We start from the raw sequence: 56845 nt of genomic DNA on the forward strand, positions 1-56845 counted from the left end.
AATAGCTTCCATTTCTTCAATCGACACAACAAACACTTCATGTTGATTTGACTTTATTTGTTGCTTTAGCTCTTTCTTTTCCTGATCTGAAAGCATTCCAGCTTACTCCTTTGGCGGAAATTGTGATGAGAAATAACGCTTTGCTAAGCGGCTAAGTACACTTTGCTAAAATGCGCGAAGCGCGAGCAAACTGTACGTGTCGGTTGATCAACTTGTTATAGCTATATTTCGCCTCTGCTAAAATCTAGTATTTGTTGTCCAAAAATTTCTACTGCCTTAGATGACATTTGTTCATACAGACCAGACACCTCAATAAAATCATTTCCTGCATCTGCAGCCTCGTCCTCATCTTCTGATGAAGCGTTTATAGCTTTTAAATGTGCCATTTCTTTATATAGTGATTCTAGGATATACCTAGTCTCCCAATCATTAAGATTTACATTAATCTCACGAATAATAGTCATTACATTACCTCTTTGTTAAATACTTTTTGACATTTCAAGGCTAATTTAGATAGCAAACCGATAAATTCATCTAATGCCATATTAGAAGTGGGACATACTGCATAATGCCCCGGTCGATCGTTTATTAGTTTTAAACCGGCTGGCATTTGTATCCCTTTACCAATTTTCCAAACCCAACCTGACATAGGGGTCTTATCCAGACGACTCTTAGTTGATAATGAAATACCTTTCCCATTAGCAATCACAACACATATACCATTTATTTCTGTTGTATTTACATCTTTTGGTCTTCTAACATTTGTTAATCGAGGTCCTGATGAGTTACCCAACCTAAATAGATCCTCTGGTGCAAAATACAAGTCTTCTTGTTTCATAAAATATCCTTATTAAGTACGAATCGTTGATTTATAGCTATAACAGCTTGTTAGTTTGGAATATCCACACCTTCATACAGTGTAAATTTCATTCTATCTTTTGTAAAAAAAATACATTAACTAATAACCATCGGTAAATCAACTGGGTTTTGTAAGGTGTATAGGAACAGTCTGGGGAAAGCGTGGTTTAAACTTGCGATTTGCTTGCTAACAATAAATTCACTAACTGCTATATATTTATACATGTTAATTTATTTTAGTACCAGAGAAAATAGGACAGGCACAGCAGAAATGTGTCCATAATTCTCATAAGTTTTGTCTTGGATAAAGATACTTTTAGCTTCCTCACCATTAGGATCAATAAACTTATACGGATTATTATTGGCATACGTGGTCAGTTGTGCCTGTCTTTTTCACGCGCTTCAATTAATGTTAAACGGTGACTCATTGAATAATACAGCCTGAGAATCTGTTTACTGAAAAGGTAATCGCGGCTCTTGACTTTTTAACTGATACGACCGACTATCGTCCCGTGTCCTAGGACGCGGGACGATAGTCGGGAGGTAAAAATGAAAAGTCAAGATATCGTCGTACTCTTTAAAATAGAGTCGCTCACACAGCGCTGGATCAATCCTAATAGGTACGACGCAGAGTTACTTGTCCCGCATTCTTCAGCAATCGATTGGCTGGGAGAGGATCTTATTCATAAGGATGCGCCATCGGCTGCCTTTACTGAAAGCCTATTTTCTGTAAGAGCCTTAGAGCAGGAAACAGGGATTAGTAAATCTCAAGTTAGCTTAAGTCTGAAACGAATGTTTGACGTAGGCCTAGCAAAAGCAGACCGTAAAACAGGCTTACCAAAAGCCAACACTCGGGCGCTATTAGAATTCATTGCGTATGGCATTCAATACGTATTCCCAGCAAAGGAAGGAGAAGTGACGCGTGGGATCTCCACGTCAATTGCTGCGCCTGTTCTACAAGGTAAGTTAATGACATCCGGTGAGCTTGCTCCCATATGGCCCTATTTCAAGGGACAAATCAAAGGGGTTGCAGTTCAGCCTCTGCACGAAAATATCTTTGCTGCTATCCGAACAGATGACTTAAGTTACGCGCTGTTGGCGCTGACAGACGCTGTTCGGATAGGGCATTCCCGAGAGCGCGGCATTGCTATCGATCTGATGCGTAAATTATTACGAGTTCACTCATGAGCAAAATCAATTTTCAAAAAGATATGTTAATCCAAGTGGCCTCGGCTCTGAATGAATTGCTGCCACAAGTCGTGTTTATCGGTGGGTGTACCACCGGACTGTTTTTAACCGATGATTTCACCAAAGAGCAGGTAAGGTATACCGATGATGTTGACTTAATTGTCCATGTCGGCAGTTATTTTGACTGGACTCAACTTGCTGAGCGTTTAAGACAACTTGGCTTTCGTGAGTCAATGGACGAGGAAGTCATTTGCACGATGATGTTAGGACAGCTTAAAGTTGACTTTATGCCAGACAATGCCGACATTCTGGGGTTTAGTAATCGTTGGTATCGTGATGCGATGACGACCGCTCGTGATTTTGCGCTGACTGAAGCGCTAACCATCAAACTCGTCGAGCCGGTTTATTTTGTGGCCACCAAGCTTGAAGCGTATTTGGGACGGGGAAACGGTGATGCGTTGTCAAGTCATGATATTGAAGACTTAATTAATATCTTTGATGGGCGTGAGGAAATCGTTGTAGAGATCAACGCCGTTGACGGGGAACTTAGAGCATTTATTCGTGTTCAGCTTCAAGCGCTGCTTGATGATGCTAATTTTGAGTATGCCATACAAAGTGCCACAGGGAATAATGGGCAACGGGAATCACTCATTTTTGAGCGCATCGAGGCCTGTCTCTGAATGCCACAGGCACAGCTCGGACTGAAGGCTTTATCGCGTTACCGGGAACGGCTAAACAGCATTATGACGACGCGACGGTGATCTTTCGTTTTAAAGATCTCCTGTTGCTGGCAATGTTTGATATCTCAACGTCACGGCCTTTGCCAAAAGATATCCTATTAACGACGTTTAAGGCCTCAATGGATGATGCGATATCACGCTCTGATTTGTCGATAGAGCCAGACTCGCTATTGAACATGCTGCAATGCTTTGTTGCACAGCTCAATGATCAGCTGCACGGGGGATGTACCAGTATCACCGTGGCGTTTATCGATACGCACCGGGTTTGGGGGTATTGTGCCGGCGATGTGAGAATGGGCTATGTGCGAACAGGTTCTCTTAATTGGCTCACGCCCGTGCATACCGCTGCGAATGTCTTTGTGCCATTTACAGACGAGCTCAAATCGTCTCCTAACCGCCATTTGTTGACGCGTTCATTACGGCCTCACCGGTGTTTTGAACCAGAGTATTTTGAATTCGATCTAAGTGATGATAGCTAGGTTGTTTGCGCTACCGATGGATTCTGGTGCGATCTGCTCTGGGGCAATGTCCAGAGCCTGATATGTGTACCATCTCAACGTCCTATCGATGATTGCACGTGTCTGTGATTTAACACTCAAACTTTTCTAGCAAAATCAGGTTTCAGATTTGAGCATGAAAAACTGCTTTTTATGACACAGTACGAAACAATTGATATCCGCTTTCCTCTCTGAAAAAGGAGGCTTCAGCCAATCTACGACTTGCCAGTTTAAAAGGGATAATCCAAGACGGCCATAAATAGACCTGCGCAGTGGTCTATTAGTGCACGAATTGCGGACACCCAACGATTTCGCAGCTATTTCAAAAATGTGGGTGGCCTGTTTTTCCCGATGAGCGTGCCACGCAAACAGCACAAAGCACATATAAATGAAAATTATCTTGAGCAGGTTTTACTGGCCGGTTTAAGCTTGGATGAAAAGTGAGCACTAACGCTCTTGCCCTGGGATGCAAGGCCTGACCCAAATCATTTCTTCTTTAGATTTGTTTATAGCCTCTTTACTATTTGGGCTGGCGTATATAAAAACTCAGAGCCTAGCCTTGCCTATAGGGCTACACATTGGTTGGAATTGGTTTCAAGGTAATATTTTAGGTTTTAATGTAAGCGGCCATCAAGCAAATGGCTTGTTAAGCCCAGTTTTTAACGATACTCCGCTGTGGTTAACTGGCGGAGAATTTGGCCCTGAAGCCAGCATATTTTCTGTTTTAGTCGGCGTTGTTGCCCTAACGCTGTTGTATTGTTACAAAGGCAATCATCAAACTGAAGCAAAACTCAACACACCAGATACACAAGAAGCAAAAGCCCATGTTGCCCAAAGCAACTAATCACTAAAACAAAACCCGCCAAAAGGCGGGTTTTTTTATAAGTTAACGGTAACGCAAAATTAATAGTACTGAGTAAAAGCGGCAAGGCTTATGGATTGGCTCCCAAAAGGGAGCATAAGATCATAGACTGATAGGGTCGTCAAATTTTATTGAATGTGCTCATAAAACGATCGCGATTTCGCCCTGCCCTTAAGGGCCTTATTACTTAAATTTTATCCGTTACCGCTCCGGTAGAGGCAGAACTGACGGTTTTAGCATACTTGGCTAACAAACCACGGGTATATTTAGGGGCGGGCATTTGCCAGTTGCTTCTTCGTTTGGCCATTTCTTCAGCACTGACATGCAAGGTCATTTCGCGAGTTTGCGCGTCGATGGTAATGCTATCGCCATTTTCTACCAAGCCAATGGGGCCACCTTCATGCGCCTCTGGCGTAATATGACCTACCACAAAACCTCTGCTGCCGCCCGAAAACCGGCCGTCGGTGATAAGCGCCACATCGTTGCCTAAGCCTTTACCCATAATAGCCGACGTAGGGCTTAGCATTTCACGCATGCCTGGGCCGCCCCTGGGGCCTTCGTAGCGAATAACCACCACGTCACCGGCGACTACTTGGCCTTCGATAATTGCGGCGTAGCCTTGCTCTTCTGAGTCAAACACTTTAGCCGTGCCGGTAAAGCTTAGGCCCTCTTTACCTGTAATTTTAGACACCGCGCCTTCAGGGGCTAAATTGCCATGTAAGATAACCAGGTGACTGTCTTTTTTGATCGGTTTATCCAAAGGTAAAATAATGCTCTGGCCTGCCGGATAATCGACGACGTTGGCTAAGTTTTCGGCCATGGTTTTACCGGTTACGGTCATGCAGTCGCCATGCAGCATGCCGGCGTTAAGCAGTCGCTTCATTAGCGGTTGTATGCCACCAATGGCAATTAACTCCGACATCAAATATTGGCCACTTGGCCGCAAGTCGGCAATAACCGGGGTTTTGTCACCAATGCGCACAAAATCATCTAAGGTCACTTTTACGCCGATGGTGTCGGCCATAGCAATTAAATGCAGTACGGCATTAGTAGAGCCACCAAGAGTAATGATTAGCGTAATGGCATTCTCAAAGGCCTTTTTGGTCATAATGTCGGAGGGTTTAATGTCATGCTCAAGCAAATGCACAATGGCTTGCCCGGCGTTAATGCAATCTTGTATTTTTTGCGCTGACACCGCATTTTGGGCCGAGCTATTGGGTAGGCTCATGCCTAAGGCTTCAATGGCTGAGGCCAGGGTATTTGCCGTGTACATTCCGCCGCAAGAGCCCGGGCCGGGTATCGCGGTTTTTTCAATATGATCTAACTGGGTAATAGGAATATCGCCGCTGGCATAACGGCCCACTGCTTCGAATACTGAAACTATGTCGGTGTGGTTTTCACCCGGTAAAATAGTACCGCCATACACAAAAATAGACGGCCTGTTTAGGCGCGCCAGGCCCATTAAACAGCCCGGCATATTTTTATCGCAACCGCCTATAGCAATAATGGCGTCGTGTCCCATGCAAGCCGAAACCGCCTCAATGGAATCACAAATAACTTCACGCGATACCAAGGAGTACTTCATGCCTTCGGTACCCATCGAAATACCATCAGAGATGGTAATTGTATTATAAATAACACTTTTTGCACCGGCGCTATCTACGCCCTGACCTACGGCTTCAGCAAGTTTATTAATATGCATGTTGCAGGGCGTTACCATAGACCAGGTTGAGGCAATGCCAACTTGTGATTTTTTAAAATCGGCATCATCAAAGCCAACGGCTCTTAACATGGAACGGCTGGGTGCCTGAGCGTTGCCATCTACTATTTTGTGTGAATATTTACGCGGTTTATCGTTATTCATAGTGTTTGCTCATTGCTTATATTTATGATGCCGGTTAATAGCGTATGGTTAAGTGTACATACTTAACATAAATTCGCTAACGTAATAAACGCACTATAGAATTACGAGGCTAAATAAACAATCTACGTTGGTAAATTTATAGCCCCTACAGGTCAGAGATCAGCCACTTTTTGGCTCTGCTAGGTGAGGCTGTTGTGTGGCGGGAAATAACCTTCGGTAGCGCTGAAATTCGCGTATTTTTGCATTACACTAGGCAGCATAACTCCCTGACGGAAACCGCTGGTGTACACTGCTGATTTTAATCATAAACGTAAATTTATTGTCAAACTGGGCAAGATGCTACATAAGTACGGCACGCCGGCTTATCGGCTGGAAGCACATCTGACCGAGCTAACCTCACATCTGGGTTTAAAGGGCTCTTTTATTATTTCACCTACTTCAATGACTTTTGTGATTTGGACCGAAGGTCATGATCAGGAATATACCCACGCCTCACGAGTAAACCCCGGCGATTTGGATTTAGGTGCGCTGTCGCGTACCGACGAATTGGTTGATCAGGTATTGCAGGAGCAGGTTAGCATACATGAAGCCGACGCACTGCTTGATGCTATTGACGCCCGGCCAAGCTCGTATAGCAAACTGGCGACAGCAGTAGCCATGATGGCTTCCGGCGGTGCTTTCTCTATGCTAATGGCTACCAGTTGGAATGACGTGATCTGGTCATCATTGTTGTCGTTGCTGGTGTATTGTTTTGTGTTATGGGCCGCCCGTTCGCCACGTATCGCCAATATGCTAGAGCCTTTAGTGGCGCTGGTGGCGGCTATTGCGGCTTGTGCCATTAGCCGTTATATCGACCCCGGCATTAATATCCGGCTGACGGTATTATCCGCCATTATTTCCTTTATTCCCGGCCTTGCACTCACCATTGGTTTTGCCGAGCTGGCAGCCCGCCATCTGGTTTCAGGCAATGCCCGCATTATGGATGCGCTGATGATGTTGTTTAAGCTGTACTTCGGGGCGTTTTTGGGTATTGCTATTGGTTTTACGCTGTTTGGTATGGTCGACTTTATTAAACCTGAGCCTATTTCGCGCCATTTTGCCTGGTTGGCAGTGGGTATTTTGGTTAGCTCACTGATTGTGCTGTTTAAAAGCCGTGGTAAATATACGCTGTGGTCATTGGCCGCCGGTTTTATTGCTTATGGTGTCAGCATTACTGGTGCCAGTCTGTTTGACTATACCATTGGTGCCTTTCTGGGCGCGTTTGCTGTGGGCATTTACAGTAACCTGTTTACCCGGTTGGCCAAGGCGCCGGCGGTTATTGTCGCTATGCATGGCTTAATAGTACTGGTGCCCGGCAGTAAAACCTATATTGGCTTAAATTCGCTGATTTCCGGCCAGGATTTTGTGGTGTCTGACCGGGTTGGCCAGCAAACCTTTCTGATCTTAATGGCGCTGGTTGGTGGGCTTATTTTTGCTAATGTTGCGCTACCACCGAAGAAAAGCTTGTAGTCTGCTACGTTCATATCATGGAACATTATAATCATGAAAGCGGCATTAAAAAGTCTGTCCGAACTGGTTGCTAAGGCTAATGATGCCTTTTATGCCAAACACCAACAAGCCGATACCCTGATGGGGATTATGGATAACACCTTGCGCCAGCAAGGGTTGCCAGCCGATGCGGTAACGCTAGATTGGGTTGCGCTGGATAAAAAAATGGTGTTTTTACTGCATGACGATGCGCCCGGTATGGTCAGTATTGCGATGGGTAATAAGGCCGGTGATATCTATGCCAGCGCCGAACATAACATGGCGACATTAACTGAAGCTACCGTTGTTAGCTTGTTGGAAACACACTTTGGCAGTTAACGCGGTAATTTTCTGACAACAAAGGCGCTTAGTAGCGCCTTTGTTGTATTAAGCCACTTTACTCTGCGGCAGCAATGTCCTGCTCTTTTACCAGCCATACCGACAATGCACCCAGCACCATGGCGCCGCCAGCTAACATAACGATATACACGGCCTGGTTTTCAAACACTGAGCCTAAGATCCAACCGGCAATCAGACCCGCCACAATTTGCGGCGCTGCAATGGTGAAGTTAAAAATCCCCATATATACCCCGGTTTTATCGGCAGGCAAGGCGCCGGCTAATATGGCATATGGCATAGCCAGAATCGCCGCCCAGGCAATACCAATACCAATCATCGGGATCATCAGGCCAAGCGCCCCTTTTGGAATTTCAACCTGGGTAATTAACAGGTTTACATGGGTCATAGTTGGATCGGTAAACAGTACAAAGCTTAAGTAACCCAAACCACCGGCCAGCAACGAGAAGGAATAAACAAACTTGCGGCCAAACAAGTTAGCTAGCTTTGCCATTACCAACGAGAAAAATACGGCAACCAATGAGTAACCCGCATATAAAATACCCACCCAGTCACCGGCAGCGCCTTTAGCGGCGGCAATGTTAGCCGGTACGCCGCCCATTTGCGCAATATAAGCGCCGTCGTACCACTGCGCGCCCACGCCCCAGGTGTGCTGGGCAATAGCTGCCGGGAAATACGTCCACATAATAAACAGTGCAAACCAGGAGAAAAACTGCACCAGAGCCAGCTGTTTCATAATACGCGGCATACTTAACATGGTGTGCCAGAAATCGCTTAGCTTTTCGCCGAATGAACGTGATTGGCGAACCTGTTCCGCCAATGCCTGTGCTTTTGAATCCAGCCCTTTGTAAGCGTAGTATTGCTCTGGCGGGTATTCTTTAGTTCGAAAAACGGTCCATAACACACTGCCCAGCATCACGGTAGCACCAATATAAAAGGCCCACACGACTGAGGGCGCTACTTCACCAGCACGCGAGGCGTTATCCAGCCCCACCACGTTGGTCAGCACAAACGGCAAAATTGAGCCAAACACCGCACCTATATTGATCAACAAGGTTTGTACTGAATAGCCCAGATTACGCTGCTCGGCGGGTACCATGTCAGATACCAAAGACCGAAACGGCTGAAAGGTGACATTAAAAGCGGCGTCTTTAATGGCGAAGATTACTAATCCAAACAACATTGGTGGAATAAAGGCCACTACCATAGAGGCGTTGGGTAGCAACATCATCGCTGCGGCGGCGACGACCGCACCACCCAGCATAAAGGGTAAGCGGCGGCCCATTTTATTCCAGGTGCGGTCAGAGGCCGCGCCAACAATAGGTTGTACCAGTAAACCCATAACAGGGGCTGCTAACCAAAATAATGACAGGGACGACAGATCGGCGCCTAAGTCTGTCAGGATGCGACTAACGTTACCGTTTTGCAGGGCAAAGCCAATTTGCACGCCAAGAAAGCCGAAACTGAGGTTCCAGATCTGCCAGAAAGAAAGCTTAGGTTGTTTCATTACACGTCCCCGGAGTTTGTTATTATCATTATTGCAGTATGTGTCGGCATAAACTACACGATAGCCGCTATTTGGCGCAAAACTGTGCATACGTATTCATCTTGTTGTTGCACTGTTTTGGCGTTATTACCAGCTATATGCCAGCATAGCAGCGGTGTTTTGCTACGCTATGGTGCAGCAGATAACGATTAATTAGAAACGGGGATGCAATGAACGCCTTTACCTTAAGCACATTAGTTTTGGCAATATTGCTCAGCGGTTGTCAGCCGACAGCGCCAGATAACAGCATTAGCAAAAATAGTGACAGCGCAGCAGCATCGATTACGCCAGCCGAAGCACAACAACCTGACGCGCAAACTGCAGCCTGGTGGCATGATGCGGTATTTTATCAAATTTGGCCGCGTAGTTTTTATGATACTAATGGCGACGGCCATGGTGACTTTAACGGCATGACCGCCAAGCTGCCCTATCTGGCCGATTTAGGCGTTAATGCGCTATGGTTAACGCCGATGTTTGAGGCACCGTCTTATCATGGTTATGATTTTACCGAGTTTTATCAGGTAGAAACAGATTACGGTAGCATGGCCGAATTTGAAGCTTTTATTAACGCCGCCGATGCCAAAGGCATGAAGGTGATATTAGATTTGGTAATAAACCATATTTCCAGCGAGCACGAGTGGTTCCAGCGTTCTGTCGCCAGCGAGGCACCCTACAAAGATTATTTTATCTGGCGTGATAATATGCCACCGGCCGGCAGTGGCTGGGGCCATGCCTGGAGTGACAACGATAATCCTGAAGCTGTGTGGCACTGGAATGAGACCCGCCAGCAATACTATTACGCGGCCTTTGGTGCCAGCCAGCCTGATGTTAACCTGGAACACCCCGATGTAGTGGCAGAAATGGAAAAGATGGCCAAATTCTGGCTGGATAAAGGTGTTGCCGGTTTCCGTTTAGATGCGGTGCGCTTCGCGATGGAGGGGGGCCCAGATGCGCAGGCCGATACCGCAGAGACCATCGCTTACTGGCAAAGCTTTAATCAGTTTGTCAAAAGCGTTAACCCAGAGGCTTATTTAGTGGGCGAGGCCTGGGTCGATATCCCGGTGGCGGCGCGTTATTATGGCGCCGGCAAAGGGCTGGATCAGGGGTTTGACTTTGAAGTAGGGTATAAAATTTTAGGCTTATTGCAACAGGATACCGCCGGCGACGCCCAGTTTGGCACTATGCAATCCAACCAACAGCAAGTTGCTGATGCTTCTGTACTTAGCGAAAACGTGCAGCAGCGTGTTGATTCTGTGGCGCCATTGAGCTTTTTTGCGCCGTTTTTAACTAACCACGACCAAGAGCGCATTGCATTTCAGCTAAAGCAAAGTGATGCCAAAGCAAAATTAGCGGCCGCGATGTTGTTTAGCTCGCCCGGAACCCCTTATATTTATTACGGGGAAGAAATTGGTTTAACTCAAGACCGTAGCGGGCATGACGTATTTAAACGCGCCCCCATGCTGTGGGATAACAGCAAGCAAGCTGGTTTCACCGAAGCTGATAACAGCTGGGTAGAGCAACTGGCTTTATTTGGCGATAACTTCACCAACTGGTGGCCAGATTTTCTGGCAAAACAGCTACAAGCCGCTGATCGAAGCGTCGCGGCGCAGCAAGCTCAAGCAGATTCAATCTGGTCGCTATATCAATTTCTTATCGCCCAGAAAAAACAGCGGCCTGAGCTTGGCAGCAACGGCAGTTATCAGGTAAAGCAATGGGATAACGGCGTAGTACAAATAACCCGTGAGCTTCAGGGTAGCGTCAGTGTGTTTGTCCTTAACTTAACCGACACCGCTCAAGATATCAGTGCTATCGGGCGTGATGGTTTAACGCCACGCTGGGCATTTGCTGTCGAGGGCAACAGCATAGCTGGTTTTGGCCTGTTGGTACTGCAAAGCACTCTGTAAGCACTTGCATTACAACACGCCGCCATTGTTGCATACTAATAGCGCATACCCCATCAGTGCGGTATTTGCTATGCTAGCTATAACTGTTCTGCACTGGCGGAGTGAACATGTCGCATCGTCACTATTTGTTTTCACTGCGTCTTGGGCATGCGCTGCGCGAAAGTTTGGCTGAAGGCTATAACCGCACTAAGTTTAGCAAAGACCTGCTGGCCGGTATTACCGTGGGTATTATTGCTATTCCATTGGCGATGGCATTGGCCATTGCTTCCGGTGTGGCGCCACAATATGGCTTATACACCGCCATTATTGCCGGTTTTGTTATTGCGCTAACGGGCGGTGCCCGTTACAGCATTTCTGGCCCCACGGCCGCGTTTGTGGTTATTTTATATCCGGTAGCACTAAAATATGGAGTAAGCGGGCTGCTCATGGCCACCGTGTTGTCTGGGGTGATCCTGATGATCATGGCTGTTATGCGCCTTGGCCGCTTAATAGAGTATATACCCGAGTCGGTTACTTTAGGTTTTACCGGCGGTATCGCGGTGGTTATTGCCACCTTACAAGTTAAAGATTTCTTTGGCCTACCCGTTGCAAGCTTGCCTGAGCATTATGTTGAAAAAATTGCAGTGCTTACCACCAGCTTACCGCAACTAGGCTGGCCCAGCGTGTTGGTGGCTTCGGTTACGTTTAGTGTAATGCTGTGGTGGCCCTACCTGAAAACGGCCATACCGGCACATTTGCCCGCATTAGTTATCGGTACATTGCTGGCATTGGGGTTAAGTCAGTTTGGCTTTGAGCTGGACACTATTGGCTCACGCTTTAGTTACACTAACCTTGATGGTAGCAGTGGTAGTGGTATTCCACCCTATTTACCTTATTTTGATTGGCCCTGGTTACGGCCCGGCCCGGCTGGTGAGTTACTGGGGTTTAGCTGGCAGCTGGTTAAAGATTTACTGGCGGCAGCTTTTGCAATGGCGATGCTGGGTGCGATTGAGTCTTTGCTGTGCGCGGTAGTGCTTGATGGTATGTCAGGCCGGCGGCATAGTGCCAACAGTGAACTGCTGGGGCAGGGCATTGGCAATATTATTACGCCGTTTTTTGGTGGCATTACCGCCACTGCGGCACTGGCCCGCTCGGCTGCAAACTTCAAAGCTGGCGCCGTTAGCCCTATTTCGGCCATGGTACACAGCTTGGTGTTATTATTGGGATTAGTACTATTCGCCTCATTATTGTCTTACTTACCTATGGCCGCGCTGGCCGCATTGTTAGTTATGGTGGCCTGGAATATGAGCGAGGCGGCGAAGGCGTTACATTTATTAAAAACCGCCCCGCGCAGCGATATTTTGGTTTTTTTGAGTTGTTTTTCGCTGACGGTGCTGCTGGATATGGTGATTGCAATAACCGTCGGTATTTTGCTGGCAGCGGTATTGTTTGTGAAAGAAATAGCGGAGATGACCAAGGTTACAGATATTAGTGGCCATAAAAAACTGGTTGATAAACCTCTGCCGGCCGGCTGGAAAGTACTGAAAATTAATGGCCCGCTGTTTTTTGCCGCCGCCGATCGGATTTTTGCAGAAATTGCTGTCCTAACTGTGCAGTGCCGCGGCATCGTGCTGTATATGGATGGCGTAACGGTGCTGGATGCCGGCGGTTTAGCGGCGCTGGATAAACTGATTGGCAAAAGTGCCAAAAACCACACTGAGCTAATAATAGCCGATTTGCAGTTCCAACCACTGCGCAGCCTGGCTCGGGCGGGGGTTAAACCCCTGCCGGGGGTGCTACGTTTTTATCCTAGTTTAAAAGCAGCGTTGGAGGCATTGGCTGCAAACTCAGAGAGTGCCACAGGACTGGCGAATAATTAATTTCGGTTGAATATGCGTGGTTTTAATCGCTTCATTGTTAATGAGCCGGAGCAGGTTATCCACCAGTAACTCGCCAGCCAGTGAAGTATCTTGCTGAATGGTACTAAGCGCCGGGGTGGCAAAAGACGCCACCGGAATATCATCAAACCCCATTACGGCAATATTGCCAGGGATGTTATGGCCTAGCTGGTGCAGCGCCCGCATAACGCCGATGGCAATAATGTCACTGGCGCAAAATACCGCATCAATCGGCTTACCTTGCTGCACAATATGCCGTATTGCCTGATCACCGGCTTTTTCGGTTGAAATAGCATCGCGCTGGCTAATCGCCGCTGATTGCACACCTGCGGCATGCAGTGCCTCAATAAAGCCCTGATAACGTTCAAAAAATTCAGGGCTATGTTCTGAAGCATTACCAACAAAAGCAAAGTTTTTATAGCCATTAGCTAACAGGTGCTCGCCGGCCAGTCGGCCACCTTCGCGGTTATTGCTGCGAATGGTAAATTGCGGATGGCCTAGTACTTCTGCCCCCCAACAAACAAAGTGGGTTTCCTGCGCCAGCAACTTAGCCAACTTTTCTTCGTAATCTTTATAGTCGCCGTAGCCGAGCAAAATAATCCCATCGGCTTTGTTGCTGTCTTCGTAATCGGCGTGCCAGTCGTCACTGAGTTGTTGAAATGACACTAATAAATCCTGACCACGTTTGGCGCAAGCGCGGGTAATACTGCCAAGCATTGATAAGAAAAACGGATTAATAAGAGATTCATCTGAGGTTGGATCTTCAAATAGCAACAACGCCAGGGTACTGCTGCGTTGCTTGCGCAGGTTACTGGCATTTTTATCTACTTTATAATTTAATTGTTTGGCAATGGCGTGCACTCGTTCGCGGGTTTCTTTATTAACTTGCGGACTGTTGCGCAAGGCCCGCGACACCGTGGACTGCGATACTCCTGCCATATAGGCAATATCAAACGATGTCGCTTTGTCTTTCATGTTGTGCTCTGCTCTTACAGCGGTACAGCCCTACAGTAATCTGCAGCAATCTGACCAGCGCATGGTTATAGTCAGCTTATCATAGATGGAATTGTCAGTAGATTCAATTTTGGTATTAGAGGCTTTACTGCCAGCTAACGACTAAAGATCGGGATAATTTGTGAAACAATGTTATTTTGGTTTCTGCGCGGGCTAACGGCTTGCTAAACTAACAAGTCGTGGTTATTGAGTATGCTGTAGTGCCTAAAAATTTTATAAAAAACTTTTTATTAATAAGTATGTTGATGCTTAGTCCGTTGTTGTGGGCCAATACCCCCCACTGCCAGGAAGACGACTGCATTGTTGAGCAAAAGTGGTATATAAGCGGTGCGTTAGGTTATGGCCAGCGCAGTAATCCATTAAATGGCGGTAATCGTCTTGAGTTGGTAGTACTACCGGAAATTTATTATTACAGTAAACATTGGTTTTTCGATAATGGCCGTGTTGGAAGCAGCATTGTTTTAACTAGCGATACCCAACTGAGCATTATTGGCCAGTTCAATCAGGAAAAAGGCTATTTTCAACAATGGTTTAGCGGCAACTTGCTGCAATTTGAAAGCAACGCCCTCACTACGCCACAGGTCAGTTTAACCACTGATCGCCAGGCGCCTGCTCAAGTGGCACTGAGCCAGGTGAAAGACCGGCCCACCGCTTTTGATCTGGGTTTACAACTGGACAGCAGCCACTATGGCCTGTTGTGGCAACTCGCTTACTGGACCGATATTAGCCAGCAACACCATGGCCAGTATGCCAGCGTTGGGGCGCGACGTGGCTGGCATACTGTCTACGGCAAATGGCAGTTGTCGGCACATTTGCATTGGAAAAGTGCGCAGTTAATTAATACCTATTATGGTTTAACGGCGCTGGAAGTGCCGCTACATCAGCAATATCAAGGACGGGATAGCTGGCAGACAGAACTTCGGTTAAACTGGAACAAACCATTAACAGAACGGCTGAGTCTTTTGGTATTTCTTCGCTATTTACAGCTGGACAGTGCCATGACTGACAGCCCCTTAGTGCGCTCAGACAACGTCACAACCTGGTTTGGTGGCGTGAGTTACCGGTTTTTCTAATGTGGATATGGCGCGGTTGCGCGGCCTTGCTATGTGGTGTATCGCTGGTTGGCCAGGCAGATACCGCCCCTTGTGCCGAACCGTTTTGTTGGCAGGTCAGCCCGACGGTATGTGTTACCGACACACTGGATGAGGGTTGCGACGCGTCGCTTCGAGTGATGTGGTTTAGCGATACGCCGCAATCAGTCTGTTTATATCTGGCAGAGCAGCCGGCCCGCTGCTGGCAAGACGCTACCAGCGGTCAGTGGCAGCAGCAGGTTAATTGGCGGCTGGGGTGGTTAAGTTTACGTCAGCAGCAGCAAGTACTGTTAAGTGCTGAATTGCAGGTATTAAGCCGGCAACCAACAAAACGTCGTCGAATTTCCGGCGCATGGAGTATTTTTTAATGGCCAAGATCCTGTTAGTGGAAGACGATGCCAGACTGGCGGGGTTGGTACAAACCTTTCTGGTACAACATGGTTTTACTGTGCAGCAACAAAGTCGTGGCGACGCGGTGGCGGAGCAATGTAAACAGTTTCAACCCGATTTAATTGTGCTGGATTTAATGCTGCCTGGTCTGGATGGTTTTGGTGTTTGCCGGCAAATCCGTCCTTGGTTCAAGGGCCCGGTGCTGATGCTGACCGCCAAACAAAGTGATATCGATCAGGTGCTGGGGCTGGAATTAGGTGCCGACGATTATGTAATAAAGCCGGTAGAACCGCGAGTGTTGTTAGCGCGGATTAACGCATTATTGCGCCGTACTCAGGCCAGTAGTAAGTCTGAGCAGCAGGAATTGGCCTTTGGTCGTTTGTTGTTAAAACAACGGTCCCGTGAAGCCTGGTTCGACAATAAGATGATAGAGCTAACCAGCTACGAGTTCGATTTGTTGTGGATGCTGGCACGCTATGCTGGCCAAACCGTAAAACGTGAAGCCATTCACCAGCAAATTATTGGCCGGGAATATGATGGCCTTGACCGCACTGTTGATGTACGGGTATCGCATTTACGCCGGAAGCTGGGTGACAATGCTGAGGTGCCTTTCCGGATAAAAACGGTTTGGGGTAAAGGGTATTTATTTGTCGCTGATGCCTGGTAGTTATGCATCGTCTTTTTCTGCATTTTTATCTGTTTTTGTTGCTGGTGTTGTTTGGCTTAGGCTGGACGGTGGATCAATTGTGGCAATATGCTCAGGGTGATCAGCCACCGGCATTAATTGAGACGCTGGCTGAACAAATGGCATTGGTAATGCGTTTGCCTGAGGCGCAGTGGCCCAGTCACCTTGGTTTGCCCTATCAATTAGTGGCTAGTGACAGTGTTAGCTGGCAACCAGCCGAATGGTTGTTGTTACAACAAGGCCACCTGCTTCCTTTGTTTCAGGATAACAGCGTGTTTTTTTATGCACTGCGCGATGACCAACTGTGGCAGGTTGGCCCGTTAGTGCTACATGAACGAGCGGGTTTTGACTGGTTTAGTATTTTATTCTTCAGTTTACTGGCCGTGGCTGTGGCGCTATGGTTGTGGCCTGTGGCCCGAGATATTCGCTTTTTGCAGCAAGGGTTAGCCCGTTTTGGCAAAGGCCAGCCGGCCGCGCTGCAATTACCAGCCAGATCGTTTATTGCGCCTATTGCTGACAGTTTTCAGCAAATGAGCCAGCAAATTATTTCATTGCTGGAGTTGCAGCGGGAAATGACTCATGCGGTGTCGCATGAACTACGCACACCGATTGCCCGGCTGAAATTTGCGCTGGAAATGGCGACGCCATTGCCTGAGCAAGATAAGCAGCTTATGTTACAAGATGTGTGTGAGCTACAGCAGCTGGTAGATGAAATGCTCGACTATGCTAAATTGCAAAGTCATCAGCTCGATCTGAAAAAGCAGCAGGTTGACTTAACTGAACTGATCCATAATGTATCGGAAAAACTGGCACCGCTGCCCGGAGCCCCAATTCACCTGCAGTTACCGGCTAGCGCGTTATTGTATTGCGATGCGCATTATCTGGAGCGGGCGTTACAAAACTTACTGATTAATGCTAAACGTTATGCCAAAAGCCAAATTACTGTTGAGCTAAACTTGCAGCAGGGCTGTTGGCGGCTTAGCGTTAATGATGACGGCCCCGGCATTGCCGTTGAACACCGGGCTAAAGTGTTAAAACCCTTTCATCGGCTTGAGCAAAGCCGTAATAGGGACGAGGGCGGCTTTGGCTTAGGACTGGCAATAGTGCAGCGTATTGTGCAGTGGCATCAGGGCAAACTGATTATCAGCGACAGTGCGCTTGGCGGGGCCAGTTTACAACTTCTGCTGCCTAAGGATTAACCTAATTTTTGCTTGGTTAACAACTAGCAAACCTTAACACACCCTAGGGTCAATAAGAGTATCTTTCATGCGTTATACCGAGCCATCTATCTGGCTATTAATGTTATTAGCCGCCGTTGTCGCGACCACCCCGCTGGCGATAGATATGTATTTACCGGCCATGCCGATGATGGCCGGCGAGTTAAATACCAGTATTGGTATGGTACAACAATCGCTTAGTATTTTTTTAGCGGCCTATGGTGTTGGTATGCTGCTATTTGGGCCACTGGCCGATATGCTGGGGCGACGACCGCTGGCAGTATTTGGCCTTACCGGCTTTATTGGCGCCAGTATTGCGCTAAGCCTGGTTAATTCGATTGAGTGGTTTCTAGGCTGGCGCGCTCTGCAGGCGCTGTGTGGTGCTGCCGCTACCGTAGTGGTGCCTGGCATTATCCGCCATTTGTACCAGCAGCATACGGCCAAAGGCATGTCGTATGTGTCGATGATTATGATGTTAGCGCCGTTGCTGGCGCCAGCTATGGGTAGTGGCATTATGTGGTTGGCCAGTTGGCAGACCATTTTTCTGTTTTTGGCTGGCTATGCCATGGTAGTAGTGGCTTTAAGCTGGCATTTTTTACCCGAGGTGCCTGTTGCAGCAGAGCAGCAGCGACCGGCTTTTTTCAGTGGCTATGTTCAGGTATTCCGGCATAAAGCCGCCTGGCCCGATATTGCCAGCTCCATGTTTGCCTCTTTTGCTTTTTTCTGTTTTTTAACCGCCGTCTCTTTTGTGTACATAGAGTATTTTGGCGTTAACGAGCAAATGTTTGCATTGTTGTTTGGTTTTAACGTGTTGTCGCTAATGAGCGCTAACTTTCTAAATAGCCGTTTAGTGGTGCGGTTTGGGCCACAGCGAATGCTGCGTTTTGGCTTGCTGCTAGCGTTGTTTTTTGCCACCTTACTCAGTGCTTTTAACTATTTTCAGCTTGGGCTCTGGTACACCGTGTTTAGCGTGGCGCCATTAATGGCGAGCCTGGGGTTAATGGCAACCAATGCCGACGCGATGATCATTATGCAGTTTCCGCAACACAGTGGCACCGCTACTGCCGTAATTGGCACCTTACGTTTTGGCAGTGGTGCGCTGGCTGGCCCGTTGCTAGCCTGGTTTTATACCGGCGACGCCCTGCCATTTTCATTGCTTATGCTGGCGGGGGTGGTAGCAATTGGCCTCAGCCAGTTGTGGCGGCAAGCTCTGTATGCAGCAGCAAGGTCTGGGGCCAGCTAAGTGCTGGCCCCAGACCTTGCCTGATGATCAGAAACCGAGATTTTTCAGAAAGTCATCATCGACTTCTGGCTCAGCACTAACGGTATTTTCCTGCCGATACTGTTGGGCATTGGCCAGAATATCATCAGGGTTTTCTTGCTCAGTGCGTTCAAATTCCTGCAGTTGGATAAACTCGGTTTTATCCATTGCCAGCTCCATATAAAAAATGTTGTGCTCTGGTGTGTTGAACGTCACTCGCCTGGCCTGAGGCTGGTCAAGCTGCGTGTTGATCAGAATTTGCACCTGTTTATTAATGGCCATCATTTTTGGTTGGCTTTGGTTGATCGAGGTATGTAAATTTTGGCGTACCTTGTTGGTAAAGTCGCCAACTATCTGGTTCATTAACTCGCCCATAACGTTACCGACATCGTCTGCCGTATGAAATTGTGCCAGCTCATTTTCTGGCATGCCCATACTCATCATATATTTACGATAAATTTCTAGTGCTGCTTGTGAGGTGAAATTAATAATCACCAGCCCGGAAAAGCCACCATCAAACAATACAAAACAGCCAAGATCAGGTCGTAAACAGGTTTTCTGAATTTTCTGCACCATCGGAGAATGGCTGATAGCCGGGTTACCGGCGGCAGACAGTACACCGCTAACGGCTTGGCAAAGGGTCAGCAGAATGTCATCTGTGGTAATAATTTGGGTTTTTTTCATCGTGTCTTCCAAAGGCTATTTTTTGACAGTATAAGCCCATACCTCACTTTAACGCTAAATTTTGCAGGCACCACCACTACATTCATCATCGTCATCACCGAATTGCGGTTCGGCAGCTTTGGCTGCGGCTTCTGCTTGCTGTTTTGCCAGCGCGGCTTCAGCGCCGTCAAAATCCAGATTATCCAGATCAAAATCAAACTCAGCCATGGTCAATGCTCCTAGTAATGGGGGACAAAATTTTTGCCAGTGTAACAAACAGCGAGGGCGGATTAAAACCTGCATTGGAAAATTAACACAAACTTCATCCCAGTATTTCCAATGCTGGTCGATTTCACCGTTGTCGATTCCTTGCTATGATAATAGCCATCTTTCTGACCTGCCCGGAGCCGCTAATGAGCCAATTAACCCTGCAAACACCAGATGACTGGCATTTACATTTTCGTGATGGCGACATGTTGCTCGAAACCGTGCCGGCCACGGCCCGTCAGTTTGCCCGCGCCATTGTTATGCCTAACTTAATGCCACCAGTAACCACCGCGGAAATGGCGGTGGCTTATCGTGAGCGAATTCTGGCCGCGCGGCCTGAGGGTAGCAATTTTCAGCCACTACTTACCTTGTTTTTAACCGATAAAACCAGCCGTCAGCATATTGTTGATGCCATGGCCGCCGGCGTAGTGGCCGCTAAGCTTTACCCCGCTGGCGCGACGACTAATTCCAGTGCGGCAGTCAGTGCACTTGACTCGCTATACCCGGTGTTTGAAGCGATGGCCGAACTGGGCATGTTATTGCTGGTGCATGGCGAGGTAACAGATCATGACATTGATATTTTTGACCGTGAAAAAGTGTTTATTGACCGTTACCTGCAACATATCGTGGCGCGGCTTCCGCAGTTAAAAGTGGTGTTTGAACACATTACCACGGCCGATGCTGCCAGTTTTGTTGCCGAAGCGTCTGCAAATGTAGCGGCCACTATTACTCCTCAGCATTTATTGCTAAACCGTAACGATTTACTGGTGGGTGGGGTGCGCCCGCACAATTATTGTCTGCCGGTGTTAAAACGTCGCTCGCACCAGCAAGCCTTGCGCGCCGCAGTAGCCAGTGGTTCGGCCAAGTTTTTTTTGGGTACTGACTCGGCGCCGCATGAAAAACACCGCAAAGAGTCCGCCTGTGGTTGCGCGGGTTGTTACAGTGCGCACAGCGCCATAGAGCTTTATGCGCAAGTGTTTGATGAGCTTGGCTGCTTAGATAAGCTTGAAGGTTTTGCCAGCCATTACGGCGCCGACTTTTATGGCTTACCCCGCAACAGCGGTACCATTACCTTGCAGCGTCAGCAGTGGCAGGTGCCAACTGAAATTATGCTGCCAAATGATCTGCCAATAGTGCCGTTTTATGCTGGCCAAACACTAAACTGGAAGCTGGTTTAGGTTTTCAAATAGCTCAATAGCCGCTCCAGCGCGCGGTAACTAAGGGCTTCCATTAAGTGGGCGCGGCTAATGTGTTGTTTTTGCTGTAAATCGGCAATGGTGCGTGCCACTTTAATAATTTTATGGTAGGTGCGGGCCGACAGCTTAAAGCGATAAATGGTGTCTTCCAGAAAACGTGCGTCGTCTTGTTTTAACGGGCAAAAGTCCGCTATTTCGCTGCCACTAAGCCGGGCATTGGCTTTACCCTGACGGGCCAGTTGTATGTCCCGCGCCGCCACTACCCGTTGTTTAACGCTGGCGCTGTTTTCTTCCGTGCTGTGTTGCTGGCTTAGCATGCCTTTGGGTAACAGCGGCACCTCTATTTGTAATTCTATGCGGTCGATAAAGGGCCCCGACAAGCGGTTTAAATAACGCATTACCTGCTCGGGTGTGGCACGGCCATCTTCATGATGGCCGGTAGGGCTAGGGTTAAGGGCGGCGACTAACTGAAACTGTGCCGGAAAATCGGCCTGGCGGGCGGCCCTGGAAATATGCACTATGCCGGTTTCCAGTGGTTCACGCAGGACATCCAGCACTTTTCGTGGGAACTCGGGTAGCTCGTCTAAAAATAAAATACCGTGATGTGCCAGCGAAATTTCACCGGGCCGAGGAACTGAACCGCCACCAACTAATGCTACCGCTGAACTGGTATGATGCGGGCTGCGAAACGGCCGTTGTTGCCAATCGGTTAGGTTGCGCTGCATGCCGGCAATCGAATAAATAGCGGCAGTCGCCAGCGCTTCTTGCTCGGTTAAGGCTGGCATGATACCGGGTAACCGCTGTGCCAACATAGATTTACCGGTGCCGGCCGGGCCTAGCATTAACATGTTGTGCTCGCCGGCAGCCGCTATTTCCAGCACCCGCTTAGCATGGCCCTGGCCACGTACATCGGCTAAATCTGCCATATGCTGTACCGGCCGCTCTGGTAGCGGTGGTATAGCCGGTAAGGCCTGCTGTGCCAGTAAAAAACTGTGCACTTGCAGCAAATGCTCGGCACCGTATATTTTAGCATTGGGCACTTGCTGCGCTTGCTGGGCATTTAGCATAGGCAGCAGTGCGGCGCGGCCAGCATCACGACATGCCACCGCTACCGGAATTTCTCCCAGAATTTGCCGTATTTCGCCAGATAGTGCTAACTCACCATAAAATTCATATTGGCCGGTGCAGTGATCATTGAGTTGGCCGCTGGCGACAATAATGCCCAAAGCAATCGGTAAGTCGAAGCGACCGCCTTCTTTGGGTAAGTCGGCCGGGGCTAAATTAACGGTGATTTTTCGATCCGGAAAAGCAAAGCCACTGTTAACCATGGCGCTGCGCACTCTGTCGCGAGATTCTTTTACCGACGTTTCAGGTAAACCTACCAGCTGAAATGCCGGTAAACCATTACTAATATGCACTTCTATGGTAACCAGCGGTGCATCCAGGCCGTGACGGGCCCGGCTGTAAACAACAGCAAGCGACATCCTGTCTCCGATAATTTACGTAAACACTGCATTATGTTTAGCATAATGTTAATTAATTGCAAGTAAGTGCTCTGGTTAAGCGCTAAAAGTACCGCTATTACAGCTGCTTATTCCCACCTTACGCGATAGCCTGCTAAGCTGCATAGCGTGTGCGATTAATTATAATAAAGGTAGCAACTGATGGAACAACCCTGGCTACAGCACATTCTGGCTTTTCCGCGCGCGGTGGTTGGTTTTTGTCTGCTAGTTATAGTACTGAGCTCACTGGGCATTAGTAATTTATATTTCCGAGGTGACTACCGGATATTTTTTACCGATGACAACCCGCAGTTGCTGGCATTTGAAACGATGCAGCAGCAATTTAATAAAAGCGACAATATTTTGATCGCCATTGCCCCGGCCGATCAACAGGTGTTTAGTGCGGCAAATCTTCAGCTGGTGCGGCAAATAACCGAAGCGGCCTGGCAAACGCCATACTCGATCAGGGTAGACTCACTCAGTAATTATCAGCATACCGAAGCGATAGATGATGATTTATGGGTAGCGGACTTGGTCGCTGCAGAGCTGGAGTTAAATGCCGCCGATGTAGCAAAAATAGCTACAGTAGCGTTGGCGGAGCCGGCACTGGTTCAGCGGCTTGTCTCTAAAGATGGCGCGGTTACCGCTATTAATATTACCTTACAATTACCGGAGCAACGCCTTAGTCAGGAAGTAAATGACGTGTGGCAGTCGGTATCTGCCATGCTAAATACCTTTCGCGCTGAGCAGCCACAGGTGAATTTTTACGTTAGCGGTGTGGTGGCGATGAATTATGCTTTTGCCTCTGAAGCCGAAAATGATGTTAAAACCCTTATTCCAATTATGTTTGCAGCAATTTTACTGATGCTGGCCTGGCTGCTGCGTTCGGTGCTGGCTTCGCTGGCGACCTTGATCATTATTGTGGTGACGGTACTTAGCACACTTGGGCTGGCGGGTTGGGCTGGTTTATTTTTAAGTACTGCTACTGTCAATGTGCCAACCATTTTAATGACACTGGCGGTGGCTGACTCAGTACACCTAATCGCTACGATGCAGTTTGCCCTGCGCCGGGGCGATAGCCGGTTAGAGGCCATACGTTATAGTTTAAAACGAAATATCATGCCGGTATTTATTACCAGTGCAACTACCGCCATTGGCTTTTTAACGCTGAATTTCTCTGAGGTACCTATACTTCGCGACCTGGGCAATATGACGGCGGTTGGGGTAATGCTGGCGTGCTTTTTCAGCCTGCTGCTACTGCCGGCCTTGCTGCTTTTTATGCCGATTGGTGCCGGCAGCACAACCCGCCATACTGCGGATAGTACCGGGCAAAGTGGTGATAAAACCATGTTATGGCTAGCCAACTCAGTGATCCGCTGGCAACAGCCATTATTTTGGCTAATGACGGCGTTGATCATTGGTTGCAGTATGTTAATCAGCCTGAATACAATTAACGATGAAGCGGTAAAATACTTTTCGCCAAACACTGAGTTTCGCCAAGCTAACGATTTTCTGGAGCAAAACCTCACCGGTGCCACTACCATAGATTTTGTGATTGCGGGCACTGAGGCCAGTGCGGTAAATCAACCTGAGTTTTTAGTAACCATCGCTAACTTTAGCCAGTGGTTGCAACGTCAGCCAGAAGTGCAGCACGTTAACAGCATTAGCGACACGTTTAAGCGGTTAAATAAAAATATGCATCAGGATGATCCGGCTTATTATCGCTTGCCTGACAATCAGCAACAGGCGGCGCAATACTTATTAATGTATGAAATGTCGTTACCGTATGGCCTGGATTTAAATAACCAGCTAAACCTGAATAAAAGCGCTACCCGAGTTGTTGTCAGCTTAGAAAATTTAGGCAGCAAGCAACTTACGGCTTTTGAAACAAGAGCGTTGGCTTATTTGACTGAACATGCTGCGGCTTATCAGGTATCTGCCGCCAGTACTGCCTTAATGTTTGCCCATATTGGCGAGCGCAATATGGCGTCGATGCTGCAAACCCTGCCATTGGCATTGGTGCTGATATCGTTGCTGTTGGTGTATAGTTTAGGCTCATGGCGTTTAGGATTGATTAGCCTTATTCCCAATATTGCACCAGCGCTGGTAGCATTTGGTTTGTGGGGGTTGATTAGTGGCGAAATTAATTTGGCGCTCTCGGTGGTGGCGGGGATGAGCCTTGGTATTATTGTAGATGACACGGTACATTTTTTGAGTAAATACCGGGCCGCTAAGCTGGAAGGGCAGACAACAGAGCAGGCCATACGCTATGCTTTTACCACAGTAGGCCGGGCGTTGTGGATCACGACAGTGGTGTTGGTCACTGGCTTTGCGGTATTAATGTTGTCCGGCTTTAGACTAAATTCAGATATGGGCATGTTAACGGCGCTGGTGATCCTAGTGGCACTGATTATCGATTTCCTGTTTTTACCCGCGTGTTTATTAAAGTTCGATGCAAAGGAGTACCAAGCAGATGCAACACCTTAATTTCGGACGGCTGGGCCAGTTTTTTGCACTAACCCTGGGGCTGCTGCTTTGCCTGCCCGCACTGGCTGATGCTGACAAAGGCCTGCAGATAGCGCAAGAGCAGAAAAAGCGTGATACCGGCTGGGGCGACAGTGAAAGTCAGTTATTGATGGTGTTACGTGATGCCAGTGGCAATGAAAGTGTAAGGCGCATGCGCACCCAGGCCTTAGAGGTGGTGGGTGATGGCGATAAATCATTAACGGTTTTTGATGAGCCTTTCGATGTGCGGGGCTCGGCATTTTTAACCCATTCTCACCCCACGGCAGAGGATGAGCAGTGGTTGTATTTACCGACGATTAAACGCACCCGGCGCATTGCCACCCGGAATAAATCGGGGCCGTTTATGGCCAGCGAATTTGCCTACGAAGATATGACCTCTTTCGAGCTGGAAAAATATAGCTTCCGCTATTTACGCGATGAAGAGATAAATGGCATAAATACCTTTGTTATTGAACGCATACCGGCAGATACCTTCTCTGGCTACAGCAAAACTATCGCCTGGGTAGACCAGCAGCACTACCGGGTACAGAAAATTGAGTTTTATGACAAAAAACAAAGCCTGCTAAAAACCTTAGTAGCGAGTAACTATACGTTATTTAAAGATAAATACTGGCGGCCAATGTTACTGCAAATGCAAAACCATCAAACAGGTAAAAGTACTGATTTAGTGATAGAGCAGTTACAGTTTGATGTCGGCCGCGATGCCGCCGATTTTGATGTTAACATGCTGGACCGGTTACGTTAATGGCCAGGCTGTCAGGTCGGCTTAGCCGCAGCGTAGTGGCCAGTACTTTACTGGCGTCATTGCTGTTTGACAGCACGGCACTGGCAGCACCACTGGAGCCGGTAGCCAAAAGTGATACCTTATGGCAATTGGCGCTGCAAGCTCGGCCAGACGATGCGGTTAGCATGCCACAAGTAATTTATGCCTTATGGCAGAATAACGCTGAAGCCTTTGTTGCCGGCGATATTAATAAACTGCGTGCCGGCAACGTGTTGCTGGTGCCCACCCGCAACCAGATGCTGGCAACACCGGCGCCTAAGGCCATAACCTGGTATTCTCAGGCGATTAAAGGCGCCGTTGTTAACCCGGCAATATTGACTGAGCAGTTACCGCGAGTAACACCTCAGGTTAATGCCAAGCAAACACCAACAACAGCACCTTTAACAACAGCACCTTTAACAACATCACCTGCACCCGCCAGCGTGCCATTGTCAGCAGTAACAACAAGGCTGCCAGCAGCAGAGCTCGCTGGTTTTAGCCTGCGCCAGCAGCATCAGCTTAGCCTGCAACAACGTTATTTTGGCCAAGCGGGCAGTAATGGTCTGGCGCAAGCTCATTCGTTAGTTAGCCTGTTAGCCGACTGGTCTTGGCAAGACAGTGCCGGGGTTCACAGTTTTCAGCTTACCCCATTTTTACGCTGGCAGCAGCGCGATAGCACCAGTAATCTGGTCGATTTGCAGCAGGCTTACTGGCGTGTTGCTGGCAGCAATTGGGAGTTTAAAGCGGGTAACGACATTGTTTTTTGGGGCGTGAGTGAGTCGCAACGGCTGGTCGATGTAATTAATCAGGTTGATATGGTTGCTGGCGTCGAGCAGGAATCGCGTTTGGGCCAACCCATGCTGAGTTATAAAGGCTGGAACAGTTCAGGTACGCTGGAGCTGTACTTATTACCTTATTTTCGCCAGCGGCTGTTTGCCGATCCAGCCGGGCGGTTAACAACACCCTGGCCGGTAGACCATGCTATTGCGTTGTATGAATCTAGCGAGCAACGGCGTAACCTCGATTTTGCTATGCGCTGGTCGCAGCGCTTTAATAGCTTGGATCTGGGTGTAAGTTATTTTGCTGGAAATAGCCGTGAGCCATTATTAATTCCACGTCCGGCAGAGCAGCGGTTGCAACCTTATTATTTTCAAATGCAGCAATTTGGTCTTGAAGCCCAGTATCTGGCAGGTGATTGGTTGTGGAAGCTGGAAAGTATTTATAGGCGCAGTGGCCCACAAGAATTTATGGCGGCCACCGCCGGTTACGAATATACCCAGATTGGCTTGTTTGAGCGCAACTGGGATCTGGGCTGGATTGCGGAGTACCAATATGACAGTCGCGGTATATCAGCGCTGATCTCCGGCCAGAACGATGTGTTTATTGGCTGGCGTTTGGCATTGAACGACGTTGCCGGCAGCGAAGTATTGCTGGGTGTGTTACAGGACGTAGACCGTAGTAACAGTCGCAGCGCCAAAATTGAAGCCTCCATGCGTTTGACTAACAGTATGCGTTTGCGATTGAATGCCTGGCTGTTTCAGGCCGATGATCCGGCCGATCTGCTTTATAATTTGCGCCAGGATGACTACCTGGAACTTAGCCTCGATTATTATTTTTAGGGCCTGTTCTGGGCTGTTTTGCTGAAAAACCACCTATAACGTGCAAAGACGCTTTGGCCTGCTGCTAAAGTAAGCTAGCATGGAGGTTTTCGTTGGCAGCCGCTTAACGTGTGCTGCCATAATGTATTTCAGCAAGAGTTAACAATATTTTGAATAGTCCGACTGAACACCACGCTTTCCCGCTAGATGATGACCACCTGTTGCAATGGTTCGACAATGCGACGATGCACCGAGCTCGCGCTTACTTGCAGGCAGGCAAGGTGGTAAAGCTGGAATACAGTGACGATTTAAGTCAGATCAGTGCTCAGGTGTGGGGAGCTGCGTTCTCGCCGTATCGGCAGAATATTGTACTGGCACAAACGGCCGCTGGCTGGTCGTTACGTGACAGCTGCAGTTGCCCGGTTGGCCATCGCTGTAAGCATATTTTAGCGGTGTTACTGCGCTTAAAGCGCGACTATGCGCAGCAGCAATTGCGGATTAAACAACTGCCGCAACTGAAACTTGATAATTGGTTTAATGAATTAGAACAATTGCAGCAACCGGCGCGAACCGACAGCAGTGATACGGTGTTGTATTTACTCAGTTATGGCCAGGCCGGTTTGCAGTTATACCCGCGACGCGTTAGGGCGATGAAAAAGGGTGGTTTTACTAAAGGCCAGGCCATTGGTAAATACGATTTAGTTAGCCCGCAGCCGCCCGTCTGGTTAAGTGAAAGTGATTATCAGTTGCTGACGTTGTTTCGCAGCCACAACTTGGCTGAGCAGTCGGTATTAGAAGATAACTGGGGTTATCAGTTGTTGCAGCAATTATTAGCCACGGGTCGCTGTATGTTTAGCGAGGCCCGTTATCCGCTGAGCTGGGGCGAGCAGCGTCCTCTGGAGTTAAGCTGGCATGCCAGCAAAGCCGGCCAGCAATTAGGCTGGCAAGTGGGTGCTGAGCATAACAGTGTGCTGGTGTTTACCGAGCCAGCCTGCTACCTCGATACCGATAATTATCAACTTGGTGTGCTTAATACGCCGCTAAGTGGCCGTGAGTTAAAGCTGTTATCAAAAATGCCACCCGCCCCCGCCGCATTATTACAAAGCCGCCTGGGCCGTTTACAGCAACTACTACCGAAAATTAGTTTGCCAATGCCCAGTGGTTTAGGCGTTGAGCAAATTAATGTGCAACCTACGCCGGTATTGCAGCTGAAAATGTTACCGCGTTTGAATAAGGGCCGGCAAGAGCCGGTGGCGTTGCTTAGTTTTGATTATGCTAAGCAACGCTTACCGCTAGATTTGCAGGCGTCACAAACTGAAGTGCAGCAAGACCAGCAGACATACTTTGTGAAACGTCACCGCGCCACCGAGACAGCCGCCTTGGAATTACTGCTGGACTTACAATTGCTAAGCCTGCCGCCGCTGGCAGCACCACACCAACAGCAAGCGGCTTTTGGGGTAGGCGATGGCCCGGACAACCCAGAATTATGGCAACCACTATTACAACAATTAGACAGCTTACGCGATGACGGCTGGTTGGTAGAGCAGGCCAGCGACTTTAATTTAGATATTTTAGCGGTTACGCCTTATTTGCAAGTGCAGGATGGCAAAAAATCTGGTTTTGAGTTAGGCATTCAGGTGGATATCGACGGCCAGCAGGTACCCTTGCTGCCGTTAATTAGCCAGTGGTTGCGCCAGAACGGCGTGCCAAGTAGCGATCAGCAAATCTGGCTTAGTTTGCCGCAGGGCAAGCTGGCATTGCCCATGAGTTTAATTCAACCGCTAATCGACACCATTATTGAGCTACTAAACCTGCAAAAAGCACCCTTAACGCTGGAATTGCCTGACTACAAAGCCGCCATATTGCCACCACCAGGTGCGGCAGAAATTCAGTATTTAAACGCAAATCGTTTGGCTAGCCTGAACCAGCAATTACATAACTTCAGTGGTATTACCGATGTTAGCTTACCCACTAACTTACAGGCCACGCTTCGGGCCTATCAGCAGCAAGGATTAAATTGGCTAACGTTTTTAAAACAATATGGCTTGGGTGGCATATTGGCCGACGATATGGGGTTGGGTAAAACGTTGCAAACGCTGAGTTTTATTTTGAAGCAGTACCAGCAAGGCGACTTAAAGCAGCCGGCGCTTATAGTGTGCCCCACCAGCTTACTGGGTAATTGGCAGCAAGAGGCTCGCCGCTTTACGCCCGACTTAAAAGTACTACAAATATATGGCCCGAAACGGCGGCCGCTATTTGACGAGCTGGGCGATTACCAGCTTATTGTTACCAGTTACCCTTTGCTGGTACGCGATATTGCCTTATACCGCCAGCATCGCTTTAGTGTGGTGGTGCTAGATGAAGCACAACATATCAAAAATGCCGGCAGTCAGGCGGCGCAAAGTGTTCGCGTGTTGCATCGGGATTTTAGTCTGGCATTAACCGGAACCCCCTTAGAAAACCACCTAGGTGAATTAAAATCGCTATTTGACTTTGTGTTGCCGGGGTTACTGGGAACCGAGCAGCATTTTAGCCAGGTATACCGTAAACCAATAGAAAAGCATGGTGATGCTGAACGGGCGCATGTGCTGCGCCAGAAAATAGCGCCTTTTATGCTGCGCCGAACCAAAAGCCAGGTGGCGACTGAACTACCAGAAAAAACCGAGATTGTGCAATTGTTGGAACTGGAAGCCGACCAACGTAATTTGTACGAAAGCATCCGCTTAATTATGGAAACCAAGGTTCGTGAGTTATTTGTGCGAAAAGGTGTGGCGGCCAGCCAAATTGAGTTTTTAGATGCGCTGTTAAAATTGCGCCAGGTTTGCTGTGATGCCCGGTTAGTGCCCATAGAGCAAGCACAAAGTGTTCGCCATAATGCCAAATTGCAATGGCTGCGTGACACCCTGCCCGAAATGCTGGAAGAGGGACGACGCATTTTATTATTTAGCCAATTCGCCAGTATGCTGCACCTAATTGAACAAGAGCTACAATATATGGGTATCAGCTACAGCAAGTTAACCGGCCAGACCAAACAGCGACAACAGCAAATTGATGCGTTTCAGCAGGGTGAAACCGAAGTGTTTTTAATTAGTTTAAAGGCCGGCGGTACCGGTTTAAACCTTACCGCAGCCGATACGGTTATTCATTATGATCCCTGGTGGAACCCGGCAGCTGAGCAACAAGCTACCGATCGAGCGCACCGGATTGGTCAGGACAAGGCGGTGTTTGTTTATAAGCTGATTGCCCGCAACACAGTTGAAGAAAAAGTACAACTATTACAAAGCTTTAAGCAGGGTTTGGCTGACCAAATGTTAGGTGGCAGTAAAGGTCAGGTGTGGCAAGGCAACGCTACCGATTTGTTATCGCTATTTTCAACTGATGAATAAGCCGGTTAATAGTGTACTGCTGGTGTAAATAGCGCGTTGTTATTAATGGGTTAAAAATGTAAGATCGTTGTGCTTTGCTTAGTTAAGGCTGCTTAGCAGGCAATATATGGCATGCACAACTGAGCAACGACGCACTCAGAAATATAAAATGCAGGAATTAATAATAACATCAAGGAGTATGTAATGCGTAAAACACTTGTGGCGGTGGCCATTATTGCCGGTGCTGTTTATGGTTATATGAAACTGACCGGTGATGGCGTTACCCTGCACACCGAGCTGGATTTTGTGCCAGCCGATTCAGTCTTTTTATCCGCGCAGTTAGAACCAGTCGATTTTGTGGCGTATCTTAATGCCTTTGGTTTAAGCCCTGATTATTACAGTACAGCAAGCCAGCAGCAACTCACTGAGTTGGCAGCGAACGCCGACGATCCACAGTGGCGTTTTGTGCTTAATGTTGCTGGTCAGTATATGCAGGCGCTGGCACAGCCAGCACAACTGACCGCGTTAACCGGAATTGCATCGCAAGTGCGCTCGCTAAGTTATATGGTGGGTTTAGCACCGGTAATGCGCATTGAACTGGCAGATGAAGCGGCTTTTTGGCAATTATTTGACCGCGCGGAGCAAGCCAGTGGTATTAGCCATCAACCGATGCAAAGTGCGGCAGGCGCATATCGGTCATACCGCTTTAGTGTTGGTGAATACCGTGCTGAGCTTTTAATATCGGTCACCAACGGCTGGGGTAATATGGCACTGGTGTTGCCGACCCAAACTGAGCAAACCCGGCAGTTGGTATTACTGGCCGCGAAACCCGAACGCAGTATTAACAGCGACAACCAACTCACTAGCATTGCCACTGACTATAACTTAAACCCGAATGCCATCGGGTTTATTAGTTTTAAGCAACTGGCTACCGGCCTGACCACCGCCGCGGGCAACAGTATGGCAACCGATATACAGCTGCTGGCCAGTCCGGCATTTACTGAAGCCATGCAGCCATGGCAAAGTGCTGAATGTCAGCAAGATTTAACCAGTATCACCAACAGCTGGCCGGGCATTTATATGGATAGCGCTATTACCAGCGAAGCCTTGCAGCGCACCGCAGTGCGTAGCAAAATGTTAGTGCCTACCAGCAATCAGGAAACCATTACTACTCTTGGCAGTATCCGTGGCTTTGTTCCGGGCCATATTTTGCAGGGGTTTAATCAGTCGGTATTTAGTTTTGCGCTAGGGCTGGATATGGCCGAGTTTGCACCGGCAGTAACGACAATATGGCGCGGTTTAACCCAGCCAGTTTATCAATGCCCGCAATTGGCGCAGCTGCAGCAACAATTGCAGCAGGCAAACCCGATGGCCTTGCTGGCAGCTGGTGCCTTGGTGCACAGTGTGCAAGGTGCGTCCATAACCGTCAACGACGTTACGTTGGATGCTAGCACCATGCAGGTTAGCGCATTAGATGCCATGCTAAGTGTTACGGTGAAAAATGCCCGTAGCTACTTAGAAGGCTTAAAAGCCATGGTGCCGGGTATGGCTGAAATGACCTTGCCAGCCGATGGCGAAGCACTGCCATTAAACAGTCTGTTTCCAATGCTGGATGCCTTTGGCGTAACGCCCATGCTACAGGTTAGTGATTCACATGTTGTAGTGTATAGCGGTGATAAAGGCCAGGCTCAGGCGTTTGCCGTAATTAAGCAACCTATTGAGAAAAACGGCCTGTTAAGCTTTGGCATGGATTACGCGCGTTTTTTCGGTATTATGAGCGAAACAATGCAAGCCAGTGGCCAACCCATACCGGCAGAATTTAGCTCGTTAACTGAGATGGATATGCAACTGCAGCTTACTATGGATATTGATAAGCAAGGCGTAGTAATGCATAGCCAGATGTTGCTGGGAAGCGCTAAGCAACCGTAGTTAATACTTTGTATTATTGCAGTAATAAGGGCAGCCATTGGCTGCCCTTAGTCTTTAGGGAAGAGTGTAGTGTTATTCTGGTGCTGCAGTGTGCAGTGAAAAATAAAATGCTAGAGCACTAATCTCGGCGTCATTAAGACCACGAGCTTGTGGTGTCATCAGTGCATGTTTGCGCTCACCACTGCGATAAGCCAGCAGGGCATTAGCAAGTTCAGTTTCGGCCTGACCTGCTATGCTTGGATACATTGGGCTGTTCGATATGCCGGCACGGCCATGGCAAGCTTTGCAAGTATGTGCGCTTAATTTGCCCTGTTCAAATAACTGACGCTGTGGCTCTGTTAAATCAGCGACAAGCTGCAGTTGCTGCGGTGATGTCGCTTCAGAGCAAGCGCTGAGATTAATCAGCGCTGCAGTAAATAATACAATACGGATCACCGGGGCTAACACGTTTATCATAGGCCGCTGCTGACGTTGTCCTGACATAAAAAACAGCCTGCCACAGTCGCTAATAAAAGCCCAGTAAAACCACTACCAAATGTAGCTTAAAATTAGTCGGCGTACCACATTCTGGCCTGCCGGGCCGGAATGCTAAAACTATGATTACTACTACCTATGCTAAAGGTAGCACCGCCACTTAATATGTCACGGTAGGTACGATACCAGTAAAAACGGCCATTGGTATTTACGTTAAAACTCACCTGACTGCCGCACTTGTTAATACCTACCACCCCTTCTTCACCACGGCGGAACAAAATAGCGCAGTTGCTATACGCCAATACTTCCATACCCTGGCCTTGCATGCGGTTATGAAAACTGATCATACGCTGCATAAACGTTGCCCGGTAGGCATTAAGCCAGCGGTTGTTATCGGTGCCGGTACTGTCGCTAAACACCAGCGGTTTACCGCCATCGCGGCCCATCACATAGGCATAGGCTAGGTATTCGTCGGTGGGGTTCATAATCAGATACCGAAAACCAGCATTTGTTGGAATGTCGTGGGTAATGGTAAAGGTAACCGCCCGGCTATTGGCAAGCGCCTGGCCATAGGCCTGTGGGTTAACCAGCTCGTTCATACTGCCGCTGGGGTTAAATGCCCGGCGCAGGCTTTCGAAAAGCGGAAAGTCATAGGCTTTATGGTCGGTATACTGCAAATAAGGCGCCAGATAGCTGTTGTATTCGTTATTACCCGCCCCACCGCTGGTAATAATTTCACCAAACACATACATGCCGTTTTTCAGATCAGTCGTAAATATCTGATTAATATGCCAGATGGTCATATGTTTGGCGGCATCTACCCGGAAGCCTTTTACCCCCATGGTTTTCAGTGCCTGTAAATAGGTCCGTTGCTGTTGTACTACCCAGCTGGTTGGGTTTAAATCGGGTAAACCACTATCGCCATTACCACCGCACAAACGCCAGTTCTGCACTTGCCACACGTCATTGTAGTTTTGAATACAATTAGCGGGGTTAAAATCCCAGGGGCTGAACAAACCTTGGCTTAAATTGCCAAACAGTCGCTGATTATTCCAATAGCCGGTGTTGCTGGCGTACGCATTTAGTGCCGCCTGGCCTGGGAAATCGGTAGCGCCACTGCGCTCATTCGCCATATGGTTTAATACAATATCGGCATATACTGCCACCCGCCGGTTCGGATTACTGTCGTTAAGGGCATTAATCATTGCCTGAAACGACTGCTTGTTGCCTTTACAGTGATCAATAACCCTAATATCCTGTGGCTGATAGCGTTGCCACCAGGCGCAACCGCCTGCGTTCGATTTTAACGGCGGCGCCACCAATACCGCTTTATAACCCAGATTTTTAATTTCTTCTGCCCGGTTTGCTACCTCATTATAATGCCAGTCAAAGGCATGTAAAATAACGTCGGCCAGCGCCTGCGGCGTAATAAACAGCAATATGCCAAGTAGCATACTGCGCCAAGATAATGTAAAAGCTCGCATGTTTTCGTCCTGTAATTTATTGTTTTTCAAGACATCCGTGCATGAGCCGCCGGCAACGCCAGCGAAGTGTTAGTGACCACCAGACCCCTTTAACACTCTGCTAGCATACTCAGCTACTGTGCTGAAATATTGTCGCTTCACGCCAAAATGACAATTAGTTTACAGTATATATATAATAGGAACGCCGGGCTGCTGGCCAGTAAGATACTAACCGCTTTCGCTGAGTATTCAGTTTGCGTAGAACGGGTTATAGTATGTGTTTAGCCGTTTCACTGAAGTAAGTGGTAGTGAATGAAAGTAACGTGTTTGTTTGTTAGTAGCCTGTTGCTGCTGTTATCAACTATTACCCAAGCCGCACCGGCAAATTTTGAGCAGGCAAAAAAGTTAGCGCAGCGGGTGCATGCACCCACGGCTACTAGCTTTTACTGTGACTGCACCATTCGCTGGCAGGGGAATAAAGGCACGCCCGATCTGGCTGGTTGTGGTTATCAGGTGCGCAAAAATGGCCCACGGGCAAACCGTATTGAATGGGAGCACATTGTGCCTGCCCACCATTTTGGGCATCAGCGCCAATGCTGGCAAAATGGCGGCCGTAAAAACTGCGTAAAAACCGATGAAATGTTTCGGGTAATGGAAGCCGATTTATACAATCTGGTACCGGCAATTGGTGAGGTTAATGGCGATCGCAGTAACTACCGTTTTGGTATGCTGCCCGCAGCAGCGGCGCAGCATGGTGCTTGCCCGGTTAAAGTCGATTTTAAACAACGGGTGTTTGAACCCGCAGCAGCGGTTCGCGGCGACATTGCCCGCAGCTATTTTTATATGGCAGACAAATATCAACTGACGTTGTCTAGCGCCCAGCAGCAGCTATTGCTGGCCTGGCACAAGCAAGATCCGGTAACCGCAGCAGAGCGGCAGCTAAACCAGCGTATTCGTCAGCACATGGGCCATGGCAACCCCTTTATCAGTGGCGATCGCGAATGGCACCTTGGTTACCGCACAACCGGCTATGGCCTGCTGTTGCACAAATAATAAAATGGGTCAGAGTGATTTATTAATTGGAGAAAAACCATGAAAACGCTAACTGAACACTTAGCTCAGTATGCGCTGTATCATCGAGACCAGCGCAATATTGTAACGCATTATGCGGGTATTCCTCTGATTATATTGGCTATTTTTGGTTTGCTATCGCTGCCGCTGTTTAGTCTGGCCGGTATTATGCTTACACCCGCCCTTTTGTTGTTTATGGCTACCGCACTATTTTACTTGCGGCTGGATGTACGTTTCGGGCTGGTGATGCTGCTGTTTAGCGGCAGTTGTTTTGCCATAGCAACCTATCTGGCTGCACAACCTTTTGCCATTTGGCTGAGCAGTTCGCTGGCGCTGTTTGTTGTGGGGTGGATATTACAGTTTATCGGCCATTATTATGAGGGCAAAAAACCGGCTTTTGTTGATGATGTTATGGGGTTTTTTGTTGGCCCATTATTTGTGGTGGCCGAAGTGGGTTTTGCTTTGGGGTTCCGCAAATCATTGCAGCAAGATATCGAACAAATAGCCGGTAAAGTTCATTAAAATTGGCTTTAAAGTACTAGGTTACACCAGCAATCGATTTTATTCCCCAGTGATGCCGGTTGCCAGGCCGTATATTACAAATACCAGCTTGTGGGGGTAAAACCCGCACGTTCTTCATCATAAGTCGCTACAAATTAAAGCGCTTGATTTACAAACTAATTATAAGGCGCTATAGCCATGAGCTCAACAACAGCCACACTAAGAAATATACCTAACGCACTGGCCGTATTTTTTGACATTGTGTTGCGGTCTAAACCAATTTGTCTCGGATACCTAATTTTAGCCTTTGTTTCCACAACAATTGCCATTGCTTTGGAAAGCAACCATTATATTGGCCGAGGAGTGTTGTACTGGATTATCGGTATTGCACAAGTCTCCAGTTTTACTGTATGTTTTTTAGCGCCATGGGTTACTTATCAAATCAAGCTGGTTCTTTTAATAATGATCGCATTTGTGTTGTTTCAATGGTGGTAGTGCAACCTAGCCAACCTACCCCTTTTCGGCTGATACAGGCCGATGGTAAGCCACGCTTTGGCATTTTTACTCAACCAGTAACCGAACTGGGGCTTAACGATTTCGTTTATTACAACCAAATGGACAAATTGGCCTCGACGCTTTCGCGTTGGGCGCACTTTAAGCAATTTCAGTTTGTTAGCGTTTGTCACCCAGACTGGATCCTGGCGGCAGCAATAGCCGATATTCGTTACCTAAGTTCAGGCTTTGCTTATTTTTATCAACGCAGTAGCGGCCGTTTAGATGAATTTAAAATGTTGCAACCATTAGGTCGAGCCAGTCAAATGAGCCACTCACCGGTGGCAGGTATAGCTAAAATTGCCTCTGGCAAAAATAGCATAACCATTGAACCGCATGGTTATTGCTGGCGGCTGAGCTTGCAAAGTAGCCAGCTTAGCGCCAACGTATTACTTAGCCCGAATGAGCTGGCTGAGCCCTTGGCGTTGTGTCTGCCAACCGGCTATAACGGCTGGACGTATACCCAAAAACATAATGGCTTGCAGGTGACAGGCGAACTTATCCAGCAACAACAACGGGTCGATTTAAGCAGGGCGCTGGCTGGCTACGACTTTTCAGCTGGCTTTATGCGCCGCGAAACCAGTTGGCGTTGGGGTAGCCTTAGCGGCCACAGCGGCACAGACACTATTGGCTTTAATCTGGCGGCCGGGGTAAATGAAACCGGGGCTACTGAAAACTGCGGCTGGCTAAATGGTAAACGTTATTTATTACCGCCGGTGCAGTTTAATTTTGAGCGGCAGCAGCCCAATGCCTGCTGGCAGCTGGTTAGCCACTGTGGTGCGGTACAGTTGCAGTTTACCCCTGCCGCTAAACGGCAAGAGCGACTGAACCTGGGGCTGCTGGCCAGTAACTTTCGTCAGTACTGCGGTAGCTGGCATGGCCAGATAACACTAAGTGATGGTAAGCAGATTCGTTGCAATGGTCAGCAAGGCCTGGCCGAGGATCATTTCGCCCGTTGGTAATAACCTTGGCTACCGGGCTTAAAAACGCCAGGCCAACAGATGACTGCTTTTTTGGCCTTGCTGCATTTTAAGCTGTTTAACCTCCACTGCGCCGGCTTGGCGTGCTGCAGCATCCAGCACTTTCAAATGGCTTTGCTGCGATACCAGGCTAGTAAACCAACCCACCTGGCTGGCAAAATCAACGCTTTCAGTAATCATTTTTTGAATAAACGCTAGCTCACCCCCCGGGCACCACAGCTCATGCTGCTGACCGGCAAAGTTGCGTTTTTGTGGGCTGTCGGCAAGCTTAAGATTGCTGCGCTTACGCTGGTTGGCTGCAGCAGCGTCGGCGGCAGAGCCGTAAAATGGTGGGTTGCAGACAGTAAGTTGAAACTGCTCACCGGCTTTAATAATTCCGTGGAACACTTTGCTACTGTTGGTTTGCTGGCGCAGGCTAACCTGGCCGGTTAACGGCGGGTTAGCTTCAATGATCAGCTGCGCCGCTTTTAGTGCCAATGCATCAATATCAGTGCCTACACAGCGCCAGCCATAGCTGCGGTTAGCGATAATCGGATAAATTAAGTTGGCACCGCAGCCAATGTCCAATAGGCTGATTTGCTTACCTTTAGGGACACTACCAGACACAGTATTAGCGCCCGCCAGTAAGTCAGCAGCATAGTGAATGTAGTCAGCCCGGCCCGGAATAGGTGGGCATAAATACCCCGGCGGCAGCTGCCAAAAATTAATTTGATAATAGTGTTTTAACAGCGCGGCATTTAAGGCCTGCACGGCTACAGGATCGCTAAAATTAATGCTTTGCTCACCCGCGGGGGTTAACACTAAGTGACTGTGCAACGGAGCATGGTCAAGGCTTAGTTGGGTTAAATGGTAGCGACCCTGATGCGGATTGCGTGGGTGCAATTGTGCTGGTTTAGTCATAAAAGCTGCTGTTGATTATTTTTTGCAGTTTACGTTAATCGGGCAGAGCTGGCGAGCGGGTGCTAGCGTTTGGTAAACGGTTATTATTGTCAGCTTTTATAATAATAAGATTAAAATGTGGTCGGGTTATACCGACACATGCAACCTAACATCAACATTACCGCGGGCGACCTTGTTTTATTCCGGTACGTTAACGCCACTGCAGCGTTGTAGTTCGTCTGAACAATAGTGATAGCGTTGTGGTGCTAATTGGCGTGTTGTTTCGCCTTTAGCCACAGTTGCTCAAGTTGTAACACTTCCTGCTGGTATTCAGGCTTGCCATTACCATAAGCGTTGACCATTTTAAACAGACTGATAACTCAAAATGCTGTTAACAAAATGGCTGGGTGCGGGTTCTTGCCAAGCGGTAAATTGCAGCAACTTCCCCACAAAATAAAAGCCAGATTTTAAGAATGACATACTGCTTCCTACTGTTTTCGTTATTAATTATAAGCAACTATTACTAAGAGGTTATTTTAAGCAGGTGCCTGACGTAAAGTTGATTCGCAGCGCGGTCAATTGCTGGATATTTGAGCGTTTTTAGTCATGCTTTAGCGACTGCTAAGCATAGACACGCTGTGTTTTTGATTTAGGCGCCGCTATTGCGGCGGAAGGTAGCATGGACGACAGTAAGCAATTTAGCGCGGGTTTTGAACCAGCAGTATCAGACTTGCATTACACAACAAACACCCCTCAGGTCGGTTTTTATCTGGCAGATATTCAAGTATTGCCTGATGACGGGAATTTGCTGGTGGCGGGCGAATATCGTCATATTTCAGCAAAAGCCATGCAGTTATTGTTGGTGTTGGCAGCAAATGCTCAGCAGGTCGTGGCTCGCCCTGCTTTGTTGCAAGCTGTAACGGGTAGCCAACATGGCACTAAAGAGACAGTATCAAGCTTAATCAGTGAGTTACGCCATGCTATGGGAGACCATAGAGTCAGTCCAACGTATATTGAAACGATAACCCGGCGTGGTTATCGCTTATTGCAGCCGGTAAGCCAGCAATCGCAAGCAGCAGATAACGTATTACAGGCAGTGCCCAGCACCAAATGGTCATGGTGGTATGCGTTGGTTAAAGGTAGCCGGCTATTCAGAGTGAGTGTGGCTTTTTTAGTGGGCGTCTGGCTGTTTGTGCAGGTAATGGCCATTACTTTCCCACTGTTGCATATTACTGCCTATGGTATGAAATTAACCTTACTGGGTATTGTGGTCATATTCCCTTTGGTGTTGTTAGGCACCTGGCTGCAAGATTTAAAAATACAACGAGTTCACTTGGCGCGCTCTGCTAATCCCCGGGCTCGGCAGTTTTGGCGACGTCAGCTTAAAGTCGATTTAGGTTTTATGCTGCTGTCTTTTATTGCGGTGGCCATTCTTGGCGGTTCATTAAAGCGCTCTATTGATATTGAAATGTTGCCGGCTCATTCCCCGAATAGCACTATCCATGCGGCTGTGCCTTTGCTTAAACACGCGGTAGCGGTGTTACCTTTTCATCAGGATGGCGCCTCAAGCGTACTGGCCGATGACTATCTTATCGATGGTATCCGCGATGAGCTGCTGTACTCACTGTCGCAGCTGAATGCTTTTCCTGTTATTTCTGCAAGGGCAATGCAAGGCTTGCCAGATAACGCCGATAATTCCTTAATCATTGAGCGGCTGGGTGCGCAGTATGTGGTCGAGGGCAAGCTAAAAACCGACGCTACTGAATTGCAGTTAGAAGTAATGGTAAGCCAGCTGAACAATGGCGTGCGGCTTTGGTCAACCCGGCTGCAGGCGCCACGCCAGCAGTTGCCGCAGTTACAGCAGCAACTCTACCGCCAGCTAACCAATGCTTTTGGTCTGTTATTGCAAAATCAACAGTTGCAACCAGCAGAATATGCGTTAACCGAAAGTTTTCAGGCATATGACGCTTATTTGCAAGCGAATATGCTTTTAAAGCAATTTGCGGACATGGCCAGTTTTGATACGGCAGAACGGCTATTTTTACAAGCATTAGACTACGATCCTAAATTTGCGATGGCCTCGGCCGGTTTATGTAAGTTACATCTTGAAAAATATGCCATAAACCGCAGTGTGGACGAGTTTGAGTTGGCCAGGCAAGCCTGTGAACATGCTGCCAGCTTTTCCTCAAACCAAGCGCAGCATTTTACGGTTATTGGTGATTTATATCGCACTCGCGGCGAACTTGAGCAGGCATTGAGCCAATATGATCAAGCTTTGCAGCTTAACCCCGGCTGGCTTGATGCTATTACCGGTAAGGCTTTACTTCTGGCAGATTTAAAGCAGCCATTGCAAGCAGAACAGCTGTTTAAAGAGGTTATCCGGCTGGAGCCGGGCTACTGGCAAAATTATAGTAATTATGGTCGCTTTTTGTATAACAATGGCCAGTTTAGTAGTGCTAGCAAGCAGCTGGAGCGTGCAGTATTAATTCACCCAGACAGTGTTGACTTACAGAACAGCTTGGGCGCCAGTTATTTCTTAAATAACGATTTTGCTGCCGCCATTGCGGCCTGGCAAAAGGTAGTGGCAAAGTCGCCGCTGTCGCTGGCGTATTCTAACCTAGGCACGGCCTACTATTTTAACGGCGAGTTCAGTCAGGCCGAGCAAATGTATTTAGCCGCACTAGATACCAGTAAAGACGACTACACCATTATTACCAACCTGGCTGATAGTCTGGACGTGCAGGTTGGTCGGCAGCAGGAAGCGCAAACCTACTATCAACAAGCATTGCTGCTGGCACAGGCTAATTTGGCGGTAAATCAGGATGCAAAAGCCTTGCTGTCACAAATTATCCGTATTCAATCTGAGCTGGGCCACTGCGGGCTGGTTCAGCAACGCTTGTCACAGCTGTTAAGCAGTGTTATCGACGACTTTTATATTTATTACGACCTGGCAATTGCCAGTTTTAATTGTAGCCAGCCAACCACGGCTAGCAAACTGCTGCAAAAAGCCATAGCCGGAGGCTATTCAGCCGCATTAATTGCTGCTGACCCTAAAATTCCGGCCAACACACCTTACCTTTAATCCCAAGGAGCAGGATATGAACGTTATTTATGTATTGGCGATCATCGTTAGCCTTACTTTAGCCGGTGTCAGCCAAGCTAAAGATAAAGATCAAACACTGACCATACAATTAAATGCCGAGGGCTGTATCGCTAATATTGCCGCGCCGACAGATGATAATTGTGTTGATGACGAAAATAGTAATCGACAAGGTTGTGGGGCATTAAAAGATTGTGCCTGCGGCGCTAAGAATAAATACATTGCCTGGCAAACTGAGCCAGAAAAGAATTACAGTGTGCGATTTTATGACGCCAGCCCTTTTCATCAAAACTGTCGCTTACAATCAAACAATGCCGGTATGCTGCGTTGCCGGATTAGTCGTGGTGCTGAAGGTGATTTTGATTACGCCATTACCGTAGAAGGTTGTGATGAGTATGATCCAAGAATTGTGATCCGCGCTAATTAGTAATACGGGTTAGCAAGATATCAGTTTATGGCTATCTTGCGTTCAGACTGGCGGTATAAATTTTACTTCAGGTATTTTTTATTGATTAAGCGCGGTTGAGATATTCCCTGTCGTTGTTAACTAGGGTATAAGGGCGCTATGAAAATACCGAAACGTATTCAACCACTGGTCGACGAAGGCTTAGTGGATGAAGTGATCCGTCCACTGATGAGCGGCAAAGAAGCTGCAGTGTATATCGTCCGTTGTGGCGAGGATATTCGCTGCGCCAAAGTGTATAAAGAAGCAGACAAACGCAGCTTTAAACAAGCTGTGTTATATCAGGAAGGTCGCAAGGGTCGTAACACCCGCCGTGCCCGCGCCATTGAAAAAGGCTCAAAGTTCGGCCGCGCCCAGCAAGAGCAAAGCTGGCAAAACGCTGAAGTAGATGCCTTATTTAAACTGGCCAAAGCTGGGGTGAGGGTACCGCAACCTTTTGGCTGCTACGACGGCGTGTTACTGATGGAGCTTGTTTGCGATGATGAAGGCATGGTGGCACCACGTTTAGGTGATGTTGCTATGGCGGCAGAAATTGCGCTGGCTGATCATGCCACCATGATGCAATACGTGGTAATGATGCTGTGCGAGGGCCTTATACATGGTGATTTATCTGAATTTAACGTGCTGGTAGATGATTACGGCCCGGTAATTATTGATTTGCCGCAGGCGGTAGATGCGTCGGCCAATAATAATGCCAAGTGGATGCTGGAACGTGACATTAATAATATGCGCGATTACTACGGATTGTATGCACCAGAACTGCTTGCTACCAATTATGCTGGTGAAATATGGGCACTGTATGAAGCAGGTGAACTTACACCCGATGCAGAGTTAACTGGCGAGTTTATTGCTGATGAAACTGCTGCCGATGTTGACTCAGTGCTGGAACAAATTAAAGCCGCCTTTGCCGAAGAAGAAGAACGCCGGGCCCGCATAGCCGAGGACCCGAACGATTAAGCGTTACTCTGTTGGTAGTAAATAAAAAACAGGCTGTTAGCGCCGGCTAGCCTTAGCCGGCAATAATTATTTCACCTTGCTGCTCCGTTAACAAAAATAGATAAAATAATAACGTTAAAATTGCCTTGTAGTAAATTAATTTTTATGGAAGAGCTGCAGCAGTTTGCTACGGCACAACAACCGATACCAACGTTTTTGATCAGTCATCAGGTGAATTTTACTGCCTTAACGAATTATTTTCCGGTATCAGGCGAGGCCGCCATTTTGGCATTACCGTTAACCGTCCCCGCTATTGTGCTCGCCAAAATAAACCCTGACGGATTTTGATGTGCCTGCTTTTGCTCTATTAAGTAGTGTATTTCACCAAATAGTGGCGCAATTAAGTTTTATGACTAGATGTTTTATAAGTTAAGTTGTTATTTATCAGTGGCTTAATATGTGGCAAAGCCTTTGCAAAGTGAGCAGTAGTAATTAACCAATAAGGATAAAACAATGAAACTCTCTCAATTTGCTGCTGTTACCACTTTTGTTGCCGCTACGGTAATGTTTAGCGGTGTATTTAGCAGCGCTGCTGCCAATAGTACTTATGGCAATATCGACAAAGTAATGGGCAGTGCAGCAGTTGCGGCAGGTGAACATTATGGTGATATTTCGCTGGTCAATGGCAGTGTTAAAATGGCCAGTAATAGCAGTGCCAAATCATTGTCTTTAGTTAATGGCAGTATCAACATCGGTGATGATGTAAAGATTGATAGCGCTGAAACAGTAAACGGTAGTATTAATGCCGGCCTTAACCTTAGTGTGGGCGGCAGCCTTAGCACGGTAAATGGCAAAATTAACGCAGCTGACAATGCCGACATTGCAGGTGATATCAGCACAGTAAATGGCGATATTACTCTGAGTAATGCCCGAGTGGCGCAAGATATTAACACTGTCAACGGCGATATTACCTTGGCGGGTAATACGCTAGTGAACGGTAATGTGGTGTTTAACTCGCGTGGCAAAAAGAAATCATTCTTTGGTTGGAGCAACGACAATAAGCCTACTTTAACTATTGCTGCCAATGCGGTGGTTGAGGGCCAAATAATTTTGCAACAACCTGTCACGCTTAACTTAGCCAACCCGGCCATGCAAGCAAAAGTGGTTGAACGTTACTAAAATAGCGCCTAACGTCGCAATAGGCGGCGCATTATCTGGTTATTCCAGTGCTGAATAATGATTTGGGCGCGAAACAGCGCCCCTAGCTCTATCACACTAATAAATATTAGTAAGCCAATGCCAAGCCATAATAGCGGTGAAAATAGCAGCGCTACACCAATTAAAAACACTGCTAAATTCAGCAAGCCTCGGCGCCACTGGCCTAGGTAAAAATGGTGCAAGCCAGCCAAAAAGCACCAGTTTAACGTGGCATAGGTATCAGGATCACGCAGTTCACGTTTAAGTTGTTGATAAAAAGCCAGGCGAGCTTCGTCTGGCAACGCTGCCGCTAGTTCGCGCAGTTGCTCTTCTTCGGCATCAACCTGTTGCTGATTTAACATGCTTTGTCTCGTTTATTATCTGCCTCAGGCACGGGCTCAATACATTTACAAAAGCTATCGTGACGGTTGCAGCGTGTAATGCGTTGCCAGCCCATTGCTGCGCCGCGGCGCGCACCAAAACGGGCAATAGCAGTATACGTGTAGGCTGAACAGCTGGGTTCAAAATTACAGTCAATACCAAACCAGCGCCTGCCGCCACCGCTAGTGCGATAACTGCGTATCAGCCATAATAATAGGCGTTGCATGCTAGCGGCCTAAAGTAACAACCATGGCTTCACGGGTCCAAAACAGCCAGAAGCGCTTTTGTTCAATGAGCTGAAACACTACTTGCCAACCCTGCGCTGCTTGCGCATTCAACTCGGCCTCTACTTTTTTTAATGGCAAGCCAGACGCGCCCAGAAAAACGGTACCGCAACCGCCTTCGGCGATGTAAATCATTTTGTATTCTTTAAATGCTGTTGCCATGTCACCTTGCCTATTTTGTTGCTTTCAAAAAGAGTAACGCGAACCGCTACTGATATGAGGCAAAACGTTGTTCTGCCTGTTGCTGCTGTTGCTCTGCCTGTCGAAGCTGCCACTCCAGATCAGGCAGCAGATTTATCAAATCAATATGCTCAGCTTTCAGGGCCTCAATTTCGTTTAATAATTGGATACGCTCATCTCTAAGCAGGCCGTCTGCTAATAACAACTCGGTATGACCGACAATGTGTTTTTCAACATTGTTATTGCCGCCGAGTCACCATAAAGCCACGACTCGCGTTACGCTAAGATACACGTTATATTTATCCATTGGCAAGTTGCAAAATAGCGGGCACTTGCCCTAGGCGAAGCGCTCGGCCGCCTAAGCCGGGCCGTAACAATTTTAGCAAGACAGCAAAGCGTTACGGGGGGGGTAAAAAATGTAGCTAAAAGAAAAACTATAAAGCACTTCTACGTTCTGAGATATCTCGTTTTAAATGAATTGCTATAAACCGTGCCTGGCTTCACAATGCTGTGGTTAACCCACGAAGCTCCGATTACTGAGCGCCATCCACTAAGCTTCATCATAACAGGACAGGATTATGACTCTGCATATTGCCCTTATTCCAGTACTCTCTATCGTTGCCGGTATTTTGATACTGATCCGGCCCAAGATCCTTAATTATGTTGTGGCTATTTATCTGATCGCTGTAGGTGTAATTCAGATTTTTGATCTAAAAATTTAGAGCGAAAAAGGGGGCGTAGCTAATGAGTCACAGCGTGCTCCGACCCCATATTCCGTTTTTGGCCTTAAGAATAGCGCTTAACGAGAACTTGGCGTTAACTTCAGCAGGCGGCCCTTGCTTTCCACCGCGCTCATCCTCGAGTATCCAGATAGCGCCATACGGACTCTCGGTGACCTTGCGAATACGGGCCCTCATGTCGTATCGCTCTAACTCTGTTGCACTCTCGCCATCGAAGTTGATGCGCACTATGGCCTGGGAAGAGAAGCCTGCCGCGAAGGCATCGCCCTGCCAGCCGGCAGAAAGGCCATCGACCACGGCTCATCAAAACGAGTGATGTCCTCAACCTTTAACGGCAGGTTATCCTGTGCCGATGCAAAGAACGTGATAAGTAACCCCAGAAGAGGCGCAAACAGTTGCCAGCTCATAAAATATCTCCTGCCTGTGTTGGTTAAGTCAGGGTTTAGTGTAGCTAAGCCATCGCAAATTACTGTCTACCTACGCGTATGATTGTTTTCATCATTTTTTACCAAGCAACAGTAACTGAACCGCGTCAACCGGTCCTTTGTGAAAACCTATATGTTGTCTTGCAATGTTGACGGCTGCTAAATACGCATCTTGCGTTTTTGTTCGTTCGCTATCGTATAGAGCCTTTTTATCCTGATTAAAAATCTCAGAATTTGAGATCTTGGAAATAATACTGGCGAGCTCTGTGGCCTCGGTCAGTAATGTATCCATCGCCTTAACAACATCTGCCGGTGCATAAATATAAATTTTATTAATATTCTTTTTGCATGCCAGTATTTTATCAGCTTGATCGTGAGCCCCATGTCCTTCGCTGTAGGCCGCATGATTTATTAGCGTATCAAGGGAGGTCAGATACTCAGTAACGGCCTCGCGCTTTAATTCTTCCTTTTGATATTCCAAATCAATCTCTTTCTGGCGACGGTAAGTTAGAATGCCCAGCAGCGCAGTTCCAACCGCGGCAAAGGCGGCAACAATATTGGCAATAGACAAAAAAGCAGCCATGTCGCTCTCCTTATGAGATTGCTTAAATTCAGTACCTTTAAATAGTAGTACAACTTCCTTAGCATATCGTTTAAAAGCAGAGAGTTTGTAGGATCAGACCAAAGCGGTGAACAAGGTTTATTTACTTTATGTATACTAAACCATAAACTCAGCGCCAGATTATTAGCAGGGATGATGAAATGAAAACACTAATACCGGTAATGGTAATACTTAGCCTGACAGGCTGCGCTACAGTAAAAACACTGCCAGCGACTACTAACCAAGTTAGTATTGAGCATGAGGGCAAGAAAAGTTACTGTCAAAGCATACCGCGCATTTACAGTGGTTTTGCCTACAATTTATGTAAGCTGCATGGCGAACCAAGCCGACAGGGAAACCTTGGCAGTAGCTTCAATAATGTGCCATTTTTTATTATCGACGGCACCTTTTCATTAGTCGCAGACACCGCCGCGCTACCCTACACCCTTTATACCCAGAATAAACACGGCAGTATTGACGTAAAATAGTACAAGGTTAAGGTATCAGTGCTGTTCAGCAATTAAAGCTTTAAGAGGTACAGATGCCAATACCATCCCCTGCATATTTTGCTGCCTTAGTCCTCTAAGCTGCTTACAGAGTATTTGCAGATACGGCTTAAATTCGGCGACTACTGTTTTGCCTGCTATACCGGCGATAAAGCTAAGCTGTTCATTCGGCAGCATGGAAGGGCTGGCGTGTTGTTGTAGTATCGCAACCTCGGGCAGCAGCATGGCGATGTAGTCTTCATTTAAAGCGATACTTACGCCTTTTGCGTCAAAATCACCGAAGTACAATACAGGTTTATGCTGTTTAAGCCAGGCAGCTTTCAGTGCTTTACAGCCTTTGCTGTAAAGCATATCGCCGCGATAAATAATTAAAGGCTGCTTGCAAGGTAGCGCCAGAGTAAAGCAGTTAAGTTGATAAAAGCAATCGAGGTTTTCTACCACCAGCAATGCATCAAATTGTTCCAGTGGCAGTTGTGGCCAGTCAATATCGATAAACTCTGCCGCTATGCCAAGATCGGTATTTGCGGCCTTATTCAGCTTTAGCAGCACCCTATTTTGCCGTGGTTGCAGGCCAATACTCTTCAGCTCTTGCTGGTTAGTAGTGGCGTTGTGTAGCCGGCTGTTTAGATTTATGTCATCCTGATAACAAGCTTGCTGCAAGTTACGTTGAACGAAGGCGATATCATTTAGTAAGGCAAGGCTAAAGGTAAAGTACGGCAGTTTAAGACTATTGCCAGGCACTAATGTATGTTCAATACACCAGAGCAGTACCTGTTGTGCTGCTTTACCGCTGGTGTTTACCCGCTCGCTACCACTGGCATGTAGTCGCAGCTGCAGTTGCTGCAACCAACGCAGTGTTTGTGCATTTAGCGGCGGGTAACGCATCAGGCTGTCTGTAACTGCAGGCTAATGTCACGAATAAGCAAGAGTTGGTTCATACTGCTGGCTGGCGCTTCGTCACGCAACAGGGCAAACATCTGCTTTTCGTCTGCTGGCAAGCCCTGATGTTCGGCAATAATTTGATATAACCATATTTCACTGTCCCAGTTTAATTGCTGCTCGGCCAGATATTCCAGCGCGCTTAAGCTGCTGGTGCTATCAATAACCCGTAAGTAGAAGTTTTCAACATCCAGCTTTAATGCCTGCTGACGCGCGGCAATGGCTTCATCTTGCAGTGCTATGGCAAAATCAGCACTTTGCTGATCGGGCAGCGGCAGTGAGGTGGCTTTGGGTATGGCCCGCACCAGTTCGGCTAGCAGTTGTCGCTCGCTGGCTTTATCGAGCGCAATGGCGGCTTGTGGCACGATGGGCGCCGCCTGATTAAACAGCAGCGGCAGTTCAGAGCGGTTAGGGTAATCGGCGGGTTGATACTTTGGATGCTGGCGCAAAAAGGCCGCCATATTATTAATTAGCATTGAACGCGACTGCTGCTGTCGAAATTTAGCCAACAGTTCCAGTAAGCGCTTTTGCACTTCTAATAAGCTGCTATGGTGCGAGCTTAGTTGGCTTTGTAACTGGCTTACCAGCAGTTTTCGCAAGTGGCTATTGCCCTCGGCCAGTTCAATGAGTTCGTTAAAATCAAGTAAGTCGAGGCCATCGAGTAAGCGGCGCAGCTGCTTTTGTGCCCGTTCGTTTTCACGAATTTTATCGTCCAGGCTGCTAACAAAACCAAAGTCGCTGTTTAGCCGGTGCCATAAACTGTCAATGGCTTCTTCAAATTGGCCGCTTAAATCGTGTACATGCTCGGTTAGTCGCTGCAGTTGCAGCTCGGCTACGCTGTAATCGCCCTGGTACTGGGCATCACGATAGGCCTGCACCCGGTTGCGAATTTGCTCTAGTTTTTCAGCCACGTCGGCGTTAATTTGCCGGCGGTTTTCATCGGCGACCATACTGGCAATCAACTCGCTAACCAGTGGCCGCAGTGCTAAAGGCTGCTGCTCGTCGGGACGCCATAAAATACGCGCCCCCATTAGCTTTTTTAAGGCGACGTCGCTAAACACGGTTTCATCAATAAAACCGTCCAAATAACCCTGCATTAAGGCTTGGTGGTGCTTACCCAGCAATACCAGCCGTTCGGCACCAATATTAAACAGGTTAGAAGCGGTAGCCGTTTTTGCTGCAGCGTCGGCGGGCGCCATTAGAGTAATGCCTGCTGCGTCGGGGTATCATCAACCGGCAGGTGTTCTTCATCACGGATAAAGCGAATAACATCAATTAAATAGTCAATTTTACCAGTAACAATATAATACTGGCGGTCGTGATGCGGTTGTAGCAAGTAACCATGTTCTTTTAAACGGCGGAAAATCAGCTTTACCTGGTTATCCAATGCGTCACTTTGGCTATTAAAAAAGCGATCTGCCGCCAATTGGTTCAGGCGTTGGCGCAAGCTTTGGTTATCTTCGGTGCGTAGGACAAATTCTTGCAGTTTTATGGTGTCGCCTGCGGTTATGGCGCTGTCGCGGCCCAGGGTTTCCTGCACTAGTTGCAGCCATTCCAGCAGTGGCAACAATGACTGCACGGTTTGGCTAAACTGGTTGCTTAAGTGCTCACGCGCGGTTTTGTTCAGCTCATGGTAGGCCAGATAATACACGCTTTTATCATCATTGCTAACCAGTCGCCGGTTTAATGGCCGCAGGTAATGGTTAATATCGTGCTGGCTTTGTTCATCGCTGACATGTCGAAAGGCATCTTCGTCGCTAACCCGGCAAATAAACGCCCCGGCCAGCAGCCGTTCCAGTAATGCACCATGTTGTAACATTAGCTGGCCTCCTGTTGCCGCTGCGCTAAGCGCTCAGCCAGCCGGCTGGGTTTTGGCTGAATACGTTTCAATTGCCGTTTGCTTGAGTCTTGCTGGCTCGGTTCAATTAAATAGCGGTGGGTAAACAGCATCAGCACATCAGATTCGGGGTTGGGGAAAGCACCAACGATAACAATGTTATTGGCACTGCAGGCGGCAAACAGTTTTTCAACGTTGTGATAAGCCAAGGTACCTATTTCATCAATGGGCCAATGAATGGCCACTTTGGCCGGGCCACGAAGCAACCGGGTAAAGGCCAGTAAGTACTTACATAAAATCAGGTATGCCATACCGTGGCTGGATGACTCGAGCAGTTGACGGTCATTCTTAATAATTAACTGTGAGCCACCTTCAGTTAAATGCAGCTCCAGGCGCAGCAGCGATTCAATGCTATATTGCTCATCAGCTCGCAGTAACTCTACTACGTCGGCCAGCGCATTAAGGTAGTGCTCAGAAGGCAGCGCCTTACCCGAATTACCCCAGTCGTCATACAGTTTGGCAAAGTGTTTTAACGGTTGCCAAAACCCCAGTTCGTCAATGGTTGATAAAATACGTACTTCTGATTTACTAATACCGTCTAGTACTAAATCATCGGCTACCGCGTCGGTTAAACGGCGGCTTTGCTGGGCAATACGGCGGTTTATGTCGCTAAACACTGTGAAAAATTTCTTTAAATCACCGCCAAAATTTTCGCCCATTTCCAGTAATTGTTGCTGCTGATCGTTTAACAGGCGCAATAGATCGGCCAGAATAGGCAATTGCTGGCGTTTGCTGGCGTAGTCGGGCAATTTGCGTTTTTCGTACTGCAGCCGGTCCAGAAATTCGCTTCCGGCATCTTTGCTTAAGGTGGTTTCAAACTGCTCCAGCTGCTGCTTTAATTGCTGATCCAGCTTACTGCGCTGCTCTAGTGCCTCGTTGCTGCGGGCCAGCCGTTCGGTTAAATCGGCCGAGCCACTAAAGGTAACCGGGGCTACCGTTGCCAGGTGAATGTCGGCCAGCTTGGTTAATATCGGTTTTAACTGGCTCAGCGCCTGTTCCGCCTGTTGCATGTTATCTTGCCACTGACGCTTTTGCTCGTCCAGTCGCTGCTGGCTGCGGGTAACGTCGGCTTTTAGCTGGCTAAGCTGTTGGCTGAGTTCGCGTTGCTGCTGTTTCAGGCTGGTTTCTTGCTCTAGTAACTGTGGTCGGCGTTGCTGCCAATCCAGCTGCATAAAGCGCTGCCACTGGTTAAGTTCGTCCTGACGGTTTTCTACTGCCCTAATCTCGGTTTTAAGTTGCTCTTGGCGCTGCTTTAACTCGGTTAAGCGCCGCGGATCAATGCCTTTGGCCGATAATTCGTCATTAAAAGCCTGCTGCAACGCTTTAAGTTGTTGTTTGTTGTCTTCACGTTTATGTGCCAGTTGCCGATCCAGCTCGGTTAATTGCTCGTCAAACACGTGTAATTCGGTCTGCCAATCGGCTTTTAACTCAATTTTTTGTGCCTGATGGTCGTGTTGCAGTGCCTGTACGTCTGTGGATTGTTGTTGTTGTAACACGGTTTGCTGCTGTTGCTGCTGGCTAAGCTCGGTTTTTATGCTGGCCTGGCGTTGCGTTGTAAGCTCACGTTGTGCCGCATCCAAACGGTTGCTGGCGTCGCGGGCATACTCTATGTTTTGTTCATATTGGCTATATTGCCACTGTGCTTGCTCTAACTGGCTGCGGCCAAGCTCGGCTTGCTGGTGCATCTGTTGCAGTTGTTTTTCGGCGTGTTGTTTCTGTTGGTTGGCTTGCTCTAGTTGCTGCTCTGCACTGTGAATATGATGGCGAATAGCCGCTTCATCCTGAGCGTAATCGGCGGTGTCGATAGCGGCTAATTCCAGTTGTAAGCCAAATATACTGTCGGTTAAATCGGTTAAATGCGGCTGTAAATCGTGCCGCTCCAGTAAGCTTTCATGTAACACCTTGCCCAGCTTGTGTTCCCAGCCACTGTAGTGCAGCCGCAAAAAGTGACGCAAGCTGCCTTGCTCTGGCGTTAACTGGCGGTGTAACTGCTGCAGTTGCTGCTCAGCCTGGTGCTGGCCTTTACGTGCCTGCTGCAGTTGCTGATCTGCTTGCTCACGCTGTTGCCTGGCTTGTTGCCATTGCTGCTGCAGTTGCTGTATTTGGTGAGCTTGCTGCTGCGCTTGTTGCTGGGCCTGCTCTAAGCGTTGCTTAGCGTCGCGCATTTCATCATGCTCGGCAGCCGTTAGTGCCGAGCTGCTAAGCTGGCTTTGTAATACCGCAATGGCGCTGGCGGTGCTAGTAAGTTGTGCGGTAAAACGCTGTTGTTGTTGTTGTAGCCGCTGCTGAAAGGCACTTTCCAACGTGGCGAGTTTGCCATCTTGTTTCTCGCGGGTGTGGTCTTTTTGTTGTTGTAACTGTTTGGCTTTACCGCGCTGCTGTTCACTTAAGCGGTTAAATGCTTCCGCCAGCTTGGTTTGGTGTTGCTCCAGCTGGCGTGCCATATCGCCATGTTGTTCTACCATTAATTGGTATTGCTCTATTACTTCTTGCAGCGTGTCGCGCCAAAGCGGTAAGGCGTCGGTATCGCGCTGTAATTTAGCCATATCGCGGCTTTCAAAGTGATCATATTGTTGCTGTAGCTGATCTAACCTAGCGCTGCTTTCCGTTAAATCGGCTTCGGTTTTGCTTAGTGTGCCGTGTAGCGCCGTTTGTTGTTGTTCAAACTGTTGCTTTAGCTGTTGTAACTGGCCGCGCACGCTGTGTACTTGTTGCTCGGCGTCGGCTTTTTCCAGCTGTTGTTGTTGCTCGTCTTGCTGTAACAGTGGCAGTAGTGCCGCTAATGCCGCCTCGGTGCCATCAAGCTGCAATGCCAGTTGCTGTAACCGTTCGAAGTCTTGCTGCAAGGTATCCAGACGCATCGACTGGCGCATTTGCTGGATCCATTCGCGTGCTTTGGTGTTCTTCACTTTAGTGGTGGGTAACGCCACACCGTCTTCTTCAAAAATGGCCGCCAGCATGGCTTTTAGCGTGTCCATTTTGCCTTCTTTGGCATGCACGGCGCTAACCAGCTTCTCAATATGCCGCAGTTTATGGCCACTGCCGACTAAACTAAAACTGGCCGCTAGGCGGCGTAGTTTCATGTTGTCAGTATTGTTGCCGCGCAGTGCAGCGGCATCGTTTTGAATAATACTGCGATACTCACTGGTGGCGCTAATTTTAGCGGATACCTGCACCTCTGGCCTGCCACGCATATTGGCAGCCCAGTCGGTATAACTTAAGCCTTTAACGCCATCGGTGCCTTCAATTAAGTAAAACTCGCTTTGATAAGGCGCTGCCACAAAGCGGTATTCAACTCCGCCATCGCTTTTGCGGGTAAGTACCACCTGACACAGGGCGCCGTCTTCACGCTGATATTCGTAAATCAGGTAGCTGTTGGAGTATGGCAGGTAAAATTCATCAAATTTTTTGCGGGTTTTAGGTACTACCCGGTTTGGCTGTTCGCCATAAAATACTGGTACCAGCCGCTGTAAGGTGGTTTTACCCGAGGCATTGGTGCCGCAAATATTCGTGTGCTGGTCCAGCTGCAATTCCACCACCCCAGGCAGGTGGGTGTGAATAAGCACAATACGCAGTAATTGAGACATATACATCCTGTCGCCAGCGCCTTATGGCAGCAAGGCTATCATCGTTTTATTACCGCTTATTATCCATGGAATGGCGGCAAATGCCAGTTTGAAATAAACGGGCTGCGAATAATATGCTGCGGCGCTCGTTGATACTGAAAGCTCAGGGCTCATTCAGGCCATGATGGTTTTTGCCAAATACCGGGATGGTAATATGCCATTTAATGGCGGCCAGCCGAAGCAGTAATAACGCCGACATGCCGGCCAGCATGGCAGACAACTGGCCTGTGCCCAGTGCCAGCAGGCCAGTGTAAACACCACCGCCGACTAAACAGGTTACCGCATATAACTCGCCACGAAACACCATTGGGATTTCCCGGCACAGTACATCACGGATCATGCCGCCACATACGCCGCTCATAGTGCCAAGCATAATAGCCACCATAGTAGAGGTGCCATAATCCAAGGCTTTTTGGGTGCCCATAATGACAAAAAATGCCAAGCCAATCGCATCCAGAATTTGCAACGTATTGTTAGGAATAGTTAGCCGGTTGCGCACCAGCAAAATAGTAGTCACTGCTGCCAGCAGAATGGCATAGAAATAGCTGTTATTGTTTATCCAGATAACCGGTACATCAAGAATAAGGTCGCGCAGGGTACCACCGCCAATAGCGGTAACGCTGGCCAGCACGATAACCCCAAAACCATCCATCTGATTACGCCATGCCGCCAGGGTGCCCGATACCGCAAATACTGCAACGCCGAGTAAATCAAACCAGAAAAAGTAAGTTGTCATGGTAGTGCTTGCTTAGCGCAGAATAACGTAACGCTAGCAGGCTTTAGCGGGCAGGTAAATGTTTTCCCGCGATACCAACTACTAATATACCGGGCTACAGCTACTTAGCAATTAGTTGCAATACTGTCTTTTCGGCAGCTAAGCGGGTGTGCTACGATTTAACGCTTTTGTAAATAATAGTGAATAAAGGATTAGTATGAATAAAGTAGTTGTTGGTGCCGGTATTGTTGTAGTTGCTGCTGCAGCGGGCTTTTATTATGCCAATAGTCAGGCTGAAAAGGCCATTAAAGCGCAAATTGAACTGGCAAATAAGTCTTATGCAGAGCTGGCGGCTACTGGCATGATGCCTGCGGTAAGCATTGCTTACCAAGGTGTGTCGGCTAATGTGTTAACCTCTAGCTATAGTGTTTCAGGTATTGACGTTAGCGTTGCCGGTATGGGGCAGGTTGCTACTATTGACAAAGTTACGGCGGTGGGTTTAAAGCCTCAGGGCTTGGCTGACAAAGGCAGTGCCGAGCTAGTTGGCGCAAAAGTGGCACCGGCCATGCTGGCGATGTTGCCACCTGAAATGAGTGAGTTTATTCAGGGTGTGGCACTGCATGCTGACTACAGTTATCAATATACTCCAGCTAGTGGCGAGCTGTATTTTAGCCAGGTTACCCGTATAAATGATGAGTTTAGCCTGTCGTATAATTTCTCATTTGCGCAAATGCAGGCGCTGTGGGCGTTTGCCCGCAACATGAGTGAGAAAACCCCGGAAGAGCAACAGCAGCTGAGTATGTCTGACAGCTATATGACCGATGTGATGGCGAATTTAGTTAAAGGCGCGCTAAAAAATGGCGAGCTGGTGATTAGCAATAATGGCTTTATCGAGCGTTTAGTCGCAATGGGCAGTGCACAAGGACAAATGCCGCCAATGGACGCATTACAAGGTATGGCATTAATGGCGGTTACTGCCAATGAAGCATTGCCACTAGAATTTAAAGAAAGCCTGACCACCTTTATTAACCAGCCGGAAAAACTGCAGCTAAACGTTAATTTTGCTGAACCACTAAGTTTTGAGGCGCTACAATCAGGCCAGTTAATGACTGAACTGCAAACGCCAGAGCAAATAATTAAATTTGCCAACCTGACAATAGCGGTAAACTAAGCCAGCACTAACGTCAAACATACAAAAAGGCAGCGACGCTGCCTTTTTTATTGCCCGTGGTTGGCTGACTACCCTTAATAAGTCATTTCCTCGCTACTCGTTACTCGCTAGTGGCCCTAGCTGCCCCTGCTGTGGTTTTTTGTTGCGGGTTTGCTCTGCTCTGGCTGCAGTATTTCTAAACAAGCGGTCGCTGCTATCCAGTAAGCTGTCAGTGCTGGTTGGCTGGCGCAGTAACCACGGGGCTGGTAATAATTGATGTTGATACTGCGGCGCATAGTGCAAAGGGCTTGGCTGCATCCACGGGTATACCCAGTAAAAGCTGCTAAATAGTAACGTCAGGCCAACCTGCAGCCAGCGGCGTTTTATACTTAACAAACTAAAGCTAAACCAGAAAAACAGTAGTAGCAGAGCCGTAGGCAGTAAATAGCTTAAACCCTGGCTTAGCATATTGTTATTCAGGTTAAAGTGTAATAATGCGGCCAATGCTTCCCAGCAAGTCCACAGCACCAGCACGCTAAAGGTTAGTGCCAGTTGTGGCCTTAGTTGCGGTTCGCGGCCGGTGAAACGTGCCCACAGCGCCAGCAATAACGGCCACAGAGCAAACATAAGCAACAAAAACGGAATAAGCAGCAGCTGCCGCTGCCACTGACTGTCTTCACCTAAGCCATCCAGCCAGAATTCATAACCCAGCGTTAGCGCAACCAATAACACGGCGCAAATAAGCAATAACGGTGAACTTAACAGTGGCAACAGGCGCTCAGCGCCATGTAACGGCTGGGTAGCGGCTATCGGATGATCACTAAACAGTAACCGTAAGCGCTGGCGGCCAAGCGTAAACTCCTGGCCTGACTTACTGATAAGCTGCTGACTAACCCGCTGGCCGCGTTGGTTGCGTACACCATTTACCGAGTCCATGTCGGTGAGTTGCCATTGCTGTTGCTCATCCAGGGTTAATATCGCGTGTTCAGCACAACTATGCGGGTCAAGCAGAATAATATCGTTATGGTAACCACGGCCCAGGCTTATTTGCTGCTGGTTAAATTTATGTCGCTCAATAACCCGGCCCTGGCTGTTTAA

54 protein-coding genes (1 of these 54 cut by a window edge) are annotated in these 56845 nt (G+C 48.0%); 30 read left to right on the top strand and 24 right to left on the bottom strand.

Annotated features, from left to right (window positions below; translation table 11 throughout):
• Positions 1 to 221 precede the first annotated feature (221 nt).
• Positions 222 to 464, bottom strand: coding sequence for a hypothetical protein (locus tag VT06_RS01475; protein ID WP_046552502.1), 243 nt, complete (start codon positions 462 to 464; stop codon positions 222 to 224).
• A complete protein-coding gene (locus VT06_RS01480; protein WP_046552503.1) occupies positions 464 to 838 on the bottom strand; it encodes a hypothetical protein in 375 nt (124 codons plus the stop codon). Before VT06_RS01480 ends, VT06_RS01475 begins: the two co-directional genes overlap by 1 nt.
• 569 nt (positions 839 to 1407) lie before the next feature.
• Here VT06_RS01480 and VT06_RS01485 point away from each other — a divergent pair.
• The 3 genes from VT06_RS01485 (at position 1408) to VT06_RS01495 (ending at position 4127) form a co-directional block, all read left to right on the top strand.
• Positions 1408 to 2046 carry a hypothetical protein gene (locus VT06_RS01485; protein ID WP_046552504.1) on the top strand — a complete coding sequence of 213 codons (639 nt, stop codon included), beginning with the start codon at positions 1408 to 1410 and terminating at the stop codon, positions 2044 to 2046.
• On the top strand, positions 2043 to 2726 hold the full coding sequence (locus tag VT06_RS01490; RefSeq protein WP_046552505.1) for a hypothetical protein: 684 nt from the start codon (positions 2043 to 2045) through the stop codon (positions 2724 to 2726). The genes VT06_RS01485 and VT06_RS01490 overlap by 4 nt, the downstream gene beginning before the upstream one ends.
• Positions 2727 to 3749: 1023 nt before the next feature.
• Positions 3750 to 4127, top strand: coding sequence for a CPBP family intramembrane glutamic endopeptidase (locus VT06_RS01495; protein ID WP_046552506.1), 378 nt, complete (start codon positions 3750 to 3752; stop codon positions 4125 to 4127).
• Between the two features lie 205 nt (positions 4128 to 4332).
• Here the strand turns inward: VT06_RS01495 and ilvD are convergent, their stop codons facing one another.
• The gene (gene ilvD / locus VT06_RS01500; protein WP_046552507.1) at positions 4333 to 6009 is read right to left on the bottom strand and encodes a dihydroxy-acid dehydratase; all 1677 of its coding nucleotides are present in this window, start codon (positions 6007 to 6009) and stop codon (positions 4333 to 4335) included.
• Between the two features lie 282 nt (positions 6010 to 6291).
• Here ilvD and VT06_RS01505 point away from each other — a divergent pair, with 282 nt between their 5' ends.
• Positions 6292 to 7518 (top strand): threonine/serine exporter ThrE family protein, encoded by a 1227-nt coding sequence (locus VT06_RS01505; protein WP_046552508.1) that lies wholly within the window; start codon positions 6292 to 6294, stop codon positions 7516 to 7518.
• Positions 7519 to 7551: 33 nt separating this feature from the next.
• Positions 7552 to 7875: a hypothetical protein gene (locus tag VT06_RS01510; protein WP_046552509.1), complete on the top strand. Its 324-nt coding sequence runs from the start codon at positions 7552 to 7554 to the stop codon at positions 7873 to 7875.
• 58 nt (positions 7876 to 7933) lie between these two features.
• Here VT06_RS01510 and VT06_RS01515 read toward each other — a convergent pair whose 3' ends face one another.
• The gene (locus VT06_RS01515) at positions 7934 to 9400 is read right to left on the bottom strand and encodes an MFS transporter (protein WP_046552510.1); all 1467 of its coding nucleotides are present in this window, start codon (positions 9398 to 9400) and stop codon (positions 7934 to 7936) included.
• 209 nt (positions 9401 to 9609) lie between these two features.
• Here VT06_RS01515 and VT06_RS01520 point away from each other — a divergent pair, with 209 nt between their 5' ends.
• Both VT06_RS01520 and dauA read left to right on the top strand, forming a co-directional pair.
• Positions 9610 to 11343, top strand: coding sequence for an alpha-amylase family glycosyl hydrolase (locus VT06_RS01520; RefSeq protein ID WP_046552511.1), 1734 nt, complete (start codon positions 9610 to 9612; stop codon positions 11341 to 11343).
• Between the two features lie 107 nt (positions 11344 to 11450).
• Entirely contained in the window at positions 11451 to 13202 is a 1752-nt protein-coding gene (gene dauA, locus VT06_RS01525) for a C4-dicarboxylic acid transporter DauA (protein ID WP_046552512.1), read from the top strand.
• On the opposite strand, the gene VT06_RS01530 is transcribed toward dauA, so the two are convergent.
• On the bottom strand, positions 13170 to 14195 hold the full coding sequence (locus tag VT06_RS01530; RefSeq protein ID WP_046552513.1) for a LacI family DNA-binding transcriptional regulator: 1026 nt from the start codon (positions 14193 to 14195) through the stop codon (positions 13170 to 13172). The two genes, dauA and VT06_RS01530, sit on opposite strands and share 33 nt — an antisense overlap.
• A 284-nt stretch (positions 14196 to 14479) precedes the next feature.
• Between VT06_RS01530 and VT06_RS01535 the strand changes: the two genes are divergently transcribed.
• The 5 genes from VT06_RS01535 to VT06_RS01555 all read left to right on the top strand — a co-directional run bounded on the left by VT06_RS01535 (position 14480) and on the right by VT06_RS01555 (position 18860).
• The gene (locus tag VT06_RS01535; RefSeq protein WP_235357323.1) at positions 14480 to 15307 is read left to right on the top strand and encodes a MipA/OmpV family protein; all 828 of its coding nucleotides are present in this window, start codon (positions 14480 to 14482) and stop codon (positions 15305 to 15307) included.
• Positions 15307 to 15693, top strand: a complete 387-nt coding sequence (locus VT06_RS01540) for a DUF3019 domain-containing protein (protein WP_046552514.1) — start codon at positions 15307 to 15309, stop codon at positions 15691 to 15693. Before VT06_RS01535 ends, VT06_RS01540 begins: the two co-directional genes overlap by 1 nt.
• Positions 15693 to 16382, top strand: coding sequence for a response regulator (locus VT06_RS01545; RefSeq protein WP_046552732.1), 690 nt, complete (start codon positions 15693 to 15695; stop codon positions 16380 to 16382). The genes VT06_RS01540 and VT06_RS01545 overlap by 1 nt, the downstream gene beginning before the upstream one ends.
• 2 nt (positions 16383 to 16384) lie before the next feature.
• A complete protein-coding gene (locus tag VT06_RS01550; RefSeq protein ID WP_046552515.1) occupies positions 16385 to 17599 on the top strand; it encodes an ATP-binding protein in 1215 nt (404 codons plus the stop codon).
• A 67-nt stretch (positions 17600 to 17666) separates the two neighbouring features.
• On the top strand, positions 17667 to 18860 hold the full coding sequence (locus VT06_RS01555) for a multidrug effflux MFS transporter (RefSeq protein WP_046552516.1): 1194 nt from the start codon (positions 17667 to 17669) through the stop codon (positions 18858 to 18860).
• 27 nt (positions 18861 to 18887) lie between these two features.
• Here VT06_RS01555 and VT06_RS01560 read toward each other — a convergent pair whose 3' ends face one another.
• Complete coding sequence (locus tag VT06_RS01560; protein WP_046552517.1) at positions 18888 to 19562, bottom strand: DUF3334 family protein; 675 nt, start codon at positions 19560 to 19562, stop codon at positions 18888 to 18890.
• Positions 19563 to 19616: 54 nt separating this feature from the next.
• Positions 19617 to 19769 (bottom strand): hypothetical protein, encoded by a 153-nt coding sequence (locus tag VT06_RS18365; protein ID WP_200897880.1) that lies wholly within the window; start codon positions 19767 to 19769, stop codon positions 19617 to 19619.
• Between the two features lie 185 nt (positions 19770 to 19954).
• Here VT06_RS18365 and pyrC point away from each other — a divergent pair, with 185 nt between their 5' ends.
• Positions 19955 to 20986: a dihydroorotase gene (gene pyrC, locus VT06_RS01565; protein WP_046552518.1), complete on the top strand. Its 1032-nt coding sequence runs from the start codon at positions 19955 to 19957 to the stop codon at positions 20984 to 20986.
• On the opposite strand, the gene VT06_RS01570 is transcribed toward pyrC, so the two are convergent.
• Positions 20983 to 22488 (bottom strand): YifB family Mg chelatase-like AAA ATPase, encoded by a 1506-nt coding sequence (locus tag VT06_RS01570; protein ID WP_046552519.1) that lies wholly within the window; start codon positions 22486 to 22488, stop codon positions 20983 to 20985. The genes pyrC and VT06_RS01570 overlap by 4 nt on opposite strands.
• Positions 22489 to 22668: 180 nt before the next feature.
• Between VT06_RS01570 and VT06_RS01575 the strand changes: the two genes are divergently transcribed.
• The 5 genes from VT06_RS01575 (at position 22669) to VT06_RS01595 (ending at position 32687) form a co-directional block, all read left to right on the top strand.
• Complete coding sequence (locus VT06_RS01575; RefSeq protein WP_052750135.1) at positions 22669 to 24993, top strand: RND family transporter; 2325 nt, start codon at positions 22669 to 22671, stop codon at positions 24991 to 24993.
• Positions 24980 to 25777: an outer membrane lipoprotein-sorting protein gene (locus VT06_RS01580; RefSeq protein ID WP_046552520.1), complete on the top strand. Its 798-nt coding sequence runs from the start codon at positions 24980 to 24982 to the stop codon at positions 25775 to 25777. Before VT06_RS01575 ends, VT06_RS01580 begins: the two co-directional genes overlap by 14 nt.
• On the top strand, positions 25777 to 27414 hold the full coding sequence (locus VT06_RS01585) for a FimV/HubP family polar landmark protein (RefSeq protein WP_046552521.1): 1638 nt from the start codon (positions 25777 to 25779) through the stop codon (positions 27412 to 27414). The genes VT06_RS01580 and VT06_RS01585 overlap by 1 nt, the downstream gene beginning before the upstream one ends.
• A gap of 149 nt (positions 27415 to 27563) precedes the next feature.
• Positions 27564 to 30779, top strand: coding sequence for a DEAD/DEAH box helicase (locus tag VT06_RS01590; RefSeq protein ID WP_235357324.1), 3216 nt, complete (start codon positions 27564 to 27566; stop codon positions 30777 to 30779).
• Positions 30780 to 30962: 183 nt separating this feature from the next.
• Positions 30963 to 32687 (top strand): hypothetical protein, encoded by a 1725-nt coding sequence (locus VT06_RS01595; RefSeq protein ID WP_046552522.1) that lies wholly within the window; start codon positions 30963 to 30965, stop codon positions 32685 to 32687.
• Positions 32688 to 32759: 72 nt separating this feature from the next.
• On the opposite strand, the gene VT06_RS01600 is transcribed toward VT06_RS01595, so the two are convergent.
• Entirely contained in the window at positions 32760 to 33170 is a 411-nt protein-coding gene (locus tag VT06_RS01600; RefSeq protein WP_235357326.1) for a c-type cytochrome, read from the bottom strand.
• A gap of 65 nt (positions 33171 to 33235) precedes the next feature.
• On the bottom strand, positions 33236 to 34645 hold the full coding sequence (locus tag VT06_RS01605; protein ID WP_046552523.1) for an alpha-amylase family glycosyl hydrolase: 1410 nt from the start codon (positions 34643 to 34645) through the stop codon (positions 33236 to 33238).
• A gap of 291 nt (positions 34646 to 34936) precedes the next feature.
• Here VT06_RS01605 and VT06_RS01610 point away from each other — a divergent pair, with 291 nt between their 5' ends.
• From VT06_RS01610 to VT06_RS01620, 4 genes are all read left to right on the top strand, one after another.
• Positions 34937 to 35677: an endonuclease gene (locus VT06_RS01610; protein WP_046552524.1), complete on the top strand. Its 741-nt coding sequence runs from the start codon at positions 34937 to 34939 to the stop codon at positions 35675 to 35677.
• Positions 35678 to 35716: 39 nt separating this feature from the next.
• Entirely contained in the window at positions 35717 to 36217 is a 501-nt protein-coding gene (locus tag VT06_RS01615; RefSeq protein ID WP_046552525.1) for a DUF962 domain-containing protein, read from the top strand.
• A gap of 177 nt (positions 36218 to 36394) precedes the next feature.
• Positions 36395 to 36691, top strand: coding sequence for a hypothetical protein (locus VT06_RS17995; RefSeq protein ID WP_152658963.1), 297 nt, complete (start codon positions 36395 to 36397; stop codon positions 36689 to 36691).
• The gene (locus VT06_RS01620; RefSeq protein ID WP_200897881.1) at positions 36691 to 37710 is read left to right on the top strand and encodes a DUF2804 domain-containing protein; all 1020 of its coding nucleotides are present in this window, start codon (positions 36691 to 36693) and stop codon (positions 37708 to 37710) included. Before VT06_RS17995 ends, VT06_RS01620 begins: the two co-directional genes overlap by 1 nt.
• 18 nt (positions 37711 to 37728) lie before the next feature.
• Here the strand turns inward: VT06_RS01620 and rlmF are convergent, their stop codons facing one another.
• On the bottom strand, positions 37729 to 38628 hold the full coding sequence (rlmF, locus tag VT06_RS01625) for a 23S rRNA (adenine(1618)-N(6))-methyltransferase RlmF (protein ID WP_046552526.1): 900 nt from the start codon (positions 38626 to 38628) through the stop codon (positions 37729 to 37731).
• Between the two features lie 658 nt (positions 38629 to 39286).
• On the opposite strand from rlmF, the gene VT06_RS01630 reads away from it, so the two are divergent.
• The 5 genes from VT06_RS01630 (at position 39287) to VT06_RS01650 (ending at position 44285) form a co-directional block, all read left to right on the top strand.
• Complete coding sequence (locus VT06_RS01630) at positions 39287 to 41689, top strand: tetratricopeptide repeat protein (RefSeq protein WP_046552527.1); 2403 nt, start codon at positions 39287 to 39289, stop codon at positions 41687 to 41689.
• 16 nt (positions 41690 to 41705) lie between these two features.
• Positions 41706 to 42134: a hypothetical protein gene (locus VT06_RS01635; protein ID WP_046552528.1), complete on the top strand. Its 429-nt coding sequence runs from the start codon at positions 41706 to 41708 to the stop codon at positions 42132 to 42134.
• 138 nt (positions 42135 to 42272) lie between these two features.
• The gene (locus VT06_RS01640) at positions 42273 to 43127 is read left to right on the top strand and encodes a PA4780 family RIO1-like protein kinase (protein WP_046552529.1); all 855 of its coding nucleotides are present in this window, start codon (positions 42273 to 42275) and stop codon (positions 43125 to 43127) included.
• A 144-nt stretch (positions 43128 to 43271) separates the two neighbouring features.
• A complete protein-coding gene (locus VT06_RS01645; protein WP_046552530.1) occupies positions 43272 to 43454 on the top strand; it encodes a hypothetical protein in 183 nt (60 codons plus the stop codon).
• 165 nt (positions 43455 to 43619) lie between these two features.
• Positions 43620 to 44285, top strand: a complete 666-nt coding sequence (locus VT06_RS01650; RefSeq protein ID WP_052750138.1) for a polymer-forming cytoskeletal protein — start codon at positions 43620 to 43622, stop codon at positions 44283 to 44285.
• A gap of 8 nt (positions 44286 to 44293) precedes the next feature.
• On the opposite strand, the gene VT06_RS01655 is transcribed toward VT06_RS01650, so the two are convergent.
• From VT06_RS01655 to VT06_RS18245, 4 genes are read right to left on the bottom strand one after another with little or no spacing between them, the layout of a single operon-like run.
• A complete protein-coding gene (locus tag VT06_RS01655) occupies positions 44294 to 44665 on the bottom strand; it encodes a membrane protein (protein ID WP_046552531.1) in 372 nt (123 codons plus the stop codon).
• The gene (gene yidD, locus VT06_RS01660) at positions 44659 to 44910 is read right to left on the bottom strand and encodes a membrane protein insertion efficiency factor YidD (RefSeq protein ID WP_046552532.1); all 252 of its coding nucleotides are present in this window, start codon (positions 44908 to 44910) and stop codon (positions 44659 to 44661) included. The genes VT06_RS01655 and yidD overlap by 7 nt, the downstream gene beginning before the upstream one ends.
• A gap of 1 nt (position 44911) precedes the next feature.
• Positions 44912 to 45130 (bottom strand): DUF4177 domain-containing protein, encoded by a 219-nt coding sequence (locus tag VT06_RS01665; RefSeq protein ID WP_046552533.1) that lies wholly within the window; start codon positions 45128 to 45130, stop codon positions 44912 to 44914.
• 46 nt (positions 45131 to 45176) lie between these two features.
• A complete protein-coding gene (locus tag VT06_RS18245) occupies positions 45177 to 45353 on the bottom strand; it encodes a hypothetical protein (protein WP_161795031.1) in 177 nt (58 codons plus the stop codon).
• Positions 45354 to 45726: 373 nt separating this feature from the next.
• Between VT06_RS18245 and VT06_RS17735 the strand changes: the two genes are divergently transcribed.
• Positions 45727 to 45870 carry a DUF3096 domain-containing protein gene (locus tag VT06_RS17735; RefSeq protein WP_082122416.1) on the top strand — a complete coding sequence of 48 codons (144 nt, stop codon included), beginning with the start codon at positions 45727 to 45729 and terminating at the stop codon, positions 45868 to 45870.
• A 27-nt stretch (positions 45871 to 45897) separates the two neighbouring features.
• On the opposite strand, the gene VT06_RS18805 is transcribed toward VT06_RS17735, so the two are convergent.
• From VT06_RS18805 to VT06_RS01680, 3 genes are all read right to left on the bottom strand, one after another.
• Positions 45898 to 46185, bottom strand: a complete 288-nt coding sequence (locus VT06_RS18805; protein WP_082122417.1) for a PQQ-dependent sugar dehydrogenase — start codon at positions 46183 to 46185, stop codon at positions 45898 to 45900.
• Positions 46116 to 46295, bottom strand: coding sequence for a hypothetical protein (locus VT06_RS18370; protein ID WP_046552535.1), 180 nt, complete (start codon positions 46293 to 46295; stop codon positions 46116 to 46118). The genes VT06_RS18805 and VT06_RS18370 overlap by 70 nt, the downstream gene beginning before the upstream one ends.
• A gap of 91 nt (positions 46296 to 46386) precedes the next feature.
• Complete coding sequence (locus tag VT06_RS01680; RefSeq protein WP_046552536.1) at positions 46387 to 46896, bottom strand: hypothetical protein; 510 nt, start codon at positions 46894 to 46896, stop codon at positions 46387 to 46389.
• Positions 46897 to 47075: 179 nt separating this feature from the next.
• On the opposite strand from VT06_RS01680, the gene VT06_RS01685 reads away from it, so the two are divergent.
• Positions 47076 to 47402, top strand: a complete 327-nt coding sequence (locus tag VT06_RS01685; RefSeq protein WP_046552537.1) for a YceK/YidQ family lipoprotein — start codon at positions 47076 to 47078, stop codon at positions 47400 to 47402.
• Positions 47403 to 47417: 15 nt separating this feature from the next.
• On the opposite strand, the gene VT06_RS01690 is transcribed toward VT06_RS01685, so the two are convergent.
• From VT06_RS01690 to VT06_RS01710, 5 genes are all read right to left on the bottom strand, one after another.
• Positions 47418 to 48305, bottom strand: coding sequence for a Wadjet anti-phage system protein JetD domain-containing protein (locus VT06_RS01690; RefSeq protein ID WP_046552538.1), 888 nt, complete (start codon positions 48303 to 48305; stop codon positions 47418 to 47420).
• Positions 48305 to 49558 carry a hypothetical protein gene (locus VT06_RS01695; protein ID WP_046552539.1) on the bottom strand — a complete coding sequence of 418 codons (1254 nt, stop codon included), beginning with the start codon at positions 49556 to 49558 and terminating at the stop codon, positions 48305 to 48307. The genes VT06_RS01690 and VT06_RS01695 overlap by 1 nt, the downstream gene beginning before the upstream one ends.
• Entirely contained in the window at positions 49558 to 50178 is a 621-nt protein-coding gene (locus VT06_RS01700) for a hypothetical protein (protein WP_046552540.1), read from the bottom strand. The genes VT06_RS01695 and VT06_RS01700 overlap by 1 nt, the downstream gene beginning before the upstream one ends.
• On the bottom strand, positions 50178 to 53843 hold the full coding sequence (locus tag VT06_RS01705; protein WP_046552541.1) for an ATP-binding protein: 3666 nt from the start codon (positions 53841 to 53843) through the stop codon (positions 50178 to 50180). Before VT06_RS01705 ends, VT06_RS01700 begins: the two co-directional genes overlap by 1 nt.
• A gap of 142 nt (positions 53844 to 53985) precedes the next feature.
• On the bottom strand, positions 53986 to 54618 hold the full coding sequence (locus VT06_RS01710; protein WP_046552542.1) for a trimeric intracellular cation channel family protein: 633 nt from the start codon (positions 54616 to 54618) through the stop codon (positions 53986 to 53988).
• A 196-nt stretch (positions 54619 to 54814) separates the two neighbouring features.
• Here VT06_RS01710 and VT06_RS01715 point away from each other — a divergent pair, with 196 nt between their 5' ends.
• Positions 54815 to 55768 (top strand): hypothetical protein, encoded by a 954-nt coding sequence (locus tag VT06_RS01715; protein WP_046552543.1) that lies wholly within the window; start codon positions 54815 to 54817, stop codon positions 55766 to 55768.
• A gap of 93 nt (positions 55769 to 55861) precedes the next feature.
• On the opposite strand, the gene VT06_RS17485 is transcribed toward VT06_RS01715, so the two are convergent.
• Positions 55862 to 56845, bottom strand: the 3' portion of a protein-coding gene (locus VT06_RS17485; RefSeq protein ID WP_052750139.1) for an FHA domain-containing protein. 21 nt of this gene lie beyond the right edge of the window; the window shows 984 of its 1005 coding nt (coding positions 22-1005); its start codon lies off the right edge, out of view — the gene reads right to left on this strand; its stop codon occupies positions 55862 to 55864.

This window comes from Arsukibacterium sp. MJ3, from assembly GCF_000987765.1.
Taxonomy (GTDB): Bacteria; Pseudomonadota; Gammaproteobacteria; order Enterobacterales; family Alteromonadaceae; genus Alishewanella.

Excerpts from the sequence above, each read along its gene's own strand:
- VT06_RS01585 (WP_046552521.1), top strand. The coding sequence starts at position 25,777 with ATGGCCAGGCTGTCAGGTCGGCTTAGCCGCAGCGTAGTGGCCAGTACT.
- VT06_RS01555 (WP_046552516.1), top strand. The coding sequence starts at position 17,667 with ATGCGTTATACCGAGCCATCTATCTGGCTATTAATGTTATTAGCCGCC.
- VT06_RS01595 (WP_046552522.1), top strand. The coding sequence starts at position 30,963 with ATGCGTAAAACACTTGTGGCGGTGGCCATTATTGCCGGTGCTGTTTAT.
- VT06_RS01630 (WP_046552527.1), top strand. The coding sequence starts at position 39,287 with ATGGACGACAGTAAGCAATTTAGCGCGGGTTTTGAACCAGCAGTATCA.
- VT06_RS01695 (WP_046552539.1), bottom strand. The coding sequence starts at position 49,558 with ATGGCGCCCGCCGACGCTGCAGCAAAAACGGCTACCGCTTCTAACCTG.
- VT06_RS01480 (WP_046552503.1), bottom strand. The coding sequence starts at position 838 with ATGAAACAAGAAGACTTGTATTTTGCACCAGAGGATCTATTTAGGTTG.
- VT06_RS01715 (WP_046552543.1), top strand. The coding sequence starts at position 54,815 with ATGAATAAAGTAGTTGTTGGTGCCGGTATTGTTGTAGTTGCTGCTGCA.
- VT06_RS01710 (WP_046552542.1), bottom strand. The coding sequence starts at position 54,618 with ATGACAACTTACTTTTTCTGGTTTGATTTACTCGGCGTTGCAGTATTT.
- VT06_RS01510 (WP_046552509.1), top strand. The coding sequence starts at position 7,552 with ATGAAAGCGGCATTAAAAAGTCTGTCCGAACTGGTTGCTAAGGCTAAT.
- VT06_RS01650 (WP_052750138.1), top strand. The coding sequence starts at position 43,620 with ATGAAACTCTCTCAATTTGCTGCTGTTACCACTTTTGTTGCCGCTACG.
- VT06_RS01520 (WP_046552511.1), top strand. The coding sequence starts at position 9,610 with ATGAACGCCTTTACCTTAAGCACATTAGTTTTGGCAATATTGCTCAGC.
- VT06_RS01485 (WP_046552504.1), top strand. The coding sequence starts at position 1,408 with ATGAAAAGTCAAGATATCGTCGTACTCTTTAAAATAGAGTCGCTCACA.
- rlmF (WP_046552526.1), bottom strand. The coding sequence starts at position 38,628 with ATGACTAAACCAGCACAATTGCACCCACGCAATCCGCATCAGGGTCGC.
- VT06_RS01600 (WP_235357326.1), bottom strand. The coding sequence starts at position 33,170 with ATGTCAGGACAACGTCAGCAGCGGCCTATGATAAACGTGTTAGCCCCG.
- VT06_RS01490 (WP_046552505.1), top strand. The coding sequence starts at position 2,043 with ATGAGCAAAATCAATTTTCAAAAAGATATGTTAATCCAAGTGGCCTCG.
- pyrC (WP_046552518.1), top strand. The coding sequence starts at position 19,955 with ATGAGCCAATTAACCCTGCAAACACCAGATGACTGGCATTTACATTTT.
- VT06_RS01690 (WP_046552538.1), bottom strand. The coding sequence starts at position 48,305 with ATGCGTTACCCGCCGCTAAATGCACAAACACTGCGTTGGTTGCAGCAA.
- VT06_RS18370 (WP_046552535.1), bottom strand. The coding sequence starts at position 46,295 with ATGAGCTGGCAACTGTTTGCGCCTCTTCTGGGGTTACTTATCACGTTC.
- yidD (WP_046552532.1), bottom strand. The coding sequence starts at position 44,910 with ATGCAACGCCTATTATTATGGCTGATACGCAGTTATCGCACTAGCGGT.
- VT06_RS01530 (WP_046552513.1), bottom strand. The coding sequence starts at position 14,195 with ATGAAAGACAAAGCGACATCGTTTGATATTGCCTATATGGCAGGAGTA.
- dauA (WP_046552512.1), top strand. The coding sequence starts at position 11,451 with ATGTCGCATCGTCACTATTTGTTTTCACTGCGTCTTGGGCATGCGCTG.
- VT06_RS01640 (WP_046552529.1), top strand. The coding sequence starts at position 42,273 with ATGAAAATACCGAAACGTATTCAACCACTGGTCGACGAAGGCTTAGTG.
- VT06_RS01610 (WP_046552524.1), top strand. The coding sequence starts at position 34,937 with ATGAAAGTAACGTGTTTGTTTGTTAGTAGCCTGTTGCTGCTGTTATCA.
- VT06_RS01700 (WP_046552540.1), bottom strand. The coding sequence starts at position 50,178 with ATGTTACAACATGGTGCATTACTGGAACGGCTGCTGGCCGGGGCGTTT.
- VT06_RS01570 (WP_046552519.1), bottom strand. The coding sequence starts at position 22,488 with ATGTCGCTTGCTGTTGTTTACAGCCGGGCCCGTCACGGCCTGGATGCA.
- VT06_RS01540 (WP_046552514.1), top strand. The coding sequence starts at position 15,307 with ATGTGGATATGGCGCGGTTGCGCGGCCTTGCTATGTGGTGTATCGCTG.
- VT06_RS17995 (WP_152658963.1), top strand. The coding sequence starts at position 36,395 with ATGAGCTCAACAACAGCCACACTAAGAAATATACCTAACGCACTGGCC.
- VT06_RS01635 (WP_046552528.1), top strand. The coding sequence starts at position 41,706 with ATGAACGTTATTTATGTATTGGCGATCATCGTTAGCCTTACTTTAGCC.
- VT06_RS01615 (WP_046552525.1), top strand. The coding sequence starts at position 35,717 with ATGAAAACGCTAACTGAACACTTAGCTCAGTATGCGCTGTATCATCGA.
- VT06_RS01680 (WP_046552536.1), bottom strand. The coding sequence starts at position 46,896 with ATGGCTGCTTTTTTGTCTATTGCCAATATTGTTGCCGCCTTTGCCGCG.
- VT06_RS01655 (WP_046552531.1), bottom strand. The coding sequence starts at position 44,665 with ATGTTAAATCAGCAACAGGTTGATGCCGAAGAAGAGCAACTGCGCGAA.
- VT06_RS01665 (WP_046552533.1), bottom strand. The coding sequence starts at position 45,130 with ATGGCAACAGCATTTAAAGAATACAAAATGATTTACATCGCCGAAGGC.
- VT06_RS17735 (WP_082122416.1), top strand. The coding sequence starts at position 45,727 with ATGACTCTGCATATTGCCCTTATTCCAGTACTCTCTATCGTTGCCGGT.
- VT06_RS01560 (WP_046552517.1), bottom strand. The coding sequence starts at position 19,562 with ATGAAAAAAACCCAAATTATTACCACAGATGACATTCTGCTGACCCTT.
- ilvD (WP_046552507.1), bottom strand. The coding sequence starts at position 6,009 with ATGAATAACGATAAACCGCGTAAATATTCACACAAAATAGTAGATGGC.
- VT06_RS18365 (WP_200897880.1), bottom strand. The coding sequence starts at position 19,769 with ATGGCTGAGTTTGATTTTGATCTGGATAATCTGGATTTTGACGGCGCT.
- VT06_RS01550 (WP_046552515.1), top strand. The coding sequence starts at position 16,385 with ATGCATCGTCTTTTTCTGCATTTTTATCTGTTTTTGTTGCTGGTGTTG.
- VT06_RS01535 (WP_235357323.1), top strand. The coding sequence starts at position 14,480 with ATGCTTAGTCCGTTGTTGTGGGCCAATACCCCCCACTGCCAGGAAGAC.
- VT06_RS01575 (WP_052750135.1), top strand. The coding sequence starts at position 22,669 with ATGGAACAACCCTGGCTACAGCACATTCTGGCTTTTCCGCGCGCGGTG.
- VT06_RS01545 (WP_046552732.1), top strand. The coding sequence starts at position 15,693 with ATGGCCAAGATCCTGTTAGTGGAAGACGATGCCAGACTGGCGGGGTTG.
- VT06_RS01685 (WP_046552537.1), top strand. The coding sequence starts at position 47,076 with ATGAAAACACTAATACCGGTAATGGTAATACTTAGCCTGACAGGCTGC.
- VT06_RS01580 (WP_046552520.1), top strand. The coding sequence starts at position 24,980 with ATGCAACACCTTAATTTCGGACGGCTGGGCCAGTTTTTTGCACTAACC.
- VT06_RS01645 (WP_046552530.1), top strand. The coding sequence starts at position 43,272 with ATGGAAGAGCTGCAGCAGTTTGCTACGGCACAACAACCGATACCAACG.
- VT06_RS01475 (WP_046552502.1), bottom strand. The coding sequence starts at position 464 with ATGACTATTATTCGTGAGATTAATGTAAATCTTAATGATTGGGAGACT.
- VT06_RS01495 (WP_046552506.1), top strand. The coding sequence starts at position 3,750 with ATGCAAGGCCTGACCCAAATCATTTCTTCTTTAGATTTGTTTATAGCC.
- VT06_RS01515 (WP_046552510.1), bottom strand. The coding sequence starts at position 9,400 with ATGAAACAACCTAAGCTTTCTTTCTGGCAGATCTGGAACCTCAGTTTC.
- VT06_RS01605 (WP_046552523.1), bottom strand. The coding sequence starts at position 34,645 with ATGCGAGCTTTTACATTATCTTGGCGCAGTATGCTACTTGGCATATTG.
- VT06_RS01705 (WP_046552541.1), bottom strand. The coding sequence starts at position 53,843 with ATGTCTCAATTACTGCGTATTGTGCTTATTCACACCCACCTGCCTGGG.